The organism is Candidatus Poriferisodalis sp., from assembly GCF_965215815.1.
GTDB lineage: Bacteria > Actinomycetota > Acidimicrobiia > Acidimicrobiales > Poriferisodalaceae > Poriferisodalis.
In genome coordinates this window covers 1,089,643-1,147,313 of record NZ_CBDCEO010000012.1, presented here as the reverse complement: position 1 = coordinate 1,147,313, position 57,671 = coordinate 1,089,643, and the positions used below count along the sequence as shown (strand labels likewise).

41 protein-coding genes and 2 pseudogenes (2 of these 43 only partly in view) are annotated in these 57,671 nt (G+C 65.2%); 23 read left to right on the top strand and 20 right to left on the bottom strand.

Translation table 11 applies throughout. The features are described 5' to 3' along the window. From ACOOHB_RS07075 to serB, 9 genes and pseudogenes are all read right to left on the bottom strand, one after another. On the bottom strand, nt 1-163 hold the 5' end (the start) of the coding sequence (locus ACOOHB_RS07075) for an isopenicillin N synthase family dioxygenase (protein ID WP_420444092.1). Its footprint begins 815 nt before the window's first position; only the first 163 of its 978 coding nucleotides appear in the window; it begins with the start codon at nt 161-163; its stop codon lies beyond the left edge, outside the window. A gap of 8 nt (nt 164-171) precedes the next feature. After that, nucleotides 172-828: a hypothetical protein gene (locus ACOOHB_RS07070; protein ID WP_420444091.1), complete on the bottom strand. Its 657-nt coding sequence runs from the start codon at nt 826-828 to the stop codon at nt 172-174. 8 nt (nt 829-836) lie between these two features. Continuing rightward, entirely contained in the window at nt 837-1,937 is a 1,101-nt protein-coding gene (selD, locus tag ACOOHB_RS07065; protein WP_420444090.1) for a selenide, water dikinase SelD, read from the bottom strand. A gap of 84 nt (nt 1,938-2,021) precedes the next feature. Next, nucleotides 2,022-2,948 (bottom strand): nucleoside hydrolase, encoded by a 927-nt coding sequence (locus ACOOHB_RS07060; protein ID WP_420444089.1) that lies wholly within the window; start codon nt 2,946-2,948, stop codon nt 2,022-2,024. A gap of 32 nt (nt 2,949-2,980) precedes the next feature. Continuing rightward, on the bottom strand, nt 2,981-3,697 hold the full coding sequence (locus ACOOHB_RS07055; RefSeq protein ID WP_420444088.1) for a hypothetical protein: 717 nt from the start codon (nt 3,695-3,697) through the stop codon (nt 2,981-2,983). 9 nt (nt 3,698-3,706) lie between these two features. Continuing rightward, a complete protein-coding gene (gcvP, locus tag ACOOHB_RS07050) occupies nt 3,707-6,616 on the bottom strand; it encodes an aminomethyl-transferring glycine dehydrogenase (RefSeq protein ID WP_420444087.1) in 2,910 nt (969 codons plus the stop codon). Between the two features lie 46 nt (nt 6,617-6,662). Next, the gene (gcvT, locus tag ACOOHB_RS07045) at nt 6,663-7,841 is read right to left on the bottom strand and encodes a glycine cleavage system aminomethyltransferase GcvT (protein WP_420444086.1); all 1,179 of its coding nucleotides are present in this window, start codon (nt 7,839-7,841) and stop codon (nt 6,663-6,665) included. Nucleotides 7,842-7,852: 11 nt separating this feature from the next. Next, nucleotides 7,853-8,161: pseudogene (locus ACOOHB_RS07040) on the bottom strand (arsenate reductase family protein); the annotation flags it as partial. Nucleotides 8,162-8,222: 61 nt separating this feature from the next. Continuing rightward, a complete protein-coding gene (serB, locus tag ACOOHB_RS07035) occupies nt 8,223-9,428 on the bottom strand; it encodes a phosphoserine phosphatase SerB (RefSeq protein ID WP_420444085.1) in 1,206 nt (401 codons plus the stop codon). 57 nt (nt 9,429-9,485) lie between these two features. On the opposite strand from serB, the gene ilvD reads away from it, so the two are divergent. From ilvD to ACOOHB_RS07010, 5 genes are all read left to right on the top strand, one after another. Beyond that, on the top strand, nt 9,486-11,321 hold the full coding sequence (ilvD, locus tag ACOOHB_RS07030; RefSeq protein WP_420444084.1) for a dihydroxy-acid dehydratase: 1,836 nt from the start codon (nt 9,486-9,488) through the stop codon (nt 11,319-11,321). Between the two features lie 88 nt (nt 11,322-11,409). Beyond that, nucleotides 11,410-12,897 (top strand): MFS transporter, encoded by a 1,488-nt coding sequence (locus ACOOHB_RS07025; RefSeq protein ID WP_420444678.1) that lies wholly within the window; start codon nt 11,410-11,412, stop codon nt 12,895-12,897. Between the two features lie 62 nt (nt 12,898-12,959). Further along, nucleotides 12,960-13,508 (top strand): thioesterase family protein, encoded by a 549-nt coding sequence (locus ACOOHB_RS07020; RefSeq protein WP_420444083.1) that lies wholly within the window; start codon nt 12,960-12,962, stop codon nt 13,506-13,508. Nucleotides 13,509-13,586: 78 nt separating this feature from the next. Further along, nucleotides 13,587-14,372 carry a dihydropteroate synthase gene (locus ACOOHB_RS07015; protein ID WP_420444082.1) on the top strand — a complete coding sequence of 262 codons (786 nt, stop codon included), beginning with the start codon at nt 13,587-13,589 and terminating at the stop codon, nt 14,370-14,372. A 230-nt stretch (nt 14,373-14,602) separates the two neighbouring features. Further along, the gene (locus ACOOHB_RS07010; protein ID WP_420444081.1) at nt 14,603-16,156 is read left to right on the top strand and encodes an HNH endonuclease; all 1,554 of its coding nucleotides are present in this window, start codon (nt 14,603-14,605) and stop codon (nt 16,154-16,156) included. Nucleotides 16,157-16,219: 63 nt separating this feature from the next. Here ACOOHB_RS07010 and ACOOHB_RS07005 read toward each other — a convergent pair whose 3' ends face one another. Beyond that, nucleotides 16,220-18,580, bottom strand: a complete 2,361-nt coding sequence (locus ACOOHB_RS07005) for a molybdopterin-dependent oxidoreductase (RefSeq protein WP_420444080.1) — start codon at nt 18,578-18,580, stop codon at nt 16,220-16,222. A 187-nt stretch (nt 18,581-18,767) separates the two neighbouring features. Here ACOOHB_RS07005 and ACOOHB_RS07000 point away from each other — a divergent pair, with 187 nt between their 5' ends. Then, on the top strand, nt 18,768-18,962 hold the full coding sequence (locus tag ACOOHB_RS07000) for a ferredoxin (RefSeq protein ID WP_419553603.1): 195 nt from the start codon (nt 18,768-18,770) through the stop codon (nt 18,960-18,962). 114 nt (nt 18,963-19,076) lie between these two features. Here ACOOHB_RS07000 and ACOOHB_RS06995 read toward each other — a convergent pair whose 3' ends face one another. Then, nucleotides 19,077-19,964: a 3-keto-5-aminohexanoate cleavage protein gene (locus ACOOHB_RS06995; protein ID WP_420444079.1), complete on the bottom strand. Its 888-nt coding sequence runs from the start codon at nt 19,962-19,964 to the stop codon at nt 19,077-19,079. 62 nt (nt 19,965-20,026) lie between these two features. Further along, nucleotides 20,027-22,465, bottom strand: a complete 2,439-nt coding sequence (locus tag ACOOHB_RS06990) for a xanthine dehydrogenase family protein molybdopterin-binding subunit (protein ID WP_420444078.1) — start codon at nt 22,463-22,465, stop codon at nt 20,027-20,029. 65 nt (nt 22,466-22,530) lie between these two features. Between ACOOHB_RS06990 and ACOOHB_RS06985 the strand changes: the two genes are divergently transcribed. Continuing rightward, nucleotides 22,531-23,340 (top strand): class I SAM-dependent methyltransferase, encoded by an 810-nt coding sequence (locus tag ACOOHB_RS06985; protein WP_420444077.1) that lies wholly within the window; start codon nt 22,531-22,533, stop codon nt 23,338-23,340. 129 nt (nt 23,341-23,469) lie between these two features. Here the strand turns inward: ACOOHB_RS06985 and ACOOHB_RS06980 are convergent. Continuing rightward, a pseudogene (locus ACOOHB_RS06980) lies at nt 23,470-24,081 on the bottom strand (PfkB family carbohydrate kinase); the annotation flags it as partial. 153 nt (nt 24,082-24,234) lie between these two features. Here ACOOHB_RS06980 and ACOOHB_RS06975 point away from each other — a divergent pair. Continuing rightward, nucleotides 24,235-25,833, top strand: coding sequence for an AMP-binding protein (locus tag ACOOHB_RS06975; protein WP_420444076.1), 1,599 nt, complete (start codon nt 24,235-24,237; stop codon nt 25,831-25,833). A 92-nt stretch (nt 25,834-25,925) separates the two neighbouring features. Here the strand turns inward: ACOOHB_RS06975 and ACOOHB_RS06970 are convergent, their stop codons facing one another. Together ACOOHB_RS06970 and ACOOHB_RS06965 are read right to left on the bottom strand one after the other, a co-directional pair. Then, nucleotides 25,926-27,677, bottom strand: a complete 1,752-nt coding sequence (locus ACOOHB_RS06970) for a YfbK domain-containing protein (RefSeq protein ID WP_420444075.1) — start codon at nt 27,675-27,677, stop codon at nt 25,926-25,928. A gap of 269 nt (nt 27,678-27,946) precedes the next feature. Next, nucleotides 27,947-28,546: an HhH-GPD-type base excision DNA repair protein gene (locus tag ACOOHB_RS06965; protein WP_420444074.1), complete on the bottom strand. Its 600-nt coding sequence runs from the start codon at nt 28,544-28,546 to the stop codon at nt 27,947-27,949. 102 nt (nt 28,547-28,648) lie between these two features. Between ACOOHB_RS06965 and ACOOHB_RS06960 the strand changes: the two genes are divergently transcribed. Continuing rightward, nucleotides 28,649-32,239, top strand: coding sequence for a helicase-related protein (locus tag ACOOHB_RS06960; protein ID WP_420444073.1), 3,591 nt, complete (start codon nt 28,649-28,651; stop codon nt 32,237-32,239). A gap of 214 nt (nt 32,240-32,453) precedes the next feature. On the opposite strand, the gene ACOOHB_RS06955 is transcribed toward ACOOHB_RS06960, so the two are convergent. Together ACOOHB_RS06955 and ACOOHB_RS06950 are read right to left on the bottom strand one after the other, a co-directional pair. Next, nucleotides 32,454-33,149 (bottom strand): DUF6338 family protein, encoded by a 696-nt coding sequence (locus ACOOHB_RS06955; protein ID WP_420444072.1) that lies wholly within the window; start codon nt 33,147-33,149, stop codon nt 32,454-32,456. 450 nt (nt 33,150-33,599) lie between these two features. Beyond that, entirely contained in the window at nt 33,600-33,914 is a 315-nt protein-coding gene (locus ACOOHB_RS06950) for a hypothetical protein (RefSeq protein WP_420444071.1), read from the bottom strand. 345 nt (nt 33,915-34,259) lie between these two features. Between ACOOHB_RS06950 and ACOOHB_RS06945 the strand changes: the two genes are divergently transcribed. The 5 genes from ACOOHB_RS06945 (at nt 34,260) to ACOOHB_RS06925 (ending at nt 39,533) form a co-directional block, all read left to right on the top strand. Next, nucleotides 34,260-35,024 carry a hypothetical protein gene (locus ACOOHB_RS06945; RefSeq protein WP_420444070.1) on the top strand — a complete coding sequence of 255 codons (765 nt, stop codon included), beginning with the start codon at nt 34,260-34,262 and terminating at the stop codon, nt 35,022-35,024. Next, nucleotides 34,939-35,337 (top strand): ADP-ribosylglycohydrolase family protein, encoded by a 399-nt coding sequence (locus tag ACOOHB_RS06940; RefSeq protein WP_420444069.1) that lies wholly within the window; start codon nt 34,939-34,941, stop codon nt 35,335-35,337. Before ACOOHB_RS06945 ends, ACOOHB_RS06940 begins: the two co-directional genes overlap by 86 nt. Nucleotides 35,338-35,621: 284 nt before the next feature. Next, nucleotides 35,622-36,764, top strand: coding sequence for an SAVED domain-containing protein (locus ACOOHB_RS06935; protein ID WP_420444068.1), 1,143 nt, complete (start codon nt 35,622-35,624; stop codon nt 36,762-36,764). Nucleotide 36,765: 1 nt separating this feature from the next. Next, nucleotides 36,766-37,788: an SMODS domain-containing nucleotidyltransferase gene (locus ACOOHB_RS06930; protein WP_420444067.1), complete on the top strand. Its 1,023-nt coding sequence runs from the start codon at nt 36,766-36,768 to the stop codon at nt 37,786-37,788. Between the two features lie 8 nt (nt 37,789-37,796). After that, a complete protein-coding gene (locus ACOOHB_RS06925; RefSeq protein WP_420444066.1) occupies nt 37,797-39,533 on the top strand; it encodes a ThiF family adenylyltransferase in 1,737 nt (578 codons plus the stop codon). 392 nt (nt 39,534-39,925) lie between these two features. Here ACOOHB_RS06925 and ACOOHB_RS06920 read toward each other — a convergent pair whose 3' ends face one another. Then, nucleotides 39,926-41,089 carry an ISAzo13 family transposase gene (locus ACOOHB_RS06920; protein WP_420444677.1) on the bottom strand — a complete coding sequence of 388 codons (1,164 nt, stop codon included), beginning with the start codon at nt 41,087-41,089 and terminating at the stop codon, nt 39,926-39,928. 113 nt (nt 41,090-41,202) lie between these two features. Between ACOOHB_RS06920 and ACOOHB_RS06915 the strand changes: the two genes are divergently transcribed. The 5 genes from ACOOHB_RS06915 to ACOOHB_RS06895 all read left to right on the top strand — a co-directional run bounded on the left by ACOOHB_RS06915 (nt 41,203) and on the right by ACOOHB_RS06895 (nt 47,860). Further along, on the top strand, nt 41,203-41,751 hold the full coding sequence (locus ACOOHB_RS06915; protein WP_420444065.1) for a hypothetical protein: 549 nt from the start codon (nt 41,203-41,205) through the stop codon (nt 41,749-41,751). A gap of 191 nt (nt 41,752-41,942) precedes the next feature. After that, nucleotides 41,943-44,729, top strand: a complete 2,787-nt coding sequence (locus ACOOHB_RS06910) for a DUF1156 domain-containing protein (RefSeq protein ID WP_420444064.1) — start codon at nt 41,943-41,945, stop codon at nt 44,727-44,729. A gap of 236 nt (nt 44,730-44,965) precedes the next feature. Beyond that, complete coding sequence (locus tag ACOOHB_RS06905; protein ID WP_420444063.1) at nt 44,966-45,211, top strand: hypothetical protein; 246 nt, start codon at nt 44,966-44,968, stop codon at nt 45,209-45,211. Nucleotides 45,212-45,276: 65 nt separating this feature from the next. Further along, nucleotides 45,277-46,380, top strand: coding sequence for a hypothetical protein (locus ACOOHB_RS06900; protein WP_420444062.1), 1,104 nt, complete (start codon nt 45,277-45,279; stop codon nt 46,378-46,380). 235 nt (nt 46,381-46,615) lie between these two features. Then, nucleotides 46,616-47,860: a hypothetical protein gene (locus ACOOHB_RS06895; protein WP_420444061.1), complete on the top strand. Its 1,245-nt coding sequence runs from the start codon at nt 46,616-46,618 to the stop codon at nt 47,858-47,860. A gap of 16 nt (nt 47,861-47,876) precedes the next feature. On the opposite strand, the gene ACOOHB_RS06890 is transcribed toward ACOOHB_RS06895, so the two are convergent. Then, entirely contained in the window at nt 47,877-48,158 is a 282-nt protein-coding gene (locus ACOOHB_RS06890; RefSeq protein WP_420444060.1) for a hypothetical protein, read from the bottom strand. 296 nt (nt 48,159-48,454) lie between these two features. On the opposite strand from ACOOHB_RS06890, the gene ACOOHB_RS06885 reads away from it, so the two are divergent. From ACOOHB_RS06885 to ACOOHB_RS06875, 3 genes are all read left to right on the top strand, one after another. Next, a complete protein-coding gene (locus ACOOHB_RS06885; RefSeq protein ID WP_420444059.1) occupies nt 48,455-51,730 on the top strand; it encodes a DUF499 domain-containing protein in 3,276 nt (1,091 codons plus the stop codon). Between the two features lie 366 nt (nt 51,731-52,096). After that, on the top strand, nt 52,097-53,086 hold the full coding sequence (locus ACOOHB_RS06880; RefSeq protein ID WP_420444058.1) for a hypothetical protein: 990 nt from the start codon (nt 52,097-52,099) through the stop codon (nt 53,084-53,086). A 120-nt stretch (nt 53,087-53,206) separates the two neighbouring features. After that, nucleotides 53,207-54,622, top strand: coding sequence for an NAD-dependent succinate-semialdehyde dehydrogenase (locus tag ACOOHB_RS06875; protein WP_420444057.1), 1,416 nt, complete (start codon nt 53,207-53,209; stop codon nt 54,620-54,622). Between the two features lie 36 nt (nt 54,623-54,658). On the opposite strand, the gene ACOOHB_RS06870 is transcribed toward ACOOHB_RS06875, so the two are convergent. After that, nucleotides 54,659-55,456 (bottom strand): class II aldolase/adducin family protein, encoded by a 798-nt coding sequence (locus tag ACOOHB_RS06870; protein ID WP_420444056.1) that lies wholly within the window; start codon nt 55,454-55,456, stop codon nt 54,659-54,661. A gap of 64 nt (nt 55,457-55,520) precedes the next feature. On the opposite strand from ACOOHB_RS06870, the gene ACOOHB_RS06865 reads away from it, so the two are divergent. Further along, nucleotides 55,521-57,671, top strand: the 5' portion of a protein-coding gene (locus ACOOHB_RS06865; protein WP_420444055.1) for a CoA transferase. It continues 93 nt past the right edge of the window; the window shows 2,151 of its 2,244 coding nt (coding positions 1-2,151); its start codon is at nt 55,521-55,523; its stop codon lies off the right edge, out of view.

Sequence of the window (57,671 nt, the reverse complement as noted above, 5' to 3'; positions counted from 1 at the left end):
CGAGTACGCCGTAAGCGTCGTCGAGCAAGCCGCCGGACAGGTCGTGGGCCGTGTAGACGAAGCCGGTTCGCAGGCTCGCCATGACGCCGTCGGTGACAGCTCGTCGCTGCGTCGCTGAGCCTCGCTCGAATGCGAGCAAGTCCACATCGAGGATCTCGTCCATTGCGCTCCTCAGTGCCGCTGCTGGTTTGCTCGCCATTGCTCGTAGCGCGCCGGGTCGGTCCAGGCGCCAGTCTCCGCGTCGAAGCGAGCGGCCTCGGGGACCATCATGCCCGGATCGGTCGTGCGGGCCAGCGTGCTTGACACTTGGCCCACCCAGTCCGGCAGGTCGAGCAACAGGTGGGCGGGACAGTCCTGTGGCGGACGGGCTGCGATCGCCACCTCCGGCAGTGATGCGATCGATGCGTCGCGGCTGGCCGGATCATTGCCGTAGAAGACCGGGTCGTGAATCTGATGCCACTTGTCGGCCCCCATCACGATCACGTCGAAGCCGGCCGCGATGTCGGACAGCAGCTGCACGTCGGTGACGACGATCTCCAGCCAGTCGAGTCGCGACGCAACCTCGTTGAGCACGTCGACACGATCTTCCAGGCTCGGGCGCTGTACGTCCTCCTTGGCGAGCGCCACACGGCTCACCGACCACACGAGCTCATCGAGGCAATGCTGGTCCCGAGCCGCCTCGCTGATGGCGACGTGGGCTCTGGTCGGTGGGTTGAACGAGCCAGGGAACACGCCGCGGCGCAACGCGTCGCCTGCCCCCGACGCCGAGGATGCGGCAGCATGCGGTGCCGCTGCGGGATCGCTGGCCGGATCGTGCGAAGCGACCATGGACAGCCTCAGTCGGCGCTCGGGCCGATGTTTCCAGTGGTAGTGATCGTGCCGGGGTCTTCCTCGGAGAGCTCGCCGATCACTGCAGCTTGGTGACCGCTGCCGCGCAGCTCGCGGACAGCTTCGTCGGCCCGAGCGGAACCGCAGCTGAACAGCAGGCCGCCCGACGTCTGCGGATCGCCCAGCACGGTGCGCGTGAGCGAGTCTCCGCCTTGCAGCCGTCCCTCGAGATGGTCGAGATTCCGTTGTGTGCCGCCCGGCACGAAACCGTCAGTTGCGAGCCGCAACACGTCAGGCAGCAATGGCATTGCGCCAGCGTCCAGGACGGCACTCACCCCGCTGGCGGCCGTCAGCTCGGCAAGGTGCCCCAGCAGACCGAATCCGGTGACGTCGGTGGCGGCTGTGGCGCCCGAGTCCGCAGCGATGCTCGCTGCGATTGCATTGAGACGGCTCATCTCGGCGACGCCGGCGGTGTAGGCAGCGTGGAGATCGCCGCCCGGGGCGACCTCCTCGGGTTCTGAGCGCTTGAGCGCTGTTGCCAGCAGGCCGGTGCCGAGCGGCTTGGTGAGCACGAGCGCTTGGCCCGGCTGCCCGCCGGCATTGGTGAGCAGGTCTGCCATGCCGGAGCCAGCTGAGAAGATGCCGATCACCGACATGCCATAAAGCGGCTCGGGTGCGTCGATCGTATGACCGCCTGCCACGATCCAGTTGCCGTCCGATGCAGCGTCGGCACCGCCGGCGAGCACCTCGCCCAGCAGATCCAGCGGCAGTACGTCGCGGGGCCAAGCGGCCAAGTTGAGCGCGAACAACGGCTTGGCGCCCATGGCGTAGATGTCGCTGGCGGCGTTGGCTGCAGCGATGCGGCCCCAGGTGCGGGCGTCATCGATGATCGGTGCGAAGAAGTCGGCCGAGGTCACCAGCAGCTGGCCGTCAGCGAGCCGCCACACGGCGGCGTCGTCGCTGGTGTCGGTGCCGACCACGAGGTCGGGGTGAGTCGGGGTGCTCAGATGGCGCAGTACCTGCGCCAGCTCGGAGGGTCCGAGTTTGCACGCTCAGCCCGCACCGTGGCTGTACTGGCTCAGCCGGAATGCTGAGCTGTTCTGCGACACAGCGGCAACGGTACCGAGGCCCCCGGCCCGAGCGGCCGGTGAGCGAAGCGAGCAAGAGCGGTAGATGCGGCGCTGAGGTGGCCGTTAGTCGTAGCTGCGCACAGCGTCGACGATGAGTTCGAGGGCGGCTTCGGCATCGATGCGGTAGGCAACCTCGCAGTTGGGCGTGGCCTCGGTTCCTGGTCGCTCGTCTGCAACGGTCATGCCGCGCGTGAGCTCGCCCGATGTCTCCACATCGACGTGGCGGGCGCCGAATTCGAACAGATCGGGATGGGTGACCGCCAGGACTGCGCAGGGATCATGCAGGGGCGCAGCTTCCAGGCCGGCCCGTTCGCGATAGCCAGCCAAGGAGAAATCGAACAATCCGGCCACGAAGGTCGTCGCCGTGCTGCCGTGGTCGCGGAGTTGAGCGATGACATCGGGCCCCACGCATAGCTGGTGGGTGAGGTTGAGCCCCGCCATGCGAACGAGCGGTGCGCCGCAGGCGAGCACGATCTGCGCGGCGTGAGGGTCGGCCCAGATGTTGAACTCGGCCGTCGGCGTGACGTTGCCTGGTCCCACCGCACCGCCCATGAGCGAGATGCCTGCCAGCCGCTCGACGATGTCGGGAGCCTGCCGAATGGCGAGCGCCACGTTGGTCAGCGGTCCGACCGGGACGAGCCAGACGTCGTCGTGAGCCCGGACTGTCTCAATGATGCAGTTCACCGCATCGTTGCTGGCTGCGGTGCCATGCACCTCCGGCCGGGGCGGGCCGTCCAGCCCGGTGTGTCCATGGGCGCGCGGCGCATGGGCGGCCGGTACCAGCAGGGGGCGGTCCGCGCCGGAGTGAACCGGTACGTCGAGGCCCGCGAGCTGGCACATGAGCAGTGCATTCGCTGTGGTCATGTGCAGCGGCGCATTCCCCGACACGGTCGTTATGGCCAGGATCTCGCAGTGGCGAGCCGCCAGCAGGATCGCCACTGCGTCGTCATGGCCTGGATCGCAGTCGAGAATGATCTTCGGCCCTGTCATATCGATAACGCACCCATATCGACAACTCGGGGCTAGAGCTTGGTGATGCTGGGGGCCGGCGCTTCGGTCTCGCCCCAGTAGTGGGGGAGGCGCAGGTAGCCGAAGCGCGCCAGCTCAATCGTGGCCGGCACGCCCTGGATCTCCTTGAGTCGCTGGATGCTGCGAATGTGGGAGGCCATCTCGTAGAAAAGCATCCAGATCGCGCACTCGAGGGTGTTCACGATGAGGCGTTCGTCGTCAGGGTCGTGCCAGGCGCCCCGCGGCAGCACGGTGATGGCATCGTCCCAGAAGAGCGTGCTGTGACGCGACTCGACCATCTCGCGGAATGTCTCGATCGGATGGGTGGCGACGACGTAGCGCATCCAGCTCAGGCCGAGGTCCAGCTTGTCAAGCAGGTCACCCACGTCCCAGAACAGCGCAGGGTCGAGCCGCAGCCCGTGCTTGTTGTTGCGGCCCTGGTGATGCTCAGCCCACACGATCGGCTCGGGGATGTCGCCATCTGGCCACAGCAGTGAGCCGCAGCGGCGTTTCGAGAAGATCAGCGACACCCAGGCAATGTGCGAGATCTGCCGCCGGATTGACCACCACATCAATTCCCGATCGGGAGATTGGTCGTCGAGGTCGAGCTGTTCATTGCTCAGCCCGTCGATCTCGGCACGCAGCCACATGTCGATGTGAGAGAAGTACGGCATCGTGCCGGGGCCGGCATCGGCCGGCATCTCCAGCACAGCAGGATCGACTCGTGCCATAGGCGAACGCTAGGCGGTCTCGAAGGCGCGTGGATCGGGGCAGGCGCACATGAGGTTGCGGTCCCCGTAGGCGCCGTCGACACGGCTGACCGGCGGCCAGTACTTGTCCGCGACCAGCGACGCAAGGTTCGTTCCCGCCGGATAGACAGCCTCGGTGCGGGAGTACGGATGGTCCCATTCGTCGGCCAGCACATCGATCGCTGTGTGCGGCGCATTCACGAGCGGGTTGTCGTCGGCTGGCCATTCGCCCGAGGCGATCTTGTCAATCTCAGCACGGATCGTCGCCATGGCGTCGCAGAACCGGTCGATCTCCGCCAGCGACTCGCTCTCGGTCGGCTCGATCATGAGCGTCCCGGCGACCGGGAACGACATGGTCGGGGCGTGGAAGCCGAAATCGATGAGCCGCTTGGCCACGTCATCGACGCTCGCCCACGCGGAGAACGGCCTCAGGTCCACGATGCACTCATGGGCGACCAGGCCGTACCGGCCTTGGTACAGGGTCGGGAAGTGCTCGCCAAGGCGGGACGCCAAGTAGTTGGCAGACAGGATCGCCGTCTGGGTGGCTCGGGTCAGTCCCTCGACTCCCATCATTGCGATGTACATCCACGGGATGGGCAGGATCCCCGCCGATCCCCACGGGGCAGACGAGATCGCACCGGGACCGGTGTCAGGACCGGCATCTGGCTCCAGCGGGTGATTCGGCAGGTACTTCGCCAAGTGCAGGCGGCACGCCACTGGTCCGATGCCTGGACCACCGCCGCCGTGAGGAATGCAGAACGTCTTGTGCAGGTTCAGGTGGCTGACGTCGGCACCGAACGTGCCGGGTGCCGCCAAGCCGACGAGCGCGTTGAGGTTGGCGCCGTCGACGTATACCTGCCCACCCGCTTCGTGCACCTTGAGGCAAACCTGCCGGATGCCGTCCTCGTATACGCCGTGCGTGGACGGGTAGGTGACCATGAAGGCCGCCAGCTGCTCGCCGTGCTCGGCGATCTTGGCGTCGAGGTCTTCGAGATCCACGTCGCCGTCGTCGGAGCAGCCCACCACGACCACCCGCATGCCCGCCATCACTGCAGAGGCAGCGTTCGTGCCGTGCGCCGATGAGGGAATGAGGCACACGGTCCGGTGCGGATGGCCCCGGTCGTCGTGGTAGCGGCGGATCGCCAGCAGACCTGCCAGCTCGCCCTGGGAGCCGGCGTTGGGTTGCAGCGACACCGCGTCATAGCCGGTGATCTCTGCCAGCCACGCTTCGAGATCGGCGATCAGCCGTCGGTAACCGGCGGACTGGTCTGCCGGTGCAAACGGGTGGATCTCCGCGAACTCCGGCCAGGTCACCGGGGTCATTTCGGCCGCGGCGTTGAGCTTCATGGTGCAGCTGCCCAGTGGGATCATCGAACGATCGAGGGCAACGTCATAGGAGGCCAGACGCCGCAGGTAGCGCATCATCTCGGTTTCGGAGCGGTACGCGTCGAATGTGGGGTGTGTGAGGAATTCCGTCGTGCGCTTGAGCTCCGATGCGATACCCGACGGAGCCGTCGCTGCTGGTGCAGTGACGAACGCACTGCTGCGGGCTTCGGTCGCCCCAGCAACGCCGAACGCTGCGAGCACGTCAGCCACCGTCGCGTCGCCGCAGGTCTCGTCGAGCGACACGCCCACCGTGTCGTCGTCGACGCGTCGAAGGTTGATGCCCGCGTCCGCAGCGGCGGCCAGCACCCGGTCGGCTCCGTCGGGGACATCCACGGTCAGCGTGTCGAAGAACGATGTGTTGCGCACGTGCAGGCCGCCGTTGCGCAGGCCCGCAGCGAGTCCGACAGTCAACCCGTGTACTCGCTCTGCGATAGCGACAAGACCTTCGGGGCCATGCCAGACGGCATACATCGAAGCCATGACGGCAAGCAGCACCTGTGCGGTGCAGATGTTGCTGGTGGCCTTCTCACGCCGGATGTGCTGCTCGCGGGTCTGCAGCGCCAGCCGGTACGCGGGCCGGCCGGCGGCATCGCGCGAGACGCCGACGAGCCTCCCGGGCATCGAGCGCCGATGCTTCTCGCTGGTCGCAAGGAATGCCGCGTGCGGTCCGCCGAAGCCCAGTGGAACGCCGAATCGCTGCGAGCTGCCCACGACGATGTCGGCGCCTTGCTCGCCAGGTGGCCGCAGCGCGCAGCACGCCAGCAGGTCGGTGGTGACCGTCGCAATGGCCCCCGTGCCATGCAGTGCTTCAATCACAGGTTCAAGGTTGCGGACGGCACCGCTGCTGCCGGGATACGACAGCAGTGCCCCGTAAACCTCCGCTGGCTGCAGGTCGGTGCCGGGATCGCCGATGCAGATGTCGATCCCGACGGGCACGGCACGGGTGACAACCACATCAATCACCTGCGGGTGGCAATCGGCGTCGACGAAGAAGCGGTCCGGCCCGCTGCGCGTGATCCGACGCGCCATGGCCATCGCCTCAGCGGCGGCGGTGCCCTCACACAGCAGCGACGAGTTCGCGATCTCCATGCCCATCAGGTCGCAGATCATCGTCTGGTAGTTCAGCAATGCCTCGAGCCGGCCTTGGGAGATCTCGGGTTGGTACGGCGTGTACGCGGTGTACCACGACGGGTCTTCGAGCACGCCCCGCCGGATGACCGCTGGGGTGAGCGTGCCGTAGTAGCCGAGCCCGATGAGCGAGCGCGCCACAGTATTGGCTTCGGCGAGTTCCCTGATTGCCGCAAGTGCCTCGTTCTCGCTCATCGGCCGTTGCAGGCCGGCGAGCGCGAGCGGCTCGTCCAGCCGGATCTCGGCAGGAACCGCAGCATCGACGAGTTCCTCGAGCGAGCTGAACCCGAGACGCTTGAGCATGGCGGTGGTGTCGTCGGGCCGCAGACCGATGTGCCGCGTTGCGAACTCCCCAGGTGCTGCGAGGTGCTCTTGGGAATCACTCATACGTGTCACTCATACCTTGGGACCCTGTTTGCGTTCGGCGAGCTGTTCACGACGGCCGCCAGAAGCGATGCTCCACAAAGGGCAGCGGGGCGACCCGGCATGGCTCGGGACCCTTGCGGCCCTCGGCGAATAACTCGGTGCCGTCGCAAGCGTGTTCGGCGGCCACATAAGCCATGGCGATCGGCGCGTCGACGGTGGGTCCGAATCCGCCGCTGGTGACGATGCCGACATACGCGCCGTCGGCGTCCGCCAGCACAGCACCGTCGCGGATGGGCCGGCGGCCCTGCGCCGCGACGCCGACCCGGTGCCTCGGCGGTCCCGCGCACAGCTGGGCTGTGATGGTCTCGGAACCGGGAAAGCCGCCTTCGGCGCGCCTCCGTTTCGGAATAGACCAACCGAGACCGGCCTCGGCAGGTGTCGTCGCCTCGGTGAGCTCGTGGCCCACCAGGGGAAGGCCCGCTTCGAGCCGCAGTGTGTCGCGGGCGCCGAGTCCTGCCGGGGAAACTTCGTCGCAGCTCAGTAGCAGCTGCGCGAGATGCACCGCATCGGTGGAGGGCACGGCTATCTCAAAGCCGTCTTCGCCGGTATACCCGCAGCGCGACACCTCGCACTCGACTCCGTCGATCGACATGGCGGCCGTCGACATGAACGCGAGCTTGGCTGCCGGCGGCGCCCAGCGTGCGAGCACTTCAACCGCGGCGGGCCCCTGAAGTGCCAGCAGTGCCAGGTCATGGCGCACCGCAATCCGTACGTCGCCGTCGTCGCCTCCACCGTTGACGCCGCGCAGCATTGCGAGATCGGCGTCGGCGCGCACGGCGTTGACCACAGCGCGCAGCCGGTTTCCGTGGTTGGAGACGATGAGATCATCGAGCACGCCGCCAGCGGATGTGGTGAACAGCGTGTAACGCATGCGCCCCGGGGCCAGGTTGACAACAGAGCCGGGAACACAACGTTCCAGCCACGCCGCGACGTCGGCAACCTCGTCGCTGCGGTTGGGGTGCAGTTCGATGATGCCCATATGGCTCACGTCGAACAATCCCGCCGCAGTACGGGTCGCACTGTGCTCGGCGATGGTGCCCTCGAATCGCATGGGCAGTGCATGACCGCCAAAGTTGGCCATCCGACCGCCAAGCTCGGAGTGCAACTTGAACAGCGGCGTGCAGAGGCCACCGGTCGCGGGGTCGACACCGGTCTCACCGGCGCGGCTGCCTCTTGCGTCAGTCATCAGCGGAGGTTTCAGCCAGCCAGCAGAGCGGCGATGCGATCCTTCGGACGTCCGACGATGGCCCGGTCGCCGCATACCACGACGGGGCGCTGCATGAGCGCTTTGCGCTGGCTCAGCAGCTCGACGACCGCCATGGGATTGCCGACGTAATCGTCGGCATTCAGGCCCAGTTTCTTGAACTGCGAGTCCTTGCGCACCAGGTCTTCGACGGGATCCTCGAGGATCGACACGATGTGCTCAAGCGTCTCACGGTCGGGTGGTGTCTTCATGTACAGGACGATGTTGGCTTCGACTCCAGCTTCCTCGGCGACCGCCAAGGCATTCCGCGAAGAGTTTCAGTGGGGGTTGTGAAAAATGGTCACTTCAGCCATGAGCGCGAAGCTAGCTGGACCGAGTCGCCGTAGCGTCGGCTGCCTCGACTTCCTCCCGTGTCACGCCCAGCATGAACAGGATCGCGTCCAGATAGGGCACGTTTACGGTGGTGTCGGCTGCATCGGCCAGGACCGGTTTGGCGTTGAACGCGATTCCCAGCCCGGCCGCGGCCAGCATCGGCAAGTCGTTCGCGCCGTCTCCGACGGCCACGATCTGCTCCAGAGGCACGCCTTCGATGTAGGCGATCTGGCGCAACAGCCGCGCCTTGGCTTGGGCGTCCACGATGTCGCCGACGAGTTCTCCGGTCAGCCTGCCGTCGCGGACCTCGAGTTCGTTCGCATAGGCGTGATCGAACTTGAAGCGTTCGACCAGATGGTCGGTGAAGTGCGTGAAGCCGCCCGAGATGATTCCCACCCGGTAGCCCAGCCGGCGCAGGGTGCGCACAAATGTGCGAGCGCCACGTGTGAGGACCATGTCCTCCAACACGGCATCGATGATTGAGGTGGGTTGGCCGGCGAGCAGTCGCACCCGTTCCCGCAGCGACGTCTCGAAGTCCAGCTCGCCCGCCATCGCAGCTGCTGTCAGTTCGGCCGACCGCTCACCGTGTCCGGCCTCTGTCGCCAGCAGGTCGATCACCTCGTCGCGTATGAGCGTCGAGTCCACGTCCATCACGATCATGCGTGTCGAGCGGCGCGAGAGGCCGTGCTGCTGCACGGCGACGTCGATACGCCGCTCAGCTGCGACTTCGATGAGGTCCGTGCGCAGCTTGGCATCGTTCGCTCCTTCGACGAGGAACTCGTAACTCCACACCGGGAAGCGGGACAGCCGGTGGATGCGGTCGATGTTCCCGCCGCTGGCGGCTATGGCACCGGTGACGATCGACAGGTCCTGGGGGCTGAGCTCGGGAGCGAGCGCGGTGACAACGAGCCGCTGTACGTGGCGGGTCGGTGTGGCGTCGACGAACTCGAAGTTCATCTCCAGCCCCCGCTCGTAGCCGAACAGCAGAACCTCCTTGATGAGGTCGCGGCCAGCGGGAACCGTGATTGCGAGCCCAAGCGTGAGCTGGCGTCGCACGACCACCTGCTCCATGTCCTGCACGTCCGCACCGACACCCGAGAGCAAGGCGAGCAGGTCGGTCGTGATGCCCGGGCCGTCGGGGCCGGTCACGCGGATGAGAATCGTGTCAGTCAGCGGGGCCGCGGCATCGAGGGCCATCAGGTCGGGCAGGCTACTGGGCTGTCAGTTCCGGCAGCCCAGGCGTAGGCTGATCCCATGCCGCTCTATCGATCCGTCACCTCCACCGCTGGCCGGAATCAGGCCGGGGCTCGTGCGTTGTGGCGGGCCACCGGCATGACCGACGAGGACTTTGGCAAGCCGATCATCGCCGTCTCAAACTCGTTCACCCAGTTCGTGCCCGGTCACGTGCATCTGAAGGATATGGGCCAGCTTGTTGCCCGTGAGATCGAGGCCGCTGGCGGCGTTGCCAAGGAGTTCAACACCATCGCCGTCGACGACGGCATCGCTATGGGCCACGACGGGATGCTCTACAGCCTGCCGTCACGAGATCTCATCGCTGACTCGGTGGAGTACATGGTGAATGCGCACTGCGCAGACGCTCTGGTGTGCATCAGCAACTGCGACAAGATCACCCCCGGAATGCTCCTGGCGGCGATGCGCCTGAACGTCCCGACGGTGTTCGTGTCAGGCGGGCCGATGGAGGCCGGCAAGACGAAGCTTGCCGAACAGAAGGTGGATCTCATCAACGTGATGGTCGTGGCGGCCGATGACTCGGTGAGCGACGAGGACGTGGCCGAAATGGAGCGCGCTGGCTGCCCGACCTGCGGCTCGTGCTCGGGCATGTTCACCGCCAATTCGATGAATTGCTTGACTGAGGCGCTGGGACTGTCACTGCCGGGCAACGGCACCGTGGTGGCTACCCATTCAGACCGGCGTGAGCTGTTCTTGGAGGCAGGTCGGCTGGTAGTGGACCTGTGTCGGCGCTACTACCAGAACGACGACGACTCGGTCTTGCCCCGCTCTGTCGGCAGCATGGCGGCTTTCGAGAATGCGATGACGCTCGACATCGCCATGGGCGGCTCGACCAACACGATCCTGCATCTGCTTGCCGCAGCGCAGGAGGCGGAACTGGACTTCACGATGGCCGACATCGACCGCCTGTCGCGCAAGGTGCCGAACATTTGCAAGGTGGCTCCCGCGTCCGAGTATTACCACGTCGAAGACGTCCATCGTGCGGGCGGCGTCATGGGCATCTTGGCCGAGCTGAATCGGGCAGGGCTCATCAGCAACCAGGTGCCCACGGTGCACTCGCCGACGATGTTCGAGTCGATCTCGCGCTGGGACGTCGCCACCAATGACGACCCCAAGCTGTCCGAATTCTTCCGTGCCGGTCCTGCGGGCATTCGCACCCAGGTGGCATTCAGCCAATCCGAGCGCTACCGGACCCTCGACACCGACCGCGAGCGCGGCTGCATCCGCTCAGTGGACTGCGCGTATTCCGCCGACGGCGGGCTGGCCATCCTCTACGGCAACCTCGCCCCCGACGGCTGCGTCGTAAAGACGGCCGGCGTGGACGAAGCCAACCTGGTCTTCTCCGGACCCGCGCATGTCGTCGAGAGCCAGGACGAGGCCGTCGAGCACATCCTCGAAGGCGGCGTGGTTGCCGGTGATGTCGTGGTGGTTCGCTACGAAGGCCCGCGCGGCGGACCTGGCATGCAGGAGATGCTCTACCCGACGTCGTACCTGAAGTCGAAAGGCCTCGGCAAAGCGTGTGCCTTGGTCACCGACGGGCGTTTCTCCGGTGGAACCTCGGGCTTGTCGATTGGCCATGTCTCGCCCGAGGCGGCCTCCGGTGGGCTCATCGGTCTCGTAGACGACGGTGACACCATCGAGATCGACATTCCGAATCGCACAATCAACCTCGCTGTCGACGACGCCGAGCTGGAACGGCGCAGGGCCCGCCAGGACGCAGCCGGTTGGGAGCCAGCGAAGCCGCGGCCGCGCCAGGTGAGCACAGCGCTTCGCGCCTATGCCGCCATGGCGACAAGCGCAGACCGGGGTGCGGTGCGCGACCTGTCACTGCTGGGCTGAGTCGTCCGCTGTGCCCTGCGGCCGCGAGCGGCCCGCTTGAGGCGTAATTCCGCAGAGCCGACGCTGCCGCCGTAGCCTCGCACCGGTGATGGCCAGCGGCCCGACGCATCTCGACTCGGCACGTGGCTGGGTCACGGCCTGTGGCGCGGCCCTCAGCGTGATGGCGGCGTTCGGGGCGATCTACAGCTTCAATGCGTTCGCGAAGAGCATGGCGGACGAGTTCGGTACCGGGCACGGACCGATCAGCCTCGTGTTCGGGATCACCGTGTTTCTGTTCTTCGGCAGTGCTCTGGTCTCGGGCCGCTTGTACGACCGGTTCGGCATCGCTCCGCTGCTCATCGTCGGAGCAACGATGTTTTGCGGCGGTCTGTTTGCCATGTCACAGGTATCGGTGTTGTGGCACGGATACGTGCTGTTCGGCGTCGGTCTTGGTTTCGGTGGGGGTCTGTTCAACGCACCTTTGTTCACACTCACGGCGATGTGGTTCGCGCGTCATCGCGCCGTGGCTCAAGGCATCGTGGCGACGGGCTCGGGGCTGGGGACGGTGTTCTTCGCGCCGCTGGCGCAATGGCTGCTCGAGGTCTATGGATGGCGTGGCGGCATGAAGGCGCTTGCGGTGGTGTCGGCTGGGATCTTTGCGGTAGCGCTCTTCATGATCAAGCGGCCGCCGAAGATGGAAATGGGCGACGCTGGACGTCACGTCTCCTTGGTCGTGCGTTCCGCTGCTTTCTGGCAGATGGGGGTCTCGGGTGTGTTCTTCACTATGGCCGTCATCGGCTCATTGGGTTCGGTGGTCACGTTCGCCCAGGACGATGGCCTCCCGGCGCGAGCAGCGGTGGCGCTGCTCACGATCATCGGCTTCGCGAGCATCGTGGGGCGCATGGCGCTCACGAGCCTGGCCCGACCGCTCGGCTCGGTCCGACTGGTCAAGATGGCATTCTTCGGGCTGCCCGTCGCTTACGCGATCTGGTTCGCGACGACCCGAGTGAGCGCACTCGAGGCAAAGTTCGTCCTGCTGATCGTGTTTGCTTCGGTCCTTGGAGTGTCCTATGGCGGCTTCGTGGCGCTGCTCGGTGACGTCACAGCCCACTTGTTCGGATTGGTGGGCCTCGGCACCGTCATGGGCATGCTGTTCTTCAGCGCCGGGACCGGGGCGCTCATCGGTCCGCCCTTGATGGGCTTCACCGCCGATGCAACCGGCGGTATTGGCTTGCCGATCGCCATCTCGGGCGTGATCGCGGCGGTGGGAGTTGTGGTGCTCTTGCCGATGACACGCCACCCTCTGGACCTGCCTACCTATGTCGGTCCTGGCGCACCACCGAGCCCGGCGCCTTCAGCGTCGACTCAGCCGTTGGTTCGGCAACCGTTGATTCCCCAGCGGCTGGTACGGCAGCCCGCTGTGCCGATGGTGAGACCGGTGGGCGACGTCTTGGGTGCGGCGCTCGAACGGCCCCGCTCCGCGCCTTTACTCGATGCCCCGCCTGACGTCTTCTGGCCTATTCCCGACGACATCGCGAATGATCGAAACGGTGCGGCTGGGCCAGTCACGGTGGCGGACTTGACCCGCAGCAACTGAGCTCGATCGCTGGTTCACTTGCGTAGGGCAGGACCGACGGTTCCGGCAGCGAGGAGACTGGTGTGAGCGACGCATCGCTGAGTCCGCAGCCGACCGACGAGGTCGCCGCAGCACCGGTCGAGGTGTTGCGGGGGGCGGTGCTGGATCCGTGGATCGACTACAACGGCCACCTCAACGCCGGCTACTACCTGGTGGCCTTTGATGATGCCATTGCACCTTGGATGGACTTCATCGGGCTTGGTGCCGCGCATCGGGCAGTTCGGGACATCACCACGTTCTCGGCACAGAACCACATCGCGTACGTGCGTGAGATCGGCCCCGACGAGCCGTACGTGATCTCGGTCCAACTGTTGGGCTTCGACCGCAAGCGCATTCACGCCTTCCAGGTCATGACCCAGACGCGGGAGGGCTACGTGGCGGCCATCTGCGAGGTCATGTCGTTGCACATTGATGGGCCGACGCGCCGCGTGGCACCGATGGTCGACGAGCCGTTCGAGCGGCTCAGCGAGATCTGGTCGGTGCATCGGGAGCTGCCGGTGCCGCCGCAGGTCGGCCGCTCGATTGCCATCCCGCCTTCGGCGGAGGGTTTCTGGCATCCAGACCTCGTCTGACCGTTCGGAACAGTCAGCTCGACCGGGCGCCGAACCGGTCCCCGGCCGCAGTCGGCACGCCCTGACTATGTTGCGGCCGTGGAGATCTTCGGCGTGGTCAACGCCTCTCCAGACTCGAAGGCCGACTTCTCGGTGGTGCATGACTGCGCTGAGGCAGCCGCACGCGGCACCACGTTGCTGGCCGAAGGTGCCGACTACTTCGACCTCGGGGGTGAAGGCTCCACGCTCGGCAGCGACGAAGTGAGCGCTGGGGAGGAATGGCAGCGGGTCTCTGGGCCGTTGCGCGGGCTGCTGTCGCTCGGTGCTGATGTGGCGATCGATACCCGCAAGCCCGAGGTGGCTCGCCAGGCGCTCGACGCTGGCGCCGCTGTGCTGAATGCCGGCGACGCACTGCAGTCGGCTGAGATGGTGGAGCTTGCTGCCGAGCGTGAGGTGACGGTGGTGCTGCCGTTCATGCTGGGGCGAGACTTCCGTAGCGTCCGGGACGTGAGCGGCGACCCCGTTGCCGTGATGGTGGAGTGGTTCGGGGAGCACATCGAGCGCTTGCGACGAGCCGGGGTCGCGCAAGAGCTGCTGCTCGACTGCGGCGTCGGATTCGGTCCCCACGACATGGACTGGCCAGAGCGTGCGGTGTACCAACGGGCCATCTACAGCGGTCTGGGGGAGTTGCGCCGATTCGGCTTGCCGTTGTACGTGCCGGTGCCCTGGCTGCAGACGCCGGACCGGATGGAACTGCTCGACCTAGCGCTGTTGCAGAATCCCGAGTACGTGCGCGCTCACCGTCCGGCTCAGGTGCGCGAGCACTTCGCTGCTATCGGCGGGGCGACTTCGGCGATGATGCCGCCTGATCAGCTCCAGAGCTGACTGGCGGCCCGTCGGCGCACGCCAGCAGCCCGGGCACCGAGCCGACAGATCAGCCACAAGGCACCGAGCCCGTCACACCCAGGGTCACACCCAGGCCCGAACCACTGGCCCAAACAGCATGACCGTCACACCCCGCGCGTAGACCAATTGGCGAACGATCATACGCAAAGACGTACGTTTGTTTGTAATAGATGATATACTCTCGAAATATAGCGAAGGAGGTGAAACTGATGGAAAAATATCGAAACGGTGAACACTACGGCTCCGAGCAGTCGCCGGAGCGGTCGCCGTTGGCGGAGCATGGATGCTCGCAGGCGGCCGGGGCCGGCAGGCCGGGCATGTTCCCGTTCGCGTCGCCGGCGGATCTGGATGACCGCGCTGCGTGCATGGGACCTGCGGCGTTGCTGGACGAGGCTGCGGAGCGAATCCGTTCAGCGGATGCGTTCGGGCTCTGCCGAGATGATCTCGAAGAAACCGTCCGAGGACTCACCCGCGTGCGTTCAGCGGTGGATGCCTGCGAGGCGCGGTTCGCTGCTGAGATCGACCGGCTCGACGACTTCGGAGATCGCTCCGCAGCGGTGCTGCGGCGCCTGTCGGGTTGTTCCGGAGCGGCAGCCAAGCGTGCTGCTGGACGCGCCGGGGCGTTGGTGCAGATGCCCAATGTGGAGGCGGCGCTCAGCGAGGGGCGCATCACTGCCGAGCATGCCGACGTGCTCACCAACGCAGCCGGCATGGCTGGTACCGACGCGGTGAACGACGCTGCTCGGCTATTGGAAGTTGCGACCTCGACGAACGTCGAGTGCACCCGCCGCGCCGCGAGCGACTGGATGCGCGAACTGCGCAAAGGCCTCACACCCGAAGAGGAATATCGCCGTCAGCGTGCCCTGCGACGACTGAGCATCACCCAGACCTCTGAAGGGCTCATCAAGGCCACAGCCCTGATGGACCCCGCGACCGGTGCAGCGTTCAAGGCGATCATCGACGACATGGCCCAGCGCTTGGCCGAAGCCGACCGGGCACGATGCTGCGATCCTGATGCTCCCGAGCCGCGTACCTACACCCAATGCCGCGCCGACGCGCTCGCAGCGTTGGTCGGCACCGACAATCGCCGTGCCGCCCGCCGTTGGCACGCCGAGGTCGACCACCGCGATGCCGCCTCCATCGCCGAGCGCAACGGCTGGTCGCCGCCGGCACCGCTGCCGCCCCTGGCACCCGACCACCTCGCCGGGTTGCCCGCAAGCGCTGGACCATTTGGCTCGGTCGAAACCGAACCGCTGCCCATTGAGAATGGAACAGCTCCCAACGCCACGCCGTCGCAGTTGCCATGCGACGCTTTAATGCGGCGTCGCAACCAGCTAGTGATCGTCGCGGACACACGCGCCGTACTAGGCGACGAGTGGGCCGACTGCGAGATCCCCGGCACCGGACCCATCCCCACCCACGTACTCGAACGACTCGCCTGCGGCGCAGACATCTTCGGCGCAGTCTTCGACGGCAAGGGTCAACCGCTATGGCTCGGACGCAAGGTGCGCACCGTCACCGACGCCCAATGGCGCGCACTGCTCGCTCGAGACCGCCACTGTGTGATCTGCGCAGCTGCACCAACCTGGTGCGAAGCCCACCACATAGTTCCCTGGCAGGCCCCAGCTCGAGGCCGCACAGACATCGACAATCTCGCCCTGCTCTGCTACCGCTGCCACCACCAACTCCACGACAGCCGCGGCCAGCTACAGCGAACATCGTCCACCAGCTTCACCATTGCCCACAGCCGTCAACGCGAATGAGCCAACGACGTGTGGCCAATCGAGATTGCAGTCGGGTGGCCGCTACCTCCGCGTTGGGTCGGCTCAGCCGGGGACGGGTTCGAGGGCGACGCGGACGTGCTTGTGGTGCGGGGTCAGCGACAGCCAGTCGCGGTCTTCGATGTCGGTGAGCTCGTTCACCGCCACACCGTGAATCTTGTGCTCGCCGGTCTCGTCGGGATACTCGGTGCCGAAGCCGTGGGGGAGGGTGACGTGCCCGGACATCACGGTGTCGGTGACCTCGGCAGGGGCCTCGGCCTCGCCACGCTTGGAGACGATCTTGATGCGGTCCCCGTCCACGACGCCGAGCGTGGTGGCGTCGTCGGGGTTGATCCGCAGCGAGCCGGCCTTGTCCTTTTTGCGCCACTCGGGATCGCGGATCACATCGTTGGCGTTCGACGAACGGCGCTCGCCGGCTGAGAGCACGAACGGGAACCGGTCGCCGCCGCGGGCAGGCTCCTCGTCGGCCAGTGACCTGTACTCGTCGGCGAGCTCCTCGATGAAGAGATGGATCTTGCCGTCAGGATGCGCGATGCGGTCCCAAGTCTGGGAGTACTCGCTGACGCTGTAGATCATCCCCGAGGGCGAGTCGACCAGCTTGTCGAACAGGTTGTTTGCCAGCTCCAGGCCATCTCCGGAGATGCCCGCAGCCCGCACCTCGTCGGGATAGCGCATCGAGGCTTGCATGGCGGCACCGAACATGATCGCGGCCGGTGCCATGTTGCCCAGCGTCGGCCCCAGGGCGTCGTACAGCACCACTGGCAGCTTGGCGCCGACATCGGGATCGGTTGCCGACGCCTCGCCGAGCGCGGCAATGAACGACTCGCGGCCCTGCTGTGCGGCATCAGCGAGATCGGTGGTGGCGTTCGGCTTGCCGCCCATGGCCGCCACAAGCCGGCTGTGAATCTCGGCCTCGGGCAGCGAGTCGCCCAACGGTTCCAAGATCGGGTGGCGGATCTGGAAGTAGTTCGCAGGCATCTCGCCGGCAAAGAATGTGGCTTCGGGCTTCTCGTACTGCGAGGCGGCCGGCAGCACGTAGTCGGCGGCGCGGGCGGTCTCGGTCATGGCCACGTCGATGACCACGAGACACTCCAGCTTGGCGAAGGCCTCCCGGAATCGCTTCGAGTCCGGCAATGTGTGGAGCGGGTTGGCCGACTCGACGATCATTGCCCGGAACCGGTTCGGGTGGTCAGTGTCGATGGCGTCGGGGATGGCGGCGCAGGCCATGAGGCCCGACAGCATGGGGCTGCCGGTGACGGGATCGACTTCGCCCTCGCCCGAGTGGCCGCATATCGGCGCGAGCCGCAGCGGAAGGTTCATGCCGCCGGGCATCGCGAAGTTGCCGGTCACCAGGTACAGCAGGCGTTGCAGCCAGCTGTTGAGCGTCGAGTGGGGAGCCATCTCGATGCCGAGGTCTTCCTCGGTGGACAGCGACTGGGCATTGCCCATCGTGCGGGCTGCGGCACGCAGTTCCGCCTCGTCGATGCCGCACTTGCGAGCGCAGTCGGCAATGTCGGTGCCCAAGATCAGGTCTCGCAGCTCATCCCAGCCGGTGCAGTGCTTTGCCAGGAACTTCTCGTCGGTGAGGCCCTCGGTGATCATGATCGCCAGCAGTGCCGCCAATGCCCACGCATCGGTGCCGGGGCGTACTCGCAGGTGGTGATCGGCCATCGCAGCCGTCTCGGACACCCGCGGATCCATCACGATGAGCTTGCGGACGTCGTCGTTGCGGATCTTGTTCAGCTCGTTGCGGGTTTCGGGGAAACCGTGGCTCTGCCAAGGATTCTTGCCGATGAACACAGCGCAGTCGGTGTGCTCGAAGTCGCCCATGGCGCCGAGGTTCTGTTTGCCGAACATCTTGCCCTGTGCCCAGAACATGCCGGTTTTTTCTTGGGCGAGCGCATTCGAGCGGTACTTCACGCCCAGGGTTTGCAGCACGCCGCGTGCATAGGCACCGGGGAAGTGGTTGCCCTGCCCGCCGCCGCCGTAGTAGAGGATCTTGTCGCCGCCGACCGAGTCGCGGATGCCGGTGAGCCGCTCGGCCACCTCGGCGATGGCGACGTCCCACGAGACCTCCTCGAACGTCCCGTCGTCCCGCCGGCGCAGCGGCGTGGTGAGCCGATCACGGCCGTTCTGGTAGTAGTCGATGCGCAGGGCCTTCTCGCAGGTGTAGCCCTTCGAAGCGGGATGTTCCTTGTCGCCTCGCACGCGTGTGATCTTGCGGCCGTCGAGACGAACCTCGATGCCGCAATTGTTCGAGCACAGGATGCAAGCGGTCTTGTGCCAGATCTTGGTGGGGTCCTCAGCGCCGTCGGATTTTGCTTCGGCGGTCGCTGTAGAGGCTGGAGTATCCGTGCCGGCGCGGCTGGCACGAAGCGCTGCAAGACGGGCTTGGGCATCGGACATGGCATCCCCTCAAGGTGCGGAGGCGTGGACATCGCAAGGCTACGGGACCGCTATTGCCGCTGCCGGAACCGAATCGCGCGCCCACCGCAAGCGGGACGTGGCCGGCGGCCCGCTAACTTCGGACCTGCCGGGTCGATGCGCCTGGCGCGACGACGGCAGGCCCAGGGGGCTGCAGGGAGGATTGCTTGTGCGGATCAGCGTGGATGCCGATAAGTGTCAGGGCCACAACCGCTGCTACTCGCTGGCGCCGGAGTTGTTCGACGTGGACGACTACGGCTACGCCACCGCCGCCGGCGACGGCGAAGTGCCCGCAGGCCTCGAGGACAAGGCTCGGCTGGCCGCTGCGAACTGCCCCGAATACGCCGTCATCATCGAGGAATAGCGCCCCGTACGGGCCGCTTGCGGCCCGACGCAAACCACCGGTGCAACGCAGCCGAGCAGCGGCTTGAGCCCCGCTCGTCGGCTGCCGCGGGGAGGCCGGCGGAACAGAGAACGCTCAGTGCCGCTTCAGTTCCAAATTGTCGCGGACCTCTTCGGGACCGATCACCCGGCAGTTCATCGCTTCGAGGATCTGTTTCGCCCGGGCGGTCAGGCTGGCGTTTGTAGCGAGCTGGCCGCGTTCGAGATACAGGTTGTCCTCGAGGCCTACCCGCGCGTTGCCACCGGCAACGGCCGCAAGCGCAACGTATGGCAGCTGGTCGCGCCCCAGCGCGAACGCTGAGAACGTCCAGTCATCGGGCACGTTGTTGACCATCGCCATGAACGTGTTCAGGTCCGGCGGGGCGCCCCACCGAATGCCCATGCATAGCTGCACCATGACCGGGGCCTCGATGACCCCAGCCTCCACGAGCGCCTTGGCCTCCCACAGCTGACCTGTGTCGAAGGCCTCGATCTCTGGCTGAACCCCCAGCGCTTGGATCTGGCGGGCCATCTCCATGAGCGTGTCGTGGGTGTTGGTTGCCACGTAGTTGCCCTCGCCGAAGTTCATCGTTCCGCAGTCGAGCGTGCAGATCTCCGGCAGCAGCTCGCGCACGTGAGCCAGTCGCTCGGTGGCGCCCGCCATGTCAGTTCGCAGCGGATCGGGAGGCAACGGCTGCTCCACCGAGCCAATCACGAAGTCGCCGCCCATGCCCGCCGTGAGATTCAGTACGACGTCGGTGCTTGATGCACGCACGCGCTCCACCACTTCGCGGTAGCAGTCCACGTCGCGCCCGGCGTCACCAGTGATGGGATCACGCACGTGGATGTGACAGATCGCAGCGCCCGCTTGGGCGGCTTCGATGACGTTCTGGGCTATGTCGGCGGGCTTGTACGGCACCTTGTCGGACTTGTCGACGGTGTCGGCGGCGCCCGTGACGGCGCAGGTGATGAAGACGTCAGGCATGAGCAGCAGCCTTTCTGAAAGCGCGTCGCCGCTTCGTCATTCTGCAGATTGTCGCACAGCGCTCAGATCCCTTCGGCCGCTGCGAGCCCTTCGGGATCGACCTCTTGGCCGGCTGCCAACGCAGCGAAGATCGCCGGCGGCTCCCGCCACGGATCTGCCGGGTTGCCCGCCTTGGCCGCGGCAATCGCGTCCCACACGCGTTGGGGACTCATCGGCATGTCGATGTGTCGCACGCCGAGGTGGGCCACTGCATCGATGACGGCGTTCTGCAGCGCCGGTGTGGAGCCGATTGTGCTGGCCTCGCCGATGCCCTTGGCGCCCAGCGGGTTGAGCGGTGAGGGCGTCACTGTGTTGTGGACTTCGAAGCTCGGAAACTCCGCAGCGGACGGGAACAGGTACGTCATAAGGGTGGCTGTCTGGGGGTTCCCGTCGGTGTCGTAAATGACTTCCTCGTACAGCGTCTGCGCAGCGCCTTGGGCGATGCCGCCGTGCTGCTGGCCTGCAAACAGCAGCGGATTGATGACGGTGCCCGCGTCGTCGACGGCGATGTGGCGTAGGTAGTGGACCTCGCCGGTGTCGGTGTCGACCTCCACGACGGCAATGTGAGCCCCGAAGGGGAAGCTGGCGTGTCCCTGGTCGAAATCGAGCTGCGCGGCGAGTCCCGGGTCGATGGGCTCGCCCCGCTCGGCCGCCGTGGCCTCGGCCGCGGTGGGCTCGCCCAGCAGGCCGTCGGGTGCGCTGTCCACCGCAACGGCGAGCTCTGCCCAGTCCACCGAGCGTGCCGGGACGCCCACAACGCTGAAGGTGCCCTCCTCGGTGTCGAGCACGATGTCGTCGACGCTCGCCTCGAGCAGGTGTGCTGCCAGTAGCTGCGCCCGTTCGACGAGCACATCGGTGGAGTTGGACACGGCCGAACCGCCGACCTGAACCGAACGCGAACCGCCGGTGCCGCCGCCGCGGGGCACCAAGTCGGTGTCGGACTGGACGAACCCGATGCGCTCATGGTCGATCCCGGTGCGCGCAGAGACGATCTGGGCGAACGTCGTCTGGTGACCCTGGCCGTGGGCGCTGGTGCCGACGCGGATCGTGGCCCCGCCGTCGGGCTCGATGCGCACTGCGGCGAACTCGCTGGTCAGCCCGCCGGCAGTGATCTCCACGAAGCTGGCGATGCCGATGCCGAGCTGGCGCACGTCGCCGCGTTCACGACGCCGTGTCTGTTCGGCCCGCAACTCGTCGTAGCCGGCCAGCTCGACGGCACGTCGCAAGGGCAAGGCGTAGTCGCCGCTGTCGTAGGTGACGCCGGTGAGCGTGTCGAACGGGAAGGCGTCGGGCGAGATGAAGTTCCGCAGGCGGATCTCGATGGGATCGATGCCGGTCTCGATCGCGGCCTGATCGACGAGCCGTTCGAGCAGCGCGGCCGCCTCGGGTCGGCCGGCACCCCGGTACGCGCCGGTCGGTGTCGTATTCGTCACGGCCGTCACGACGTCGAAGCGGATGGCCGGAAATGCGTAGGTGCCGTTTGACATCCGCTTGGTGCCCGCTGGCAGCATCGTGCCGATGTTGGGGTAAGCGCCGGTGTCGCCCACCAACCGGACCCGGAGCCCGGTGAACGTGCCGTCGTCCCGCACGCCCAGCTCGGCGTACTGCACCTGAGCACGGCTGTGCGCCAGCGTGGTCATGTCTTCACTGCGTCCCGGCGTCCAGGTGACCGGGCGGCCCAGCCGATCCGCCAGCGCTGCTACCACGGTGTGCTCGTGGTAGAGCCCGGCCTTGGCGCCGAAGCCGCCTCCGACATGGGGGGCGATGACGCGCAGTCGCTGCGGCTCCCATCCGAGCGCGCCGGCAAGCTGCATCTTGGTGAGGTGAGGCATCTGAGTCGCGCAGTACACGGTCATGCGACCGTCATCGCCCGGCATGGCAGCGCACGAGTTCGGCTCCAACGGCACCGCTGCCAGTTTCTGGTTCACGTAGCGGCCCCGGACAACGTGGGATGCCCCGTCGAGCGGATCGATGCCAGGCGGGTCGGTGATCTCGGTGGCGACGTTGTTCGGCCGCTCGTCGAAGAGCGCCGGAGCGCCGGGAGCAAGCGCAGCCTCGGCGTCTGCGGCTGCGGGCAGCGGCTCGTAGTCGACCGCAACGAGCTCGGCTGCATCGGTGGCTTCGGCGAGGGACTCGGCCACGACGACGGCCACCGCTTCGCCCACGAAGCGCACCTTGCCGGTCGCCAGCGGGGGGCGGGCGAATTCGTCGGCAACCTTGACGAAGCCGTGGTGGGGGGCAACGCCCAGCTCAGCCTCGGTAAACACCGCAACGACCCCTGGTGCCCGCTCAGCCTCGCTTGCATCGATGTCCCCGATGTGCGCGTGTGCGACGGGGGAGCGGACGAATACCGCATGGCACATGCCGTTGGCGGTGTGGTCATAGACGTAGCGCCCGCCGACCGTGAGCAGCTCAGGGTCTTCGGTTCGTCGAACTTCGTTGCCCAGGATCGATCCAGCCATGGGCGGCGAGGCTAGCCACGACCTCGCAAGCCCGGCCGGGATCTCTGGCTCGTTACGCTGCCGCGGTGACCAGCGGCGACGTGTACACCCACGGCCACCAGCCCGCTGTCGTGGCCCAGCATGCACGGCGGACCGCGGAGGACTGCGCATCGTTCGCACGCCACGTAGTCCATGCAGACTCGCAGGTTCTGGACGTGGGCTGCGGTCCGGCCTCGATCACCGTCGGTCTCGCCCGCTGGGCAACCAATGGTCACGTCACCGGCATCGAAGTAGGCCCCGAGATTCTGGCCACCGCCGCAACCACGGTCGCCGACGCGGGCATCGGCAATGTAACGCTGGCCGAAGCGTCGGTGTACGAGCTGCCGTATGCCAGCGACAGCTTCGATGTGGCCTACGCACATCAGGTAATGCAGCACCTGTCGAACCCCGTGGCCGCACTGTCGGAGATGGCTCGGGTGGTGCGCCCCGGCGGCTGGGTGGCAGTGCGCGACTCCGACTACTCCACGATGCGGGGCTACCCATCCAGCACCGAGATCACACGCTGGAGGGAGGTGTACCGGCAGGTGTGTCGCCACAACGGCGCCGAGCCCGATGCCGGCCGTCACCTGTACTCATGGTTCCGCGCCGCAGGAATGCCGGGTGTGCAGATGTCGGCATCGGCGTGGCAGTTCTGGACCCCCGAGGCTCGCCAGAACTGGGGCTACTCGTGGGCCGATCGCTGCCTGCACACCAGCTTCGCCCGCCAGGCCGTCGAATACGGCTATGCGACGTCCGACGAGATGGAACAGATCGCCGCCGGCTGGCAAACGTGGGCGGACGATCCCGACGGCTACTTCCACTTCATTCACTGTGAGGTGCTGGCTCAGGTCAGCTGACCGAGTCCTGCGACGCCATCTGCTCACCGAGTCAGGCGTCGTGGGCCGGTCGGCCCTGAACAGGTTCCAGAGAGATACAAGCACCGAGCCCACGAATGAGTCGCCGGCGCCGACAGTGTCGACAACTTCGACGGGCGGTGCCGACACGTCGAGTTGGCCTTCGGCCGTGTACACGGTGACGCCGTGGCGGCCGCGGGTCACGATCACCGTTGAGATTCGACCGGCAAGCAGCTCCACAGCGCAGTCATCAGTCGCACGACCGGGCCAGATCCACGCCAAGTCCTCGTCGGAGGCCCGGTAGAGGTCAGCCACCTCCAGCCACCGTTCGTGAAAGTGATCCCAGCGGCCCCGGTCGCCGATGATGGCGGGCCGCACATTGGGATCGAGCGAGACGAGGCCGTCGTGACGTTCGGCGAGCGAGGCAAGCACTTCAGCGGTACGGCCGCGGAACATGCCCAGCGTGCCTCCGTGCAGGATGTGAGGGCCGGCGCCCAGCGCAGCCAAGTTCGCTGCTTCGAGCGCAGTGTCGGCTGTGTTGTCGCCTTCGAAATGGAATGACGGGGTTGGCGCAAGGCTGATGATCGCCCTCGCCGTCGGTTCGGGCCCGCGCTCGCAGCCACGCAGGTCGACGCCGTTGTTCTGCAGGTGACTCCAGATGCGCTCGCCTGAGGCATCGGTGGACACCCGACCCACGAATGCACTCGTCGCCCCGAGGCGGGCGGCCGCGATCGCTGTGTTCATTGGCCCGCCGCCTGGCACGGAACGGGCGTCATCTCCGTCGAGTACATCGACCAGCGCCTCACCGCAGCACACGATCACTGCGCAGCCTCCATCGCAGCAGTCTCGTTGGCAACAGCAATGAAATGGCGCGGGCTAGCCGCGAGACTGTCCGCCATGTCTGACGCGATTCCCGACAACTATCCCGATCTCGTTGACCGGGCAGCTGACCTGTTCGGCGAGTCGGAGGCGATCCGGGACGGTGACGTGTCGGTGAGTTTCGCGGAAATCAAGCGGTTGTCCGACGAGTGTGCCGCGGCGCTGGTGGCGTCAGGCCTGGAGCCGGGCGACACGGTGGGCATCTGGGCACCGAACGCCTGGGAATGGGTGATCGCGTCTATGGGGACGCTGCGTGCCGGCGGGGTGCTCGTGCCCGTGAACACCCGCTTCAAGGGACGCGAAGCCGCGTTCGTGCTGAGCAAGTCCAAGATCAAGGTGTTGTTCACCGTGGCGGGATTCCTCGGCTACGACTACGTGAAGGATCTCAACGAGGCGGCCGACGGGGGTCACACGGTCCCCTCGTTGACGGACGTTGTCATACTGCGCGGCGAGGCACGGACGGGCACGGTCTCCTATGCGGAATTTGCGTCACGGGCCACACCAGACGCCGCAGACGAGGCGGCATGTCGATGTGCAGCGGCCTCGGGCGAGGACCTCGGATTGGTGATGTTCACCTCCGGAACCACCGGCCTGCCCAAGGGTGTGCTCGTGCACCATGCGCCGGTGCTGCGGAACTTCGCCCAGTACGCCGCCGAGCTCGGCATGCGCCAGGGCGACCGGATGCTGGTCGTGAACCCCTTCTTCCACGCGTTCGGCTTCTCCGCTGGCATCACGCCGTGCATCATGCACGGCGCAACGATCCACCCTCATCCCGTCTTCGACGTCGAATCGGTGCTGCAGCGCGTCCAGGACGAGAAGATCACGATCCTGCCGGGGCCGCCTGCCATCTTTCAGTCGCTCATCAACTTTGCCGGCCTCGACGACTACGACACCTCGAGCCTGCGCTCGTCGCTCACGGGGGCTGCGGCCATCCCGGTGGAGACAGTGGTGGCGATGCGCGAACGGCTCGGATTCGAGACCGTACTCACGGGATACGGCATGACCGAGACGCACGGCCTGGCAGCGATCTGCGCGGCGGACGATCCGCCTGAACTGGTGGCCACCACGAGCGGGCGGGCACTCGGCGGCGTCGAGCTGCGCATCGTCGACGACGAAGGTCGGGATCTGCCCCTCGGGCAGCCGGGCGAGATCCTCGTGCGCGGGTTCAACGTCATGGCGGGCTACCTCGATGATCCGGTCGCCACCGCCGAAGCAATTGACGAAGACGGCTGGCTGCATACCGGCGACATCTGCGTGATGGATGAGCAGGGCTACATCGACGTCACCGACCGCAAGAAGGACATGTTCATCAACGGCGGCTTCAACGTGTATCCCGCCGAGATCGAGAAGGTGATGGCCGAGCACCCGCAGATCGGCCAGGTGGCGGTTGTCGGCGTGCCCGACGAACGCCTCGGCGAGGTCGGAGCGGCGTTCGTGGTGCCGTCGCCCGCCGGCGTTCCGGAAGCGGATGCGCTGCGTGCGTGGTGTCGAGAGCAGATGGCCAACTACCGGGTCCCGCGGCACTTTTGGATCGTGGATGCGCTGCCGATGAATCCGTCCAACAAGGTGCTCAAGAACGAGCTGCGAGAACAGGCCGCCGAGCGCCTTGGCGCCTAGCGCAACGGCGCGGCGACGCCCCGGCAGTCGCTCCTGAGCCGGGGAGCGCCGCCGGGGCATCGTCTTTGCGGGGCCGCCCGGCCCGAATCCTTCTACCGCAGGCGTTGGACGGCGGCGATGAGGCGGGCCAGCTCTGCCACGTCGGGGTCGCCACGGAAGTCCCGGGCAACCATGTCGGCCTCCCTGCGCAGGGTGCGCATCGACGGATCGTCCGCGAACCAGCTCTCGCGGAGGACCTCTGCGAATTCGGCGGCCACCGCAGCCAGGCGGAAGTGCCGGTCGGCGTCCTCGAAGCTGCGATGCGGGTTCTGTTCTCTGATCGTGGCGGACACCTCGGTGATGGCCTCGCTGGCGGGCCGCTCGTAGCGCAACGTGACTTTGGCGAGCGTCTCGTTGCTGCGTCGACTCCTGCTGTCGGGATCGACAAGTGTCAGCTCATAGAGCGCGGTTGCGCTCTGAGAGATGGCGACCTCTCCGGCGTCAACAGCGTTGTTGCGGAAATCCCGATCGGCCACGTCGCGGTTCTCGAAGCCGATCAGCCGGTAGGCGGCCACCGTGTCGGGATTGAAGATGACCTGGACCTTGGCGTCGCGAGCGGCGACTGAGACGAACGACGTCACATCGCCGCCGAGCAGCCGCCAGGCCTCATCCTCATCGTCGATGTAGTGATACGAACCATCGGCACGGTTGGCCAGCTGCTCCATCAGCTCGTCGTTGAACGGGCCGAGGCCGACGCCGATGGTGGAGAGGCCGATGTCGGAGCGCTCGCCGAGCTGTCGCAGGATCCGATCAGTCTCGGTTGCGCCGACGTTGGCGACGCCGTCAGAGAACAGCAGCACCAGCACGTTGCGTCCAGCGGCAGCTTCGCTATCGGCCATGCGGTAACCGGTCGAGAGTCCGGCCGCCACATTCGTGCTGCCGCCGGGCTGCACTTCGGTTTGGATGCGACGGAACAGGTCGTCGTAGTTCCGGCCGAGGGCGGCTGGCCGGGCGACCGTGCGAGCGCTGCTCTCGTAGGCAACCACGCCGACCCTGGTGTCAGGCTCCAGCCCTCCGAGCAGCAGGTCAACGGCGTCGTGGACCAGATCGATTCGTCGAGTCCGGTCAGCCTGTGTGCCGGTTTCTTCATTCATCGAACCCGAGCTGTCGAGAACCAGGATGATGCTGTCGGGACGAATTGCGTCGGACACCACGTGCGGGGCCTGAACGCCCACACGCAGCAGAAGGTCGCCGCTGTCCGCGAACGGCGATGGCGCGGCATCGACGCTGATGGCGAACTCGTCGATCTCAGCCCGGTAGCCGCCGTCGAAGTAGTTGACGAACTCCTCGACCCGGACTGCCTCGAAGGGCGGCAGCTGGCCGCCGTCGAGGAAGTTGCGAGCGATCGTGTACGAAGCGGTGTCCACGTCGAGCGCAAACGTCGAGAACGGGTCGTCGGCGGTGTCGACAAACGGGTTGATGCCGTAGTCGACGAAGTTGTCCGGTTCGGTGCGGCGCCGTTGCGTTGGCTGGAACGGCTCGTGCTCAGATTCCGCAGACTCAGCTGACTCGGTCTCGGTGCGACTGCCGCTCGAAGACAGCCCCGACGAAGATTCGTCGGACATTTCTTCCTCGTCGTCAGCCTCGTCCATCTGTTCATCCGCCCTGCTGGATGAACTTGCCGTCACGGGCGTGGCGCGGTCGGTGGACTCAGTCTCCGTGTCGACCGCAGTTGTGTCGTCTGCGTCGTCGGTTGCCGTGCAGGCCACCGCCAGCAGGCAGAGCGCCGCCAATGCGACAGCAATCCGCCAAGCGGCTTTGCCGGCACTGCGGCGAGTGCGTTTCGGTGTGCGGGTCTTCAACATTTCTGTCCCCCTTGTGTCGGATTCCTTCAGCCGCATTCGCCCTGCAGCACTGCTGCTGGAAGTGCGACTTGGTGGCCCGACGCCGGTGTGGGGGACTGCGTTCCGTCAATTTCAGATGAGCAACGGTCTTGTCACCGGAACGCAATTTGTGACAGCCGGCTGACACACAAGCGCATCAATACACAGCGTTTGACGGCGCGCAGTCGCGCCGAGCGAGTCGCTTGCGTTGTGCCGGAATCTGGCGACTCCGGGGAGAAACTCCGCGCGGTTCAGTCCTGCTTGGACTTGCCCGCGGCCTTCTGGTTTTTCTTCCAGGCGCGCACTTCGACGAGGGCGTCTGGGCCGTCGATGTCGGCTACCGAGCGAGGCTGGCGGTCGGCGAACGGGCCGGCAACGGCCTTCCAGCCCCGGGGAGCGACCCCGAAACGCTTGGCCAGGATGGCCACGAAGATCTTGGCCTTCTCGTCGCCGTAGCCGGGCAGGGCGCGCAGCCGGTCGTACAGCGCCTTGCCGCTGCGCACGTCGGCCCAGATGGCACCGGCGTCGCCGTCGTAGTGCTCGGCAATGTGGCGGGTCAGCTCACCGCAGCGGCGGGCCATCGATCCGGGGAAGCGGTGCAGCGCTGGCTTCTCCTTGAAGACAGCCTCCAGCTCGTCGGGGTCCATCGCTGCGATGGCTGTGACCGAGAACTGATCGCCAAGCCGCTCTGCCAGCCGAGCCGGGCCCTTGAAGGCCCATTCCATGGGGATCTGCTGGTCCAGCATCATCGCCAGCAGCAGCGCAAACGGGTCCTCCAGCAGCAGCTGGTCGGCCTCGGCATCTCCCGTTACCGCCAGCGTTCCTCTGTCTTCGCCCTCGCTGCTTCCCATGGGCCGAAAGCTACTGCTGCCAGTGAGGTTGAAGGCGGAGCCGGGCGCGCTGCGGGCGTACCCTGCGGCAGAGCCTGGCGGCCGGTCCGGTGGGGATCAGCCTTGGCGACACAGCGGTTTGGCGACGGCATGGCGATGGAACTCAGTGACTTGGCTGCCGGGATGCGACTCGCTGGCGTGGTGGCGGGAACAGATGTCACCGTCGTTGCCGTCGACATTCACGGTCCGGGATCGGCGACGCTCACGTATCGCACGGCGGAGAACCGTCTCGGCGAACGGCTCATCACAGAGACCGATCTCGCCGAGATTCGCCCGGCTTCGCAGAGCACTTGGTCCTTCGACGCTGACGGTGCCATGTTCAAGCTGGCGTCTGAAGCCCGGCGAATGCAGATGGCCCACCTCGCCGACCCATTCGCCGCGGTCGATACGTCGAACATTGAGCCCTACCCGCACCAGATCGAAGCCGTCTACAACCGCCTGCTCACTCAGAAGCCGCTTCGATTTCTCCTCGCTGACGACCCGGGCGCGGGCAAGACGATCATGTCCGGTCTGCTCATTCGTGAGCTGATGCTGCGTGGCGACGTCACTCGGTGCCTCATCGTGGCGCCGGGCAGCCTCGTCGAGCAGTGGCAGGACGAGCTGTGGGACAAGTTCGGCTTGAGCTTCGAATTGATGTCACGTGAGACCGTCGAGGCGTCACGCACCGGCAATCCCTTCGTCGAACGGAACCTGCTCATCGCCCGCATCGACCAAATCGCCCGCTCGGAAGATCTGGTTGCGCGTCTGGGCGCTTCGGAGTGGGATCTCGTAGTCGTCGATGAGGCGCACAAGATGTCCGCGCACCGCTATGGCGACGAGCTGCGCCGCACAAAGCGCTTCATCGTCGGCGAGGTGTTGCGCGACTGTGCCCGCCACTTCCTCCTGCTGACGGCAACTCCCCATAACGGCAAGAACGAGGACTTCTTGGCCTTCATGACGCTCATCGACCCCGAGCGGTTCGAGGGACGGCTGCGCGCCACCAACGGCAGCGGGGGAGCCGCTGAGGTTCCCGATGTCAGCGACGTCATGCGCCGTCTGGTCAAGGAGAACTTGCGAACGTTCGAGGGCAAGCCGCTGTTCACCAAGCGCCACGCCCACAGCCTGCAATTCGACCTGTCAGAGCCCGAGGCCGAGCTCTACGAAGCGGTCACCACATACGTCCGCGAAGAGATGAACCGCGCCGCCCGGATGGGAGAGGAAGGTGACCGGCAGCGTGGCGTGATCGTCGGGTTCGCACTTGCGGGGCTGCAACGACGGCTGGCGTCATCCCCGGCAGCGATCTACGAGTCCCTGCGCCGGCGCCGCGATCGTCTGGCCGGACAGGCCGCCGAGATGCGTCGCTTGGCCGCCACTGGCGAGCCGATTCCGGTGCTCGAACTGCCGCGGGGAGTGCGGGTCGCCGACTTGGAGGACTTTGACTTCGACGACTTCGACGAAGCCGAGCTCGAAGAGCTGGAGAGCGTCACTGTGGACGCCGCCTCGGCTGCGGCCACCGCTGACGAGCTCGAGGCGGAGGTTGTCGTCCTGAAGGGCCTCGTGGAGATGGCTGATCGGGTCCGAAACAGCGGCGTGGATGCGAAGTGGACTCGACTGCGGGATCTGCTGCGCTCCGAGCATTTCAATGCAGCCTCTGGCGCAAGCGACGACCGCCGCAAGCTGATCGTGTTCTCCGAGCACCGCGACACTCTCGACTATGTCGCCGGGCGGATCGCCGCCGAATTGGGCCGTCCCGAAGCGGTGGTCACGATCCACGGCGGCATCAGACGGCAGGACCGCCGAACCACTCAGGATCGCTTCCGAGTCGATCCGACCGTGTCGGTGCTGGTAGCCACCGATGCCGCCGGCGAAGGCGTCAATCTGCAAGTCGCCAACATGATGGTCAACTACGACCTGCCGTGGAACCCGAACCGCATCGAGCAGCGGTTCGGCCGCATCCACAGGATCGGTCAGCGTCGGCCTTGCCATCTTTGGAACTTGGTCGCGCACCGGACCCGGGAAGGCCAGGTGTTCGAGCGGCTGTTCGCCAAGATTGAGCAACAGCGTCAGGTGTATGGCGACCAGGTGTACGACGTGCTGGGCGATGCCCAGATCAACGTCTCGCTGCGGGAACTGCTGATCGATGCCATCCGAGCCGACACCGACCCCGCGCATGCCGCTTGGATGGACAAGGTCATCGACAGTGGCATCGGTGAGCAGCTCCGCGAAGTGCTCGAGGAACGGGCGCTCGTGGCGGGACTGGCCGACCCGTCCGCCAACGACGAAATCCGCCGCCAGATGGAAGAATCCCGTGCTCGGCGGCTTCAGCCGTGGTTCGTGCACGACTTCTTCACCGAGGCGCTACGGCTGTATGGAGGTCGCATCGCCGGCCGCGAAGACAGTCGATACGAGGTCACCCGCGTCCCTGCCGCGGTACGGTCGAGTGCCGACCCGACGCTCGGACCGGTGCATGACCGATACGCACGGGTGACGTTCGACAAGAACCATGTGCTGCCGGATGCCGAGATCGCTGGCAAGTTGTCTGGGGCCGCCGGTGATCGTGCGGAGCTGATCTCTCCCGGCAGCGCGCTGTTGAGTGTGGTGGCGTCCAAAGTGCTCACCGACTGGGGCGAGTCGCTGCAGCGTGGAACGGTCCTGGTTGATCCAGCGGATCCGTCGACCGAACCTCGGCTGCTCGTGTACTTGGATCATGTTGTTACCGACGGTCGCATCGTGAACGGTGCCCGCCAGGTCGTGTCACGTCGGTTCCAATACGTGGAGGTGGACGAACTTGGAAACGCCCGTGACCCTGGAGCGGAGCCGTACTTGGTCTATGCACCGCCGGCCGGCGACCAGGAGAGCTTGCTGGCCGACCGGCTGGAAACGTCGTGGGCAGGGCCGGCCGCCGAATCGGTCGCCCGCGATTGGGCAATCGAACATCTCGCTGGCCCGCACCTCGAATCGGTAGCGGCCATAGTGCGCGGCCGGGTGGCGCGCGTAAGCGAAGCGGTGCGCCAGCGTCTCGAATCCGAGATCCGTTACTGGGATCGGAGAGCAAACGAGATCAAGGCGCAGGAAATCGCCGGCGGCAAGCCCAGGCTGAACTCAGGTCGTGCCCGGGCGCGTGCCGACGAGCTGGAGACTCGCATGGCCCGCCGCCGTGCCGAGCTCGACACCGAGGCCGACTTGCACAGCAGCCCGCCGACCGTGGTCGCGGCGGCAGTGATCGTGCCCCAAGGATTGGTCGACGCACTGTCCGGTTCGCCACCCGACGTCGAAGCGGTCGCCGACAAGATGGAAACCGACCGGCGAGCAGTCGCCGCGGTCCTGGCAGCCGAACGCGAGTTGGGACGTATCCCGCAGGAACAAGCGCACAACAACCCAGGGTTCGACGTGATGTCAGTTGACCCCGCGACGGGCGACCACTACTTCATAGAGGTCAAGGGCCATTTGCCTCGGACTGAAGAGATTCACGTCAGCGCTCGTCAGGTGCGCCGGGCCCAGAACGACCCCGAACGCTGGCGGCTCGCCGTGGTATCAGTGCCCGACGACCCCGCCGCTGAGCCACGTGTCGCGTACTTGGTCACGCCATTTGCCGGCGTGATCATGCACCCAGCCCAAACAAGCGTCCCGCTGAAGGTCGCCACCCTCCTCGCCGACGCCAGCCCACCCTGCTGAAGCCGCCGGTGCCGCAGCCATGGCGCGAGGTGCTACGACGTTTTCCCGTCGCTGCTGCCACCCTGCGACGACGGCTCTCCTCCGGGCGCAGGACCCTTCGGCAGCTTTGAGACATCGGCAGCACCCTTGGGCGCGTACCCGCCTTGGCGCTCTACGTGTTCGTGACGCGGCTTATCTCGGGCCCTGTCGCTCATCGTGAAGTCCACTTCTTCCATCAGCTGTCGTTGGAGTCCGAAGTCGACTCCGTGTTGACGAACTCAAGATACTCCACCTCTTCCCACTTGATGAGAAGGCCTCCGCCGGTGAAGTCGGGCCTCGCGGTGTCACCGATCGCTGCACTGTCCAGCCTGTCTTGGGAGCGAAAGATGATTGCACCGGACTGCTGGTCGAGGTGCAGTGCGCGGCCCACGTAGAGGTCGAGTGCATCTGCTTCGCCGGCGGCGTAGGAAGCTGGTGACCCAGTGTTGTCAAAGAGCCCTCCGATCCAAGCGCCGGACTTCAACCGGCAGCGCACGAAGCCAGATCGTTGTCGTTCGAACAAGTGATCCCAAGCGCGTGGAGCGCGTCGCGAGCCGAGCAGCAGTATCGCCCACCGCTTGTCTCTTGCCACAGCCCGACCGACAGTCCAACCGGCTGCGAGCGGCACGAGAAGGTACGCGATTGGCACGAGCGCCAGGGCGCGCGGAATCGTTTCACCAGAGGTGAATGGCTCCCAGTAGTTCGCGAAGACCCAGTACGCGGGCCAACTGCCGGCGGTCCATAGCGCGGCAGAGAGTCCACCGAGACGCAGCAGCCAGTCGCGCAGGCGGTTGCCGTAGCTCAATGTGTGCCTGCGGTACCCCCATGCCGCGCACGCGCCTGGCAGTAGCACCAATCCGAGCACGAGCACGCTCAGGAGCAACGAGGTCATCGAAGCGGTCTTCCCAGCGTGTTGCAGCCGGATGTCGCCCATGCTTGGCCAGCGGTGGTCCCACCCGTGGGATCGGGAAGGAAGCGATCGGTCATTGCCATGCGACCGTAGCGAGGCGTCTGGCGCACGTCACCGGCATTTTGTGTGCGGCCGGGGAGCGCGCCGATTTCGCCGCTACGAGCTCAAGGTCCTTGCGGGCGTGGCAATGCGCGACCGCGCAATGTTTGGCAATGGGAGCGCAGCGATGGGCTGGCGGCACGGTGGATGGCCGTGTCAGCGCCGCCCACGTAGGAATGGGATGTCACGGAACCAGGCGAGGCGCAGGCCGGCAATGGGTTGCTCTCTACCGCCGCGAGGCGTCCCTAGGCTCCCGCAGGTGCCGCCCGAATCGCTGAAATCCGTACTCGTGAGCCTGGTCAACCGGGGTGACGACGCTGCCACGACCTGCGCCTAAGCCCGAACCGCCTTGGCGGCCTCGCCGTAGCGTGCCCTCGCCGCCGGGGCGGTGACACCAAGGATCTCCGCGATGCGGTCCCATCGCATGCCTTCGCGTCGAGCCCAGCAGACCGCATCCTCGATTTGCTGCCTGCTCACCTCTGTCGGTTCTGCAATGGTGGTTTCGGCTTGAACGGCAAGCGAGAGATACAGCTCGTGAGCAGGCTCGTCGGCGGAGTTCAACCAGTCGAACTGCTCGAACCTGTCGGCGACTTCATCCCAATACTCGTCAGATTCGTCGATTGATGCCTGATCAGCGGGTTGATCCACGGTGTTGCCTCATGTACTTCGCACGGACACGCATCGCATGGATGATGAGGTCGGTGTCCGTGACTGAATCGTACGCCTCGCCCACGTCAAGCAGATCGCCGTCCCGACGGGGTCCGACGAGCGTCATGCGGCAGTCGTCCTGTGGAATTGTCCAAGTGATGTTTCGATAGGCATGCAGATGTCCTCTGCCGGGATGCCGTGTCGGTGCGCTGATCGCAAAATGCGCCAGCGTCGAGGCTCGGCATCCACGAGCAGGCACCGTAGGCAGGTACCTGGAACGGGCCAAGTGAGTTTCGCGGTCGCAGGAAGGCCTGCTGATGTGGCTGGGCTAGCTTGTGGCGTCGTATGTCTGTTGGAACGGGTGCCGGGGACCGGATCGAGCGCTTCCTGAGTGCGCATCCAGAGGGGAGGCTTCTCGTCTGCGTGGGCTCGGCGAGTGTGCCGGGACTCGTGTGGCTGGCCGAGCGCACCCGGCAACGGCCAGTGACGCTGCTGATCGGTGACTTGCAGGGCCGCAACTTTCAGCACGCGACCGATGTCGATCGCCGCACCGCGGTGGACTTCGTGGAACGCAGCGATGTTGAAGTGCGGAACTGGTACCGGACGGCCCGCAACGCAGCCGGTCGGTCTGAAGCGCACCTCAAGATCTGGGCTGCTTGTGATGACCACGGGAATCCCCAGGCGTTTCTCCTGGGTTCGGCCAACCTCACTGCTGCAGGTCTCTCCGAGAATGCCGAGCTGATGGCCGTCGCCGACGCCTCGGAGCACGACTACCTGCGCAGCACAGTCGCGGAGCTCCTGGAAAAGGCGTGGTCAGCGGAGGAGCAGCTGGTCGAGCGGATTGCTGGGGCCGACGCAGTGGCAGAGCCCGAACGGCCGCACAAGCGCACGCCGAAGAGCGGCCAGCACCGCAGCTCGGAGCCGGCCGGGGCCAGCAAGTCCGGCTGCGCCAACAAGACACTCGCCATGGCGGTAGTCGTGCTCGGACTCGCGGCGGCCACATTTGGGTTCCTGCCCCAGCTGCGTGGCCTACAACGAGATCGGTGCCGTGCTACCGGAGGGCCACAGCCCGGTCCAAGCCATCGACGCGGACCGCCAGCTCGATCTTGACTCCGACACTCGCAGCGCCCTCGAGACGCCTGCGACACTGTCCGTCGAGCAGCTGGGTACCGGCGGGTACGTGATCGACAGTCTCGCCTGCGCGGCGTGGGCGATCCAGCAGCCCGAATCGCTGGAGTCCGTGCTCGTGAGCCTGGTTAACCGGGACGACGATGTCGACACCACGTGCGCCATCGCGGGCGGCCTGCTCGGCATGATGCACGGCGTCGACGCCATACCCAACCGCTGGCGAGAGAGGCTCGAATACGCCGGCAGAATGACCGCAGCGGCCACGGAGCTCGCTCGTCTGCGGTGGTCGACGTGACGACGCAAGAGGGACGCCGGTGACGACCGATGCCGGTCGCGCGGGCAGGGCTGACCTGTTATTGGTTCACACAGGAATTCGGAATCCGGGCCAACACCAAGTTACATCCCTGTAAGCTATTGAGCCTCGGTCGGGTCGCCTAAGGGTGCCTGGGCCGAGGGGGTGTCGGTTTTTTGGGGGTTAGTGCCACTCATGCGCTTCGGCCGTCGCATTTCTGGCGGTAGCTGGGGTGCATTGCGCCGACCCCCATTCGTGTAGCAGCCCCTTGTCACCATGGAGGACGCATGATCAAGGAACTCACCACGCGGCACCTCCTCGTGCGTAGCGGTGGACGTTGCGCGCTGTGCTACGGCGAGTTGCTCGTTTCTGGGTTCACCCAAAAGGCGTTATACCGCGGCGAACGTGCACACATCGTGGGACGGTCGATTCACGACCGTTCGCCACGCGGTGATGATGACCTGCCCCTTGAGAGCCGGGACGATCCTGACAATCTCCTCCTGCTCTGCTCGTCCTGCCACTCCGAGATCGATGCACCTCAGAACCTCAATGCCTTTACCGTCGAGCGGCTCCGTGAACTCAAGGAGCGGCACGAAAGCCGAATCGCGCAGATTCTCGGGGTACCTCCGGGCTACGACACAGCCGTGCTCCGGATGCACGGAATGATTGGGGACAGCAATGTCGCTCTGGATCGATCCGCTGCCGCCGCTGCCGTCCTGGCTCAAGGGCGGAGTGCTCGATTTCCTCTGAGCCATGATTCCGCCGGAATCGAAATCGATCTACGACGCGCATTGTCGCCCAACATCGGCGACCGGGAGTACTACGACACTTGTCGTCAGACCATCGACCTAATCCTGAACCGTCAGGTGGCACCAGCCGTCGAGGACGGAGCTCTTGGGCACGTCAGTGTGTTCGCCTTGGCTCGCTGGCCGCTGCTGGTATATCTCGGGGCGCGACTCGGGGACAAACTCGATGTCGACATTTACCAACGGCACCGAGCGTCGGAATCGTGGGCGTGGCCGGCTGATTCGCGGGAGCACCGGTTCTCCTTCGAAGTCGTTCGGAAAGGTGAACCTCTTGACGACGCCGTTCTTGTGCTGTCTATGTCGGCGGCTGTTCACGTGCAGGAGGTGCCACGGTCTCTTGAGAGCTGCCGGCTCTATCGGGTCATACCCGCAGGTGACTGCACGCCACATGCCGACATCGTGGATTCGATCGCAACCCTCAAGTCCGCCGAGAGTGCGCTTCGCGACGTATTTGCTGACATCGAGCAGCACCACAAGACCACCAGCCGCCTTCACGTTCTAGGCGCAGCACCTCTGTCGGTGTGCCTCACTCTCGGACGCATCGCAAACCGAGAGATCCACCCTCAACTTGTCCTTCACGACCGCGTGAATGGGCAGTACCAACCAGCAATGGAGATCAATTGACATGCAACACGCCGAGTACTTCAAGGACTTCCTAAAGGACGCCGTGAACATCGATGACACGCGTCTCGCCAAACTTGAGTCGCGTGTCAACGCCGTCTACAAGGCGCTCAAGGCCGACGAGGAAATCGGCAGCATCATCAAGGGCAAGTCACGACAGGGGTCCTGGGCTCAGCGCACGATCATCCGGCCCAAGTCGGGCGACGAGTTCGACGCGGACTTCCTCCTGCTGATGGACGAACAGGCTGTTTGGGAGCCAAGGTCCTATCTCAACGAGGTGTACAACGCCCTCGGTCGCCATCCCACTTACTCAAAGCAGGAACATGGTCGCAAGTGTCGCTGCGTCTGGCTCAAGTACGCGCCTGAGAACGGGGTTGGCTGCCACCTCGACATCGTCCCGCTAGTCACCCTTGCTGGCGGTCGGCGCGTCATCGTCAACCGAGACAACAACACTTGGGAACCGGTTTTTGGATCGACGAATCCGCAAGGCTTCACGGACTGGATGAAACGCCGAGACCAACTCGCCTCAGGGCAGTTCCGTCGCGTCGTTCGGCTCATGAAGTACCTGAGAAACGAGCGTGGAAGCTTCGACGGCGTCAAGTCAGTCATCTTGACGACAGTGCTCGGGCTGCAGGTCACGGATGCCAGTGCGTTGGCCCCCGGCACATATGCCAACATCCCAACGGCGCTCGTCAACATCGTCGAAGACCTCGATCGGTGGCTCCAGGCTCAGCCGAGCAAGCCCTGGCTGGCCAATCCCGCTGGTGATGGCACGAACTTCGATCACCGGTGGACAGATGCCACCTACCGGAACTTCCGAGACCGGATTCACTCGATCGCTGGAGCGATGCGAGCTGCGTACGACGAACCCAATGTCAGCAAGTCGGCCAAGGAATGGCGCGACCTCTTCGGCGACAAGTTCAACCCACCTGCCCCCTCGAAGCCAGCCTCGAAGACCTCGCTGGTGGGGCTCTCCGCAGGTGCCATGGCCTCCTCACGAGCATCGCGTTCTGGTCAAGCGGGCTGAGCACCGCTATGGCTGGATTGACCGATGCCCAACTCGCTGCCGTCGGGGATGTGAAGGAATTCACAAAGAACTCAAGCCAGATCAGATTGATCGGCGTGGGTGACTGGCGCGGAAGTGCTGCGCTCAAGCTCGAAATCGAAACTTCCGACTTCCCGCGTCATGACACTGGATTGAACGCTGAGCCAGTCGAGCGCGTGACGGTTCATGTCGCACCGAGCTATCCGAGCACCCCGCCTCGCGCAAGCGTTGAGCACCTGAGATGGGCAGGATTTCCACACGTTCTGCAAGGATCACGCCTATGCATCTACCTGGATCCCAATATTGAGTGGGATCCCATCCGAGGCATGCAGGGATTCCTCTTGCGGCTCTGGGAGTGGTTCGGTGACGCGATCGCTGGACGGTTTGATGCTGCGACGGCGCTGTATCAGGCTGTTGGTGGCGTACTGCACCGCACTCCAGGTGCTCCGACCATCGTGGCGAGCCTTCCGATGCCAGCCGAGATTACGTCTGGTGACCTCGCTCACCGCATCGGACTTCACCAGAGAACCGAAAATCGAATCGACATCGCAGCATGGGTGCCGCCCTTCGAACCCGACCTCTTACCAGGGGTTCTCGTCGTGCTACCTGAGTATCTGCCGCTGGGAGGCGGTCACTTGCTCTCCGATCTTCTAACTACAGTTCGCCACCAGGTCGACCGGAAGCATCGACGAGTGATGGAAGTTTCGATTCGCCGGGCGCTGCGAAGCCTCGGCGAAGACCAATTTCTCCATGTAGTCATCGCCGTCCCAAATCCTGCACACCGACATTGTGCGGCCCTGCACCTCATCGGGTGGAGACTCGGTGCACGCGATGCTGCCAGGGCCCTTCCCGCGGCTCGGAGCGCCGCTACTACTACGTCGAGCCGCGAAGAGCCACCTGTGGAATGGACATACGTCGATGATCAGCGTCCTGATGTCACCATGCGCCGAGACAGCGACCGGCCTGTTGCCCTATTCTCCGGTTCTAGCGTCGCGGTTTGGGGATGCGGAGCGCTTGGCTCTTGGGTGGCCGAACTGCTCGTCCGGACTGGTGCACAGCGCGTGACGCTACGAGACCCCGGTTTCGTCACACGCGGACTCCTCGTCCGGCAGAATTACACCGAGGTGGATGTTGGCCGGCCAAAAGCGGAAGCCTTGGCCGACAGGCTCAAACTGCTATCCGATCCGTGTGAAGTCATGGCTGTATCGTCGTACGCCCAAGACGGCTTGGAAGAAGATGCTACAAGTTGTGACTTTATCTTCGACACAAGCGTCAACACGTCTGTGAACGCTGCCGTCCATGAAGCCCAACGGCGAGGACAGCTCAACGTGCCAATTGTTCAGTTGGCTACCGACAATCAAACGGCAACGCTGGGAATTCTGACAATCACGCATGGCAACCCCTCGATCACCACGTTCGACCTCGACGAGGCGTTGCAAGAGAAAGTCGCGGACGACAGTTCCCTGGGGCCGTACCGAGTGCTTTGGAACCGTGACGACCATCCGCCATTCACGCCGGCTGTTGGTTGTTCTGTCCCCACGTTTCATGGTTCAGCCGCTGACGCAATGGCTGTAGCGACGATCGCACTGAATCTGGCGTCGGAAGCGCTTCGAAGGAACGTCGCCGGCGCGTATCTCTTTAGCCTTCCGTCGAACTCATTGGGCGCGCCGGCCCTAGTCGCTGTTGCAGCGAGCTCGGTGCTAGAGCCACGCTCGGACGAGAGGTGATATGCCTGCTGACGACATGGGCTGGAGTGGCTTTGCCGAAAGCGATAACATACTGATCCGTGCTTTTGGTTTGGGCCGGCTAGCGGCAGTATTTGTTGTCACGCTTACGATTAGTCTTGTTGTAGACCCTGACCGACTTAATCATTTGGGTCAGGCATCGACGTTCGCACTAGTATCGGCAGTTGCTATCGGTGCGCTAGTTCCCGTTCTTACTGCGTCAGATGCGGTCAAGACGTTCTTGTTCAAGCGTGAGCCCCAAAGGTGGGCTTGCGTGTTGGTTCTCACAACATGGGCCGGATGGTATCTCGTAGGAGACGGTTGGCTACGTGACCAACTCCGAATGACTGCGCTGCTCCTTAGCGTAAGGGTCCGCCGCGAGTTAGGTCGCGTGTTCAGTTGGGTGTGATGGTGTAGTTCCATTCGCCGTGCCAGTGGTGGGGGCGGAGGGGCAGTTGTTCCATTTGTGTGTTGGTGATCTTGATGCCGCGTTGGTACCAGCCGGGGTCGTAGGCGGCTTGCACGGTGAGTCCGGTTTGGGTGGTGGTGGAGGCGATGAGCTCGATGATCGTGGCGATGTCGGTGAGGGGTCGGCCTCGCCAGTTCATGGAGATGAAGCTGAAGAGGCGGTGTTCGATCTTGTTCCACTTGCTGGTGCCGGGCGGGTAGTGCACGATGGTGATCTCGAGGCCGGTCTCGGCGGCGAGTTGGGCGAGGAACCACTTCCAGGCGCGGGGCCGGTAGCCGTTGGAGCCGCCGGCGTCGGCGGTGATCAGCAGCCGGGTCGCGGTCGGGAACCGGTCGCGGCCCAGGGTGTTCCACCAGCGGCGGATGGACTCCACGGCGAACTCGGCGGTGTCGGCGGAGTCGCCGACGTTGACCCAGCCGGCGTTGTTGGCGACGTCGTAGACGCCGTAGGGGATGGCCTTGGCGAACTCGCCCAGCGCCCGATCAGCGAAGTCGTGCACGCTCACCCGCTGGGGTTCCCCGGCGGGCTGGCGCTCGGCGCCGCCGTTGGCGTAGGACCCGATCAGCTCTTTCTTCTTGGTGTCCACGCTGATCACCGGGTCGCCGACGGCGAGGCGCTCCGAGGCCAGCGCGTTGAGGTAGGCGAACTGGGCGTCGCGGTCGGGGTGGCCGGCTCCCTCGTTCTGCTTGGCCGGCGCCTGCAGCGAGTAGCCCATCTGGTGCAGCAGCCGGCGCACCAGCTCCGCGGACGCCTTGAAGCCCTGCCCGGCGAGCTCGCGTGCGAGCTGATAGGTCGACTTCAGCGTCCAGCGCAGCGGCGACATCGGGCTGCCCCGCGTGACCGGATGCACCAGCTCGTCGAGCGCTTCGAGCAGACCGGGCTGCTTGTCGACCGCCGGGCGGTCCCCGCCGCCCTCGGCGCGCTGACGATCCCACGGCTCGGCCCCGGCGCGCACCTCGCGCACCGCCCGCGACATCGTCGAGGTCGAGACCCCCGACGCCCCCACAACGAACGCCTGCCCGCCGCGGCCCAGCGCCTCGGCCAACGCGCCGCTCACCACACGCCGCTGACGCTCGCCCAGATGAGGCATGACGGTCTCGAAGAACACCCTCGCATCGGTCGCCGAAAGCTCCACACACCTGACACTACATCCCGCGAGTTAACGTATGGCGGCTCCTAACGACGGCTTTGTGTTTTAGGCGATTGCCCGAGGCCATTGAAGTGCTCAATGAATACTTCGAGAATGCAACGGATGGCACTGCACCGTTCAATTGGCGAGAAGTCGCCAAGATCCTCGTCAGACTAGCCCTAGGCGGTGCGGCTGTAGTCGTTTCGGTAGTGGCAATCCATTTAGTTGCTGGTAAGACTGAGCCCGGTGAGTGGTTTAGCCCGTACGCCTACTCGATTCTGGCTTTGGCAATTTCTGTTACTTACCAGATTGGTGTTGCGTTCATGCTCAGAGGCACCGTCTTTCATCTGTTCTTTCGTGAGAGGATCGTTCGTGCGGAGGACTTGAGCCGTCCTCGCCCAATATCGCTCCTGATTCGAGCATCTGTATTTCACGCGCCGCTAGCGATGGTCACTCTCTTGATTGCAGGTGATCTTTACTTGAACGGCCAAATGCCGAGGGGTGAATCGATTGTGTCCGTACTCTATTTCCTGTCGTTACTGTTTTATGGTTGCCGATACTTACATGCTGATCGTCGTGCAATTTACGATATCGCATCGGGTACGAAAGTGGTGCGAAGCTAGGCTGTCTCAGATTTCATTCTGCTCTCTTTGGCACGAATGTATGCCAGTTTCACGTTTGAGTCGACGGGCTCGTCGGAGCGCGACTGATTCAATGGGTTCGAGGATGGTGCGACGCTCAGAAGACGACGTTACATAGCTTTCGCTCATACCGAGCCGTTCGAATTACCATCGGTGTACTAGCGTCGACACCCATGACTGCAAGTAGCTACAGGCCGAAATTGATTGAGGTGGCGTTGCCGTTGGCGGCGATCAATGCCGAGGCGGCGCGAGAGAAGTCGATTCGGCATGGACACCCGTCCACGTTGCACCTGTGGTGGGCTCGGCGACCGCTTGCGGCGGCGCGGGCGGTGATCTGGGCGTCGCTGGTGGACGATCCGTCGGCCGAGGGGTACCGGAACCCAGACGGCAACATGCTGCCGACCGTGGAGGCGCAGGAGGCGGAGCGGCAGCGGTTGTTCAGGATTCTGGAGCGGTTGGTCAAGTGGGAGAATTCCAACAACCCTGAGGTGTTGGCGGCGGCCTGTGCGGAAATCGACCGGTGTTTCCCTGAGGGAGCTCCGCCGATTCTTGATCCGTTCGCCGGCGGTGGCGCGATCCCGCTCGAGGCCCAGCGGCTTGGGTTGACGGCGTTGGCAGGGGATCTGAACCCGGTCGCGGTGCTCATCAATAAGGCCATGATCGAGATCCCGCCGCGCTTTGCGCGGCTATCGCCGGTGCATCCCGACATTGACAGGAGCCTGACTACGTGGGAGCGGGCGCAGGGACTTGCAGCGGACGTGGAGGCATACGGGCGCTGGATGCGTGACGAGGCCGAGCGACGCATCGGGCATCTCTATCCGGATGCCACTGGTCCTGACGGCGAGAAGCTAACGCCGATCGCTTGGATCTGGGCTCGGACTGTGGAATCACCGGATCCCAGTTGGTCCGGTTATGTGCCGCTGGTGGCAACCTGGATTCTCTCGAAACGGAAGGGCAAGCCGACTGTGTGGATCGAGCCGATAGTCGATCGCGTCACGCAGGAGATCAACTATGAGATTCGCGAGGGCGGCGAACCTGTGTATCAGCACACGGTTGATCGGGGAGGCGGGCGGTGTATCGCATCAGGCGCGGCGATGCCATTTGCGTACATTCGCAGCGAGGGTTTGGAGGGACGGCATGGTTCACAACTGATCGCCGTAGTCGCTGAAGGTGACAGAGGCAGGCAGTATTGCTCGCCCAAACCGGTTCCCGGGGTGCCGCTGCCAAGGCCACCTGAATTGCATCTTGGAGCGATCCACAACAATCCGCGAGACTTCAAGACACCTGGTTATGGCATAACCCAATGGCAGGAGCTCTTTTCCCCGCGTCAGCTGCATGCGCTGATGACCTTCTCAGATGTGCTGACCGAGGTGGCAGTGAAGGTGCGGGAGGATGCAATTGCATCCGGTCTGGCAGATGACGGCGTGAGATTGCGCGACAAAGGTCGCGGGGCGGCGGCGTATGCCGACGCGGTCGTCACTTACTTGGCATTCGCCGTGGACAAGTGTGCCGACTACTGGTCGGCGGTATGCACGTGGCACAACAGCGGCGAGAAGATGCGCAACACATTTGGGCGGCAGGCGATCGAGATGAAGTGGGACTTCGCCGAGTGCAACCCATTCTCTACTTCGACTGGCAATTGGATGGCGATGGTGCGGTGGATCGCAAAAGCCATCGCACATGCTCCAGGGCGGCGTGCCACTGGTGCCAATGCCGTTCAGCGAGATGCGAGAGCGCTCATGCGAGAGACTGCGGGCGCAGTGCTGTCCACTGATCCGCCCTACTACGACAACATCTCCTATGCGGACCTCTCGGACTTCTTCTACGTGTGGCTTCGCCGCAATCTCTCGGATGTATGGCCAGACGAGTGCTCAACCTTGCTGACGCCGAAGGCAGAAGAGCTCATCGCCAACCGGTACCGAGCAGGATCCAAGAAGGAGGCCGAGACCCACTTCGAATCTGGCATGGCGGAGTTCATGACCGAGGTGGCCGCGAGCGAGCGCACGGACGTGCCATCCACGATTTATTACGCCTACAAGGCCACAGAATCCAAAGACGGTGAGACTCGGACGACAGGATGGGACACGTTTCTGCAGGCTGTTCTCGACGCAGGCTTGCAGGTGGCCGCTACTTGGCCCATGCGTACCGAACTGGGCAACCGGTTGCTGGCCTCAGGGTCGAACGCGCTTGCGTCATCGATCGTCCTGTCATGTCGTCCCCGGCCCAAGTCTGCGGTCATGGCCACACGTGGGCAGTTCATCGAGGCGCTTCGCGAGGAGCTTCCCGAAGCAGTGAGGGTGCTGCAGTCGGGCAACATCGCTCCGGTGGACATCGCCCAGTCCACGATTGGCCCAGGCATCAAGGTGTTCTCACGGTATGCCCGAGTTGTGGAATCTGACGGGACCTCAATGCCTGTATCGGCAGCACTGTCGATCATCAACGACATTCTGGGTGAAGTGCTCGACGGCGACGAGGCCGAACTCGACAGGGACACCCGATTCGCACTCACCTGGTTCGTTGAGCACGGGTACAACCCGGGGTCCGCCGGAGACGCGGAGAGCGTGTCCAAGGCAAAGAACACTTCGCTCGACGGCCTCTCGGAGTCGGGCATCGGCGAGGCCCGCGCAGGCAAATTCCGCCTGTTCGAGCGGTCGGAGCTGGATGCCGGCTGGTCCCCGACTGAGGATGACCGATTCACGGTGTGGGAGGCGCTGCAGTATCTCGTTGCTGCCTTGGAACGGTCTGAGTCCGAAGCGGCCGATCTGCTGCACACCTTGGGCGGCAACGGCGACCGGGCTCGCCAGCTCGCCTACTTGCTCTATCAGAAAGCTAACGACCAGGATTGGGCCGCCGAAGCCAACGCCTACAACAGCCTCATCACCGCATGGCCCAGCCTGCGCGAAGGCGCCCTCGCTGCCGCGGCCCGCTCCGCAGGGCCGTCTCAGCAGCAGCTGCTCTGATCGCTGCCAGAGCCGGCGACGGGCCAAGGTGAGCGTTCAGGTTCGCGAACCGGTGGACGTCGTCGCGCTCAGCGTCGTGTGGCCTGTCGTGGGCAAGCATCTTGTCGCCTCGGGTATTCACGTGACACCCCTCTGGTGAGATTCCCATGACGAAGTCTCCGACCGCAGAGGGGGGTCACCATGAACCGACCGCGAACTACCGCTGGTAGCGGATTTCAGAAATTGAGGGGCTGACCGTGGCTGCTGCGTTTGCCTTCCTGTTGCTGGCCCTCATCGGCGGCTGCTTTCTGTACTTGGTCATCAGCATCGCTCGGTGGCTGGGCGGGGGTCACGAGTCGACGTACATCGTGTACGTCGAAGACGACTTCGAAGTACTGGACGATCCGGATGGGGGCGAACCGCAATTCGTTCCTGACAATGTGATTCAACTGCGGCCGCCAGAGCGCCGGCCGCCGTACGTTGGCGCTCGCCTTCCGGGCTGATGTTTGTCACACCCCCCTGCTGAGATCGCGCTCGCAAGCACCCGATCTCGGAACCAGGAGACGACATGAGCCGCCGACGCACCGGACCGCAGGCAGCCGGGCCGATCTGCTTCGCGATCGCGCCGCGGGTAGGTCGCCGATGCGAAGCCACCGACGTCCATGTGGACCTGAGCGTGGCGTCCCGTGACGAACTAGCCAAGAGCGAGCTGGAGGCAGCACAGACCTGGGAAGCGTTTATCGAGATCCGCAGCAAACTGGCATCGTGCGAGCGCGACCTCGACGATGTCATGCGGGCGAACGATCAGTTTGTCAACCGCATCAGGCGGCTGCGCGGCCGAGTTGTCGAGCAGCACCACGAGAGCCGTCGAATGGGCGCCTTGCTTGCGGCCTCGAACACTGCGGCCGATTCAGCCGAACAGAACCGCGGGATCGCTGTCTACGCACTCACATCGGTCCGACGCGAACGAGATGAACTGGCCGCCGAGAACCGCCGGTTGCGCGCAGAGGCAATTGCGACCGTCTCGGAAGGTCACGACATCGGCACTGCGGGCAGCGAGGACCTGAAGCCGAGTCACACGGCCGAGACTGGTGACGCTGCCGAGCTGCGAACGCGTGTCGCGAATGCCGAACGGCGCACAGTGGCGGCTCTGCAACTTGTGCACAGCACTCCCGATGGCAACCGGGTTCGCAGTGTCGCCGCGGCTATCGCGGCCGCTCAACAACACCTGCCGACGCTCAGCATCCCCCAAGCCGTAGCCGAGAATGCTCGCAGCACGCTCGACCAGTCAGGACGTCGCGCCGCCCGAGGCAAGGCGGTGATGCGCGTGTTGCTCGCCTTTCACGCGTATGCGCTTGACGCCCATCGTGAGGGCGACTTCAAGCACTGGTGTGAGCGCCGTGGCCATGAGTACGCATGCAGCGCGAACCGCGTAGCGATGGGCGAATCAGAGTCCGTGACCAACGGGGAGAGATTCCGCAGATCTCGGCAGCTCCCGGTTGACCGAGTGCTCGATCCGTCTGGTGCACGGCTGATGCCGGCTCACGTCAAGATTGACCAAGGGCCGACGGCGCCACGGCTGCATTTCCTCGACGACACACGAGGTGAGACCGGCAAGATCCACATCGGATACATCGGCCCGCACCTGCCGACCGCCACCGATCCGACGTGAGCCATATGAGAATTGCCGCTTGCGGCAGCGCCGCGCGTGCTACACGAGAGCAGCCCGTCGAACGACGATCACGGCGGGGGTCTGCGAACGCACCGGCATTCGCGTCACAACGTTGTGACGCCATGCACGCGAGCCCATGCCGGGCCTCGAAAAGGGAGACAAGGATGGACCACTGCCAATCACGTGCGACGCCGGCGGCGGCGGCGTCGCACGCACGCATCGGGGAGTGTGACTGATGGCTCGAAAGCGGCGAACCCCCCAGGGCCGAGTCACCCCCAAGGGCACCCGCCCCGAGGATGTGCCCCGGCGTCGGGAAATCGAATCCGCAACACAACTACATCTGCGCATGCTCAGCGAAGACGCTCTGCGTTTCTCTGAAGAGTTGAGCGACATTGACGACGCCGATGTGCATGTGTCTCGCTTGATCGGCTGTGGCATCGCCACGGACTGGTATCGCGATGGCGTCAGCGCCGGGGCCGCATTGGCGCATGCGAGATCCAACCCAGGGCCAGCTGGCGCAGTCATTGCGGCGGCGCTCGCCTCCTACGGGCCCCATGGCATTCGGGACCAGGCTCGTGGCGTGCTCGATCGCCATGTCGCCGACGGGGTCGCGGTGCCTGAGTGGGCAACGAAGCTGGGTATGGCTGAACCGGTGCGCGCCGTGAAGATCCGAGATGAATGGGACGAGCACTGGCAGTTGTTCATCGAGTACGCCCGCCCCGACGGATCGCGACACGAGCTGTCGTTCGGCGTGCATCCGTTCTGCCTCGGCGTGCTCTACGGCTTCTCTTTGCAGTCGGCGATCGCGGACAAAGACCGGAATCTTGAACCAGGTCATTCGCTCGAGGAACTCAGCTTGGCGCACGCGAGGGCGATTCTCGAGCCCGGCCTTGAGCAGTTCGACCAGGCGCTGCGCGATCTAGCGGCGAGCGAAGGATGGGATGGCGACTGCGACGATGCCGACTGGGACGATGCCGAAATGCGCTCACTCGTCGGCCAGCGGATGCAACTGCTGCCGGCCGGCGCTGAAGACGATGATGTCGGCAGTGCCGATGCTGACCTCGACATCTCGGGCATCGTCGAATTCGTAGCTCAGCCGCTTGCATTGGGCGAGCACGTACACGAACTCCGTGATCTCATGAGGTCCGTGGCAGCTTTCTCGCAGGTGTGCAGGGACCGCGACGTATACCACTGGACGCCGCTGAGAGTCGAGACGTTCGTGGCACTGTGGCTGCCTTCGCATGGCTGGCTGTGTGACGAGTGCCAAGAGACGCATGAACACCCGCCCTACGAAGAGTGGTTCTCCACGGTCGAGTCGGCGTTTCCGCGCTGGTTGCGCTTTGTCGCGCAGCGCCACCACAGCAGCGAAGAGTGGCTCGAAGCAAATTTGGCTGCAGCCCGCTCGTCCCTGCGGATGATGCGGCTCCAAGCCACAGGATCTCTTGGGCGCCTCCGAGTTGGTGCTGGCGCAGCCGGTTGAGGAGACCCGCCCGAATTCAGCCGAATCTTGCCTCGGCGGCTTCCGCCGTCATGTCAAGCAGTTCGCCGATGCGGCCCCAGGATGATCCGGCGCTTCGTGCATCGGCGACCAGCGCGCGGATCCGGTCGTGATCGGGGTTCCCCGTGGCCGCGGCGCGCTGCGCCGCGCACATCAGCCAATAGTCGGCGGCCGGGTACGCGGGATACTGCGACAGATCGACCGATTCGAAATAGTCGGCGAGAGCTTCGCTTTGCGCCAGTGTCTCTTCGACAGTCCACGTGCGGGTGGTCGATGTCATGGCAGTTGCTCCAGATACTTGCGACGGGTTGTCATCGCATGGAACACGACATCGCAACTCACATCGGGATGGTACCGAACGCCGATCTCGAGTGGCGAACCGTCCCGTCGTGGCCCTGTCAGCATGAAGGCGTCTCCATCGATGTAGTGAAGCCCGGTTGCGTTGCGGTAGGCGTGAAGGATGTCGGCAACAGGAGCGCCGTGGCGACGTTGTATTGAGACGGTGCGTGATGTCGCACCGCAGTGGAATGATTGGATAGCGGCGCAAGTCGCTGGTCGTCAGGAGGAGCGCAACCGATGGTGATGGCGAACGCTGAGCGGGTATCGAAGGCGCTCGACCTGCTGGGCGACGGACTTCGGCCGAAGTGTGAGCAGACCTGGCAGGGGTTCTACGGCGACGACTGGCTCGCAGCACTCCGGCGCCAGATGCACGACCGCGACCAGAACTCGTCCACGACCGATATTGCTTTCATGCTTCGCGGCATGAAGGCCACTTGGAACGAGATCTTCGGGCACGGCTTCTCGGCGACGATCCGATCGCTCGTGTTCGAGGTGGCTGATGCCCGTAACAACTGGGCGCACAAGCAGCAATTCACTACCGACGACACCGCGCGGGCACTCGACTCCATGGAGCGATTGCTTGAGGCGTTCGGAAACAGCGACGAGCGGCAGAAGATTCGCGGGCTGCGTCGCGATCTCATGCGGCAGATGTTCGACGAGGAATCACGCGCCGAGCGGCGCCGCACTGCCGCCAAGCCCACTGAGGGGCAGCCGCTGGCCGGCCTGACGCCATGGCGAGAGATCATCACACCTCACGCCGACGTGGCGACGGGTCGCTTCAATCAAGCGGAATTCGCTGCTGACCTGTACGAGGTCTCCCAGGGACGCGCCGACGACGAGTACCAAGACCCCGAGGACTTCTTCGCCCGGACCTACCTCACCGCCGGGTTACGGGACTTGCTGGTCGGGGCGACCCGTCGACTCTCCGGCGGCGATGGCGACCCGGTCATCGAGCTGCAAACCAATTTCGGCGGCGGCAAGACCCACAGCATGATCGCTCTGTACCACCTCGCCTCCGGTATTCCTGCGACGAGGTTGCCGGGCGTCTCGGAGATGCTGGCCGAAGCCGAGCTCGAGCTGCCTGCCCAGGTCAACCGGGCCGTGCTCGTGGGACAGGTCATGTCGGTGTCCCAGCCCAAGCAGGTCAGCCCCGGAACGGCGTTGAACACCATGTGGGGACACCTCGCCTACCAGCTGGGAGGGCAGGAGGGCTACGAACTGGTCCGCACTGATGACGAGGCCGGTACCAACCCGGGCGAGTCGCTGCGTGAGCTGTTTCGGCGCTATGGCCCTGCAGTTGTGCTCATCGATGAGTGGGTGGCGTATGCACGTCAGCTGCCCGATGCCGGGTCCGAAGGTCGCAGGGTTGCGGCGGGCGACTTCGACACGCAGTTCACCTTCGCCCAGGCGCTAACCGAGGCAGCGGCGGCAGCGGACAACGTCGTGGTGCTCATCACGATCCCGGCATCTGACATCGAGACTGGCGGGCCGCGAGGACTCACGGCGCTGGAACGCCTGAAGAACGTCGTAGCCCGCACTGCGACTCAGTGGCAGCCGGCTACGGCAGACGAGTCGTTCGAGATCGTGCGAAGGCGGCTCTTCGACCCCATTGCTCCCGACAAGGCACGGGTGCGCGACGGCGTCATCCGCGCCTTCTGCGAGATGTACCGCGATGCGGCGGGCGATTTCCCCTCAGGCACTGGCGAGGCTGACTACCGGCGCCGGATGGAGCTTTCATATCCGATTCACCCTGAGCTGTTCGATCGGCTCTTCGAGGACTGGTCGGCGTTGGACAAGTTCCAGCGCACCCGTGGCGTGCTGCGGCTCATGGCAACCGCCATCTCCCAACTGTGGCAGCGCGGCGACCAATCGCTGCTGATCATGCCCGGCAATCTGCCCATGGACTCAGGCACGGTGGCCAGCGAGCTGAAGAAGTACCTCGAGGAGGGCTGGGATCCGGTCATCAAATCCGACGTGGACGGCCCCAACGCGTTGCCGCTGCGCATCGACAGCGACTTCCCCCACTTCGGCCGGCTGTCGGCGACCCGCCGTGCAGCCCGCACCGTGTACATGGGCTCGGCCCCCCGTCCCGAGGGCAAGAAGGGCGTCGACGTCAAGTCGGTCGTACTGGGGTGCGTGCAGCCGGGCGAGCCCGTGGGGCAGTTCGCCGACGCGCTGCGGCGCCTGTCGGACCGGGCCACACACCTCTACCTCGATGGCTCGCAGTACTGGTACTCGCTGGTCCCCAACGTCACACGCATCGCAGGGGATCGAGCGGCCTCGAACTTCAGCGACCTTGACGCTGACGACGAGGTGCGGACCCGGATTGCCGGCCAGCGTGACCGGGGCGATTTCGTTGCGATGCATCCGTTCGCAGCGGGACCGGGCGATGTGCCCGACAACGACGACGGTACGCACCTGGTCGTTCTGGCACCCGATGCGACTCACTCTGCGGGTGATGAGAACTCGCCCGCAGTGAAGCTGGCGGCGCGCATTCTTGCCCAGCGCGACGCAGGTCCGAGGCTGAACCAGAACCTGCTGGTGTTCGTGGCGGCCGCGGCGAACCGGCTGGCTGAGCTGCGTGTTGCTGCCCGCTCGTTCTTGGCGTGGCAGTCGATCGTCGACGGTCACGAATCGCTGGATCTCACAGCGCAGCAGAAGCGCCAAGCCGACAGCAAGCTCGCAGATGTCTCCAAACAGGTGGACAGCCTGATTGCCGAGACGTTCACTCAGGTGCTCGTTCCGTCCCGCGCACCGGGTACGGCTGAGGTCGTCTGGCAGACGACGAAGGCATCCACCGCCGGTGACCTTGGCGAGCGGGTCAGCCGCAAGCTGGCCAGCGAGGAGAAGCTGATTGCCCGCTACGCCGGTGTGCGCATCCGCATGGATATCGACCGTTCCAACTTGTGGTCTGAGCGAGGCGACATCGCTGTCGGGGAACTGTGGGACGCCTATGCGCGCTTCCCGTACATGCCCCGCTTGAAGTCTCGGGAGGTCCTTGAGAGCGCCGTCAGCGACGGTGCCGCCAATCTCAACTGGCAACAAGAGACGTTCGCCTATGCCGAGGCGCACGACGGCAACAACTGGGTCGATCTCCGCACCGCTGAGCACGTTGACCCGACAGTCGGTGGCCTGATCATCCATCCCGACTATGTGCCGCAGGTCGTGGAACTCGAAGCACAGGCGATCAGGGCGAACATCGGGCTAATTGCCCCGGTTCTCGATGCCCGAATCAGGGTCGAATCTGCGGAGGGGGAGGCCGACACGGACGATGTTCCCGAGGGCCGATCAGCCACCCGAACCCAGTTCTACGCTCACTTTCAGCTCGATCCGGTCCGTGGCATCAAGCAGCTGGGCGACATCCTCGACCACATCGCCGCACACCTCGGCCCCAACCTTGAACTAGCGCTTGAGGTCCGCGCAGAAAATGCCGACGGGTACAACGACGCCACTCGTAGAACCGTCAGCGAGAACGCCCAAAATCTCAACGCCCAAGCCGCCGAGTTCGAGTAGGGGCATCGAGCGGCTCTGGCTCGGGCATCAGACGGATTTCAATCGACATCAGCTGAGCATGCGGCTGAAGTGGTTCAACCGGGGCTTGCAACCGGGGCTTGCTATTCTTGCCCGTAGAAGTCGTCGGCGTCATTGTCGCTCTGGGAGATGCTGCTCATGGCTAGGAAAGTGCAATCAAGCCCAAAGAAGACGCCTCGGCCACAGCCAAAAAGGCCAGTAGCGCCTCCGCGACCGACGCGCCCCAATCCGGGTGTGTCGGAGAAGCGGGGAGCGCGGTAGCAGTTCTGGCAAGATCGTGAGCCGCAGGGCTATCGATGGCCACCCGGCTACGGTCTCCGCCGAGATCTACACACAAGGCAGGCGTTTATGGGTATCGCGATTCCATTTCCGGAGACGCTGCCACGGGGTTACGAGTGGCTCGATGATGAGCCGGTGTTCAATCCCGACCGGCATCTGCAGCTTGAAACGCCAGCCGAAGTCCTCATGTTGGCTGACCTCGGCTATGACGATGCCGAGATCGCCACGAAGGCCACGCCGGTGGCGCTGTCGTCGCCGTTCCGGATGCTGAGCGACGAGGGCGCAGCGATCATGCTGGACACGGCCCGGCGCCTGCGGTGTTTCACCCGTCCGGCAGGGGAGCGGATCGAGCGGACGGTGCGCGGCGGCTGTTACCGCTCACGCTGGTTGCGCGACATGTGTCTCAGCCCGGAGGTGACGGCGCATCTCGAAGCGATCTACGGCATCGAGATTGCCCCGCACCCGATGCCGGTGCATCTTGGCCACCTCAACTACGAGCCGTCACAGATCGACAGTCCCATCGACAAGTGGCATCACGACACGCTGCCCCTCGACTACGTGCTTGTAGTAACCGACCCAGCCGAGGTAGCCGGCGGCCGCTTCGAGTGGTTCCGGGGCACCAAGCACGAGGCTGCCGAGCTTGCCGATGCCGGTGAGCGAGTCCCGCTTGACCGCACTGTCGCTCCCGACTTCCCAGGACCTGGATACGCCGTCGCGCTGCACGGTGACATGGTGGTCCACCGGGCCGGACCCCTCGATGAGATGTGCGAGCGGATCTCCATGGTGAACGGCTACGTGGCGACCGACGTCGCAGTCGACGAGCAGAGTCGCACGTCCGACCTCATCGACATCGACGACCACGAGGTGCTCTGGACCGAGTGGGCCAAGTTCGCTGCGTGGCGGACCCAGGGGCGCTTGGCTCGCCTCGTTGAGGAGATGGAGTTCACCTCCGACCCTGACGTCGTCATTGACGAGTTGGAGAACGCGATCGGCGACGCACAGCGCGCTGTCGCCGAGATGCGCGCCCGCGAGCGCGGTCTCCAGCACTACGGCGACTGATCACACCACAACTCGGACGCGTCAGCCGGGCTGCCGTTTGGGTCATCCCGCCGAGGCCATGTCCTGACGGTGGCGCGCAGCGAACGGCGGATTTGCGATGCTGGCCCGATGCAGACACAGATGCTTATCGGAGGCAGCTGGCTGGCTGGAGACGCAGCAAGCCGGATTGACGTGCTCGACCCTGCCACGGGCGACGTCGCGGCGAGCGTCGCAGCCGGGACGCCAGCAGACGCAGCAGCTGCGTGTGACGCAGCAGCCGCTGCGCAGCCGGGCTGGGCCGCCGAGCCGCCGCGTGTCCGCTCGGAGATCCTTCGGGACTCCCACCGCATCCTCATCGAGCACACCGACGAGCTGGCCGATCTGATCACGCTGGAGAACGGCAAGCCCCGCGCCGATGCAGTGGGCGAGGTGGCCTACGCAGCGGAGTTCTTCCGCTGGAACGCGGAGGAAGCCGTGCGCATCCACGGCTCGATCAGCATCGCCCCTTCGGGTGCCAACCGGATCATCACCCGGCACCCACCCGTCGGCGTTGTGGCGATGATCACGCCGTGGAATTTCCCCGCAGCGATGATCACCCGCAAGCTGGCCCCTGCGCTGGCTGCCGGCAACACCGTGGTCATCAAGCCGCCCCGTGAAGCCCCGCTGACGTCGCTGCGGGTTGCTGAGCTGCTGGGCGAGGCCGGAGTGCCGCCTGGCGTGGTCAACCTGGTGCCGACGTCGAACTCTGGCGCCTGGCTCGACGCTGTAGTGGACCACCGTGCGGTCCGGATGCTCTCGTTCACCGGCTCCACCGAGGTTGGCCGGGTGTTGCTGAAGCGCTGTGCCGACCGGGTGCTCAAAGTGGTGATGGAACTCGGCGGCAACGCGCCGTTTGTCGTGTTCGCCGACGCCGACCTCGAAGCTGCCACCTTCGGCGCCATGGTCGCGAAGATGCGTCATTCAGCCGAGACATGCACCGCTGCGAACCGCTTCTTCGTGGAAGCACCCGTGCACGACGAGTTCGTCGAGCGACTGGCGACAGCCATGGGCGATGTGAAGGTTGGCAACGGCCGTGACCCCGGTGTCGGCTGCGGGCCGATGATCAATGCCGCGTCAGTGGAGAACATCGATCGGCTCGTGCGCGCGGCGATCGACGGGGGAGCCCAAGCCGTTACCGGCGGCCGCGCCATCGACGGCCCGGGCTTTTTCTACGAGCCGACCGTGCTCGGCGGCGTCGACCCGGCGGCGCCCATCACCCGAGAAGAGATCTTCGGCCCCGTTGCCCCGATCTCCAGCTTCACCGACACCGACGCCATGATCGCCGCCGCCAATGACACCGAGATGGGCCTCATCGGCTACGTCTACACCCAAGACCTGGCCAAGGGTTTGGCAGTCAGCGAGCGCATTGAGGCCGGCATGATCGGCCTGAACCGCGGCGCCGTGTCCGACCCCGCAGCACCCTTCGGCGGCATGAAACAGTCAGGCCTCGGCCGCGAAGGTGCCAGCGAAGGTATCTACGAGTTTTGCGAAACCCAGTACATCGCCGCCCAGTGGTAGCCGCGGCGAACCGCGCCCCAGTCTCGGCGGGGGCGATCAGTCCAGGAAGCTGGGGTCGCGCTCGACCATCTTGTCGTAGATGGGCTGGTAGCTGAACCAGCCGCCTAGGGGGCTGCCGACCTGCGCGGCGGTGTGCTTGGCGGACTCGTGGCGGATCGGGATCGGCGTGCCAGCGGCTTCGGCCAGCAGCTGGCTCTGGCAGGTGCGCTCCATGGTGATGAACCACCACGCGGCCTCGTCGACGGTGCTGCCGACGGTGAGCAGACCGTGGTTTTGGAGGATCACGGCCTTGCAGATGCCGAGCGCCTGTCCGATGCGCTTGCCCTCTGAAGTGTCGAGCACGACGCCGGTGAAGTCGTCGAACAGGGCGTGGTCCTCGTAGAACGCGCACGCGTCCTGGGTGAGCGGGTCAAGCAGTCGACCCAGGCTGGACCACGTCTTGCCGTAGAGCGAATGAGTGTGCGCTGCTGCGATCACGTCGGGCCGGGCCTTGTGCACTTCGCTGTGAATGGCGAACGCTGCCTGGTTCAGCGGATAGCGCCCCTCGACAATGTTGCCGTCGTGGTCCACAAGCAGCAGATCCGACACCTTGATCTGGCCGAAGCCCACACCGAACGGATTCACCCAGAAGTGGTCGGTGAGCTCAGGATCGCGTGCGGTGACATGACCGGCCACGCCCTCTTCGAATCCGAACAGCGCGAACGCCCGGTACACCGACGCCAGGCGCTCCTTGCGGTGCTGCCGCTCGGCCTCGACCGTGTCGAACGTCGGTGCCAGCGGAATCGGTATCTCCGTGAAGGGGTTGGCGGCGGTGTCGGAAGTTGTCGTTGTCACAGGGGCAATCGTAGAGCGCGCAGTCCCCGGCGACCGCAGGACCGGGCCACCTACAGTCATCCCGATGAGCAGCGCCGACGGTGCCCGAAGCAGTGACTCGACGGTCCAGTGCCTCGACGGGGTCCGTGTTGTCGAAATGACCACGGGCATCGCCGGGCCGTACGCAGCGCGCTTTCTCGCCGATCAGGGCGCTGCGGTGGTGAAGGTGGAACCGCTGAGCGGGGATCCCTACCGCAGCGACCCGGGCTTCCAAGCCGTGAGCCGCAACAAGCGCTCGGTGGTGCCCGACGGCGTCGAATGGGAGCGCGCCCCGCTGCCCGCCGGCGTCGACGGTCCGGCGGCATCACTGCCCGGCATCCTGCGGCCTACGGCTGCATCGCTCGCCACACCGATGCTCAGCGAGCTGCTCAAGGGTGCCGATGTGGTCTTTGTGCCCGACGGGCCGACCGCGGCGGCCGTTCGGGAGGTGGCGCCGAGCACCGTGATCGTTTCGTGCCCTACCTGGGGCGATGTCGGGCCGTATGCAACTCGTGCGGGCACTCCGTCACAGGTTGCCGCAGTGACGGGCATCGGCTGGAACCAGATCAGTTACTCCGAAGGACCCGTCGAGCTCGTGGTGCCGCTTGCGTCATACGGGGCCGGAATGTTGGGCGCGATGGCCGCGGCAGCGGGGCTGTATGCCCGGCAGGAGCGCGGGGCAGCGCCCACCTACACCGTGTCGGAAGTGTCCGGCTCGGGCGCCATGCAGATCGGCGACTTCGAGATGCCAGAGATGGCCGGCCTCGACCGCGACGGCTCGTGCCCGCTCGGCTCGGCTGGTCGGCTGCCGGTGTACCGGCTGTTCCGGGCAGCCGATGACCGGTGGATGTTCGTGGCCTGCGGCACGCTGCCCTTCTACGTGGCGATGCTGCGAGCCATCGGGCGGGAGGACCTGCTGGAAGACGAACGCTTCCCGAACCCGCCCTGGGGCCTGCTCGACCTCGAGCCGCTGGCGGAGATCACACCGATCCTTGAGGCGGCCTTTTCGGCCCGTCCCCTCGCCGAGTGGCTGGAAATCCTCGGGGCTCACGATGTGCCGTGCCAGCCGACCCAGACCCGCGAGGAGTTCATGGCTTCGCCGCTGGCCGCAGTCAATGGGCTCGTGACCACCGTCTCCCATCCCGACCTCGGCACAGTGCGCACCCCGCCACAGCCGATGTGGATCGACGGGTGCGACACCGTTGAACTCAAACCGGCTCCCCGGCTCGGCGCCCACACCGACGAGTTGAGAGCCGAGATTGAAGCTGGCGCGTGGTCCACTCAAGCGGGCCCCGACCCGTCGGCACCGGGCGCAGCGCCCTTGGCGGGCCTGAAGGCTGTCGACCTCAGCTCGTTCATCGCGGGACCGGTCATCACTCGTCACCTGGCAATGCTCGGCGCCGAGGTCACCAAGATCGAGCAGCCCGGCGGCGACCCATTCCGCGTCCTCGGCCCGTACTTCAACGGCTGGAACCAGTCCAAGCGCTCGGTCTGTCTCAACCTCAAGGACGCCGCCGACCACTCGGTCATGGCGCAGCTTGTCGCCGCCACCGACGTGATCGTCGAGAACTTTCGCCCCGGTGTGGCCGAACGGCTTGGATGCTCCGACGCGGAGCTGCGCCGCATCCGTCCCGATGCCGTCTTGGTCAAGAGCCCCGGCTACGGCCGAGACGAGTCGATGGCGGAGGTTCCGGCGTTCGACCCGCTGCTGCAGGCGCTCGGCGGGATCATGTCAGCCCAAGGCGGCGACGACGAACCGGTGTTCCTGACCGTGCCTGTGCACGATGCCGCAACGCCCATGATCGCCACGTTCGGGGTCCTGTGCTCGCTCTACCGGCGGCTGGCCGACGGCGAGGGCCGGACCGTGCGCACGTCGCTCACCCAGACCGTCACCGCGGCGCAGGCAACCGAATTCGTGTCCTACGACGGGCGACCGGAATCCGAGATGGGCGGCCTCGACTACCGCGGCGCCGGCCCCGACTGCACCTACCTGGAGCTGTCGACCCCCGACGGACTCCTGTGGGTGTGGCATGAGACGACGCCCGAGGGCACCAGCGATCTGCCCGCCGAACGGCGAGGATTCGTCGGGTCCGAGGTCGCGCTCTCCAACGGCCACGTGGTCGATCTCGGTGAGACCGAATGGGGCCCGATGACCCAGGTCGGCTCGTTGATCGGCGGCATTGACGTGCCGCTGCGC

Excerpts from the sequence above, each read along its gene's own strand:
- ACOOHB_RS07070 (WP_420444091.1), bottom strand. The coding sequence starts at position 828 with ATGGTCGCTTCGCACGATCCGGCCAGCGATCCCGCAGCGGCACCGCAT.
- ACOOHB_RS07060 (WP_420444089.1), bottom strand. The coding sequence starts at position 2,948 with ATGACAGGGCCGAAGATCATTCTCGACTGCGATCCAGGCCATGACGAC.
- ACOOHB_RS07055 (WP_420444088.1), bottom strand. The coding sequence starts at position 3,697 with ATGGCACGAGTCGATCCTGCTGTGCTGGAGATGCCGGCCGATGCCGGC.
- gcvP (WP_420444087.1), bottom strand. The coding sequence starts at position 6,616 with ATGAGTGATTCCCAAGAGCACCTCGCAGCACCTGGGGAGTTCGCAACG.
- gcvT (WP_420444086.1), bottom strand. The coding sequence starts at position 7,841 with ATGACTGACGCAAGAGGCAGCCGCGCCGGTGAGACCGGTGTCGACCCC.
- serB (WP_420444085.1), bottom strand. The coding sequence starts at position 9,428 with ATGGCCCTCGATGCCGCGGCCCCGCTGACTGACACGATTCTCATCCGC.
- ilvD (WP_420444084.1), top strand. The coding sequence starts at position 9,486 with ATGCCGCTCTATCGATCCGTCACCTCCACCGCTGGCCGGAATCAGGCC.
- ACOOHB_RS07025 (WP_420444678.1), top strand. The coding sequence starts at position 11,410 with ATGGCCAGCGGCCCGACGCATCTCGACTCGGCACGTGGCTGGGTCACG.
- ACOOHB_RS07010 (WP_420444081.1), top strand. The coding sequence starts at position 14,603 with ATGGAAAAATATCGAAACGGTGAACACTACGGCTCCGAGCAGTCGCCG.
- ACOOHB_RS07005 (WP_420444080.1), bottom strand. The coding sequence starts at position 18,580 with ATGTCCGATGCCCAAGCCCGTCTTGCAGCGCTTCGTGCCAGCCGCGCC.
- ACOOHB_RS06995 (WP_420444079.1), bottom strand. The coding sequence starts at position 19,964 with ATGCCTGACGTCTTCATCACCTGCGCCGTCACGGGCGCCGCCGACACC.
- ACOOHB_RS06990 (WP_420444078.1), bottom strand. The coding sequence starts at position 22,465 with ATGGCTGGATCGATCCTGGGCAACGAAGTTCGACGAACCGAAGACCCT.
- ACOOHB_RS06975 (WP_420444076.1), top strand. The coding sequence starts at position 24,235 with ATGTCTGACGCGATTCCCGACAACTATCCCGATCTCGTTGACCGGGCA.
- ACOOHB_RS06970 (WP_420444075.1), bottom strand. The coding sequence starts at position 27,677 with ATGTTGAAGACCCGCACACCGAAACGCACTCGCCGCAGTGCCGGCAAA.
- ACOOHB_RS06965 (WP_420444074.1), bottom strand. The coding sequence starts at position 28,546 with ATGGGAAGCAGCGAGGGCGAAGACAGAGGAACGCTGGCGGTAACGGGA.
- ACOOHB_RS06955 (WP_420444072.1), bottom strand. The coding sequence starts at position 33,149 with ATGACCTCGTTGCTCCTGAGCGTGCTCGTGCTCGGATTGGTGCTACTG.
- ACOOHB_RS06945 (WP_420444070.1), top strand. The coding sequence starts at position 34,260 with ATGTCTGTTGGAACGGGTGCCGGGGACCGGATCGAGCGCTTCCTGAGT.
- ACOOHB_RS06935 (WP_420444068.1), top strand. The coding sequence starts at position 35,622 with ATGATCAAGGAACTCACCACGCGGCACCTCCTCGTGCGTAGCGGTGGA.
- ACOOHB_RS06930 (WP_420444067.1), top strand. The coding sequence starts at position 36,766 with ATGCAACACGCCGAGTACTTCAAGGACTTCCTAAAGGACGCCGTGAAC.
- ACOOHB_RS06925 (WP_420444066.1), top strand. The coding sequence starts at position 37,797 with ATGGCTGGATTGACCGATGCCCAACTCGCTGCCGTCGGGGATGTGAAG.
- ACOOHB_RS06920 (WP_420444677.1), bottom strand. The coding sequence starts at position 41,089 with ATGCCTCATCTGGGCGAGCGTCAGCGGCGTGTGGTGAGCGGCGCGTTG.
- ACOOHB_RS06910 (WP_420444064.1), top strand. The coding sequence starts at position 41,943 with ATGACTGCAAGTAGCTACAGGCCGAAATTGATTGAGGTGGCGTTGCCG.
- ACOOHB_RS06900 (WP_420444062.1), top strand. The coding sequence starts at position 45,277 with ATGAGCCGCCGACGCACCGGACCGCAGGCAGCCGGGCCGATCTGCTTC.
- ACOOHB_RS06895 (WP_420444061.1), top strand. The coding sequence starts at position 46,616 with ATGGCTCGAAAGCGGCGAACCCCCCAGGGCCGAGTCACCCCCAAGGGC.
- ACOOHB_RS06890 (WP_420444060.1), bottom strand. The coding sequence starts at position 48,158 with ATGACATCGACCACCCGCACGTGGACTGTCGAAGAGACACTGGCGCAA.
- ACOOHB_RS06885 (WP_420444059.1), top strand. The coding sequence starts at position 48,455 with ATGGTGATGGCGAACGCTGAGCGGGTATCGAAGGCGCTCGACCTGCTG.
- ACOOHB_RS06880 (WP_420444058.1), top strand. The coding sequence starts at position 52,097 with ATGGGTATCGCGATTCCATTTCCGGAGACGCTGCCACGGGGTTACGAG.
- ACOOHB_RS06875 (WP_420444057.1), top strand. The coding sequence starts at position 53,207 with ATGCTTATCGGAGGCAGCTGGCTGGCTGGAGACGCAGCAAGCCGGATT.